General features: G+C 73.0%; 54 protein-coding genes (1 of these 54 cut by a window edge). 33 read left to right on the top strand and 21 right to left on the bottom strand.

Features of this window, described 5'->3' with window-relative positions; translation table 11 throughout:
• On the top strand, positions 1–651 hold the 3' portion of the coding sequence (locus ACFYUZ_RS04960; protein WP_389306377.1) for an alpha/beta hydrolase. It extends 462 nt beyond the left edge of the window; 651 of the gene's 1113 nt are visible here — the last part of the coding sequence; its start codon lies off the left edge, out of view; its stop codon occupies positions 649–651.
• Positions 652–780: 129 nt separating this feature from the next.
• Here the strand turns inward: ACFYUZ_RS04960 and ACFYUZ_RS04955 are convergent, their stop codons facing one another.
• Positions 781–1749 carry an ABC transporter ATP-binding protein gene (locus ACFYUZ_RS04955; RefSeq protein ID WP_389306375.1) on the bottom strand — a complete coding sequence of 323 codons (969 nt, stop codon included), beginning with the start codon at positions 1747–1749 and terminating at the stop codon, positions 781–783.
• A 143-nt stretch (positions 1750–1892) separates the two neighbouring features.
• Here ACFYUZ_RS04955 and ACFYUZ_RS04950 point away from each other — a divergent pair, with 143 nt between their 5' ends.
• The 4 genes from ACFYUZ_RS04950 (at position 1893) to ACFYUZ_RS04935 (ending at position 5406) form a co-directional block, all read left to right on the top strand.
• Positions 1893–2579 (top strand): ABC transporter permease, encoded by a 687-nt coding sequence (locus ACFYUZ_RS04950; protein ID WP_389306373.1) that lies wholly within the window; start codon positions 1893–1895, stop codon positions 2577–2579.
• Between the two features lies 1 nt (position 2580).
• A complete protein-coding gene (locus ACFYUZ_RS04945; protein WP_389306371.1) occupies positions 2581–3255 on the top strand; it encodes an ABC transporter permease in 675 nt (224 codons plus the stop codon).
• Positions 3256–3260: 5 nt separating this feature from the next.
• Positions 3261–4259 (top strand): ABC transporter substrate-binding protein, encoded by a 999-nt coding sequence (locus ACFYUZ_RS04940; RefSeq protein ID WP_389306370.1) that lies wholly within the window; start codon positions 3261–3263, stop codon positions 4257–4259.
• A gap of 130 nt (positions 4260–4389) precedes the next feature.
• A complete protein-coding gene (locus ACFYUZ_RS04935) occupies positions 4390–5406 on the top strand; it encodes a hypothetical protein (protein WP_389306368.1) in 1017 nt (338 codons plus the stop codon).
• A 90-nt stretch (positions 5407–5496) separates the two neighbouring features.
• On the opposite strand, the gene ACFYUZ_RS04930 is transcribed toward ACFYUZ_RS04935, so the two are convergent.
• Complete coding sequence (locus ACFYUZ_RS04930) at positions 5497–6639, bottom strand: NADH-quinone oxidoreductase subunit D (protein WP_093875454.1); 1143 nt, start codon at positions 6637–6639, stop codon at positions 5497–5499.
• A gap of 4 nt (positions 6640–6643) precedes the next feature.
• Positions 6644–7663 carry an SAM-dependent methyltransferase gene (locus ACFYUZ_RS04925; protein WP_389306367.1) on the bottom strand — a complete coding sequence of 340 codons (1020 nt, stop codon included), beginning with the start codon at positions 7661–7663 and terminating at the stop codon, positions 6644–6646.
• Between the two features lie 96 nt (positions 7664–7759).
• Here ACFYUZ_RS04925 and ACFYUZ_RS04920 point away from each other — a divergent pair, with 96 nt between their 5' ends.
• Positions 7760–8962, top strand: a complete 1203-nt coding sequence (locus ACFYUZ_RS04920) for a sensor histidine kinase (RefSeq protein WP_389306365.1) — start codon at positions 7760–7762, stop codon at positions 8960–8962.
• 22 nt (positions 8963–8984) lie between these two features.
• Positions 8985–9659 carry a response regulator gene (locus ACFYUZ_RS04915; RefSeq protein ID WP_389306364.1) on the top strand — a complete coding sequence of 225 codons (675 nt, stop codon included), beginning with the start codon at positions 8985–8987 and terminating at the stop codon, positions 9657–9659.
• Positions 9660–9707: 48 nt separating this feature from the next.
• On the opposite strand, the gene ACFYUZ_RS04910 is transcribed toward ACFYUZ_RS04915, so the two are convergent.
• On the bottom strand, positions 9708–10796 hold the full coding sequence (locus ACFYUZ_RS04910; protein ID WP_389306362.1) for a DUF5937 family protein: 1089 nt from the start codon (positions 10794–10796) through the stop codon (positions 9708–9710).
• Between the two features lie 132 nt (positions 10797–10928).
• On the opposite strand from ACFYUZ_RS04910, the gene ACFYUZ_RS04905 reads away from it, so the two are divergent.
• Positions 10929–11141: a hypothetical protein gene (locus ACFYUZ_RS04905; protein ID WP_389306360.1), complete on the top strand. Its 213-nt coding sequence runs from the start codon at positions 10929–10931 to the stop codon at positions 11139–11141.
• Between the two features lie 153 nt (positions 11142–11294).
• Here the strand turns inward: ACFYUZ_RS04905 and ACFYUZ_RS04900 are convergent, their stop codons facing one another.
• Entirely contained in the window at positions 11295–12467 is a 1173-nt protein-coding gene (locus ACFYUZ_RS04900; RefSeq protein ID WP_389306359.1) for a threonine aldolase family protein, read from the bottom strand.
• A 126-nt stretch (positions 12468–12593) separates the two neighbouring features.
• On the opposite strand from ACFYUZ_RS04900, the gene ACFYUZ_RS04895 reads away from it, so the two are divergent.
• From ACFYUZ_RS04895 to ACFYUZ_RS04850, 10 genes are all read left to right on the top strand, one after another.
• A complete protein-coding gene (locus ACFYUZ_RS04895) occupies positions 12594–13574 on the top strand; it encodes a Rossmann-like and DUF2520 domain-containing protein (RefSeq protein ID WP_389306357.1) in 981 nt (326 codons plus the stop codon).
• On the top strand, positions 13571–14725 hold the full coding sequence (gene panC, locus ACFYUZ_RS04890) for a pantoate--beta-alanine ligase (protein WP_389306356.1): 1155 nt from the start codon (positions 13571–13573) through the stop codon (positions 14723–14725). Before ACFYUZ_RS04895 ends, panC begins: the two co-directional genes overlap by 4 nt.
• Complete coding sequence (locus tag ACFYUZ_RS04885; protein WP_389306354.1) at positions 14722–16422, top strand: L-aspartate oxidase; 1701 nt, start codon at positions 14722–14724, stop codon at positions 16420–16422. Before panC ends, ACFYUZ_RS04885 begins: the two co-directional genes overlap by 4 nt.
• A complete protein-coding gene (gene nadC / locus ACFYUZ_RS04880) occupies positions 16419–17435 on the top strand; it encodes a carboxylating nicotinate-nucleotide diphosphorylase (protein ID WP_389306352.1) in 1017 nt (338 codons plus the stop codon). Before ACFYUZ_RS04885 ends, nadC begins: the two co-directional genes overlap by 4 nt.
• Complete coding sequence (locus ACFYUZ_RS04875) at positions 17435–18241, top strand: type III pantothenate kinase (RefSeq protein WP_030693183.1); 807 nt, start codon at positions 17435–17437, stop codon at positions 18239–18241. The genes nadC and ACFYUZ_RS04875 overlap by 1 nt, the downstream gene beginning before the upstream one ends.
• Positions 18242–18338: 97 nt before the next feature.
• Positions 18339–18911, top strand: a complete 573-nt coding sequence (locus ACFYUZ_RS04870) for a hypothetical protein (RefSeq protein WP_389307007.1) — start codon at positions 18339–18341, stop codon at positions 18909–18911.
• 14 nt (positions 18912–18925) lie between these two features.
• Positions 18926–19105, top strand: a complete 180-nt coding sequence (locus ACFYUZ_RS04865; protein WP_030693181.1) for a hypothetical protein — start codon at positions 18926–18928, stop codon at positions 19103–19105.
• A gap of 117 nt (positions 19106–19222) precedes the next feature.
• Positions 19223–19642, top strand: coding sequence for a BlaI/MecI/CopY family transcriptional regulator (locus ACFYUZ_RS04860; protein WP_389306350.1), 420 nt, complete (start codon positions 19223–19225; stop codon positions 19640–19642).
• Positions 19643–19657: 15 nt separating this feature from the next.
• Positions 19658–20176 carry an amino-acid N-acetyltransferase gene (locus tag ACFYUZ_RS04855; protein ID WP_189803306.1) on the top strand — a complete coding sequence of 173 codons (519 nt, stop codon included), beginning with the start codon at positions 19658–19660 and terminating at the stop codon, positions 20174–20176.
• Positions 20177–20329: 153 nt separating this feature from the next.
• Entirely contained in the window at positions 20330–20665 is a 336-nt protein-coding gene (locus tag ACFYUZ_RS04850) for an Lsr2 family protein (RefSeq protein ID WP_030324199.1), read from the top strand.
• Here ACFYUZ_RS04850 and ACFYUZ_RS04845 read toward each other — a convergent pair.
• Positions 20644–21231, bottom strand: a complete 588-nt coding sequence (locus tag ACFYUZ_RS04845; protein WP_389306348.1) for an SCO3374 family protein — start codon at positions 21229–21231, stop codon at positions 20644–20646. The genes ACFYUZ_RS04850 and ACFYUZ_RS04845 overlap by 22 nt on opposite strands.
• A 461-nt stretch (positions 21232–21692) precedes the next feature.
• Between ACFYUZ_RS04845 and ACFYUZ_RS04840 the strand changes: the two genes are divergently transcribed.
• Positions 21693–24215, top strand: coding sequence for an ATP-dependent Clp protease ATP-binding subunit (locus tag ACFYUZ_RS04840; RefSeq protein WP_190155752.1), 2523 nt, complete (start codon positions 21693–21695; stop codon positions 24213–24215).
• A 76-nt stretch (positions 24216–24291) separates the two neighbouring features.
• Here the strand turns inward: ACFYUZ_RS04840 and ACFYUZ_RS04835 are convergent, their stop codons facing one another.
• Genes ACFYUZ_RS04835 through ACFYUZ_RS04825 form a run of 3 tightly spaced genes read right to left on the bottom strand, consistent with a single transcriptional unit; the run spans position 24292 to position 27400 of the window.
• Complete coding sequence (locus tag ACFYUZ_RS04835) at positions 24292–26718, bottom strand: NACHT domain-containing protein (RefSeq protein WP_389306346.1); 2427 nt, start codon at positions 26716–26718, stop codon at positions 24292–24294.
• Complete coding sequence (locus ACFYUZ_RS04830; RefSeq protein WP_389306344.1) at positions 26691–27065, bottom strand: trypsin-like peptidase domain-containing protein; 375 nt, start codon at positions 27063–27065, stop codon at positions 26691–26693. The genes ACFYUZ_RS04835 and ACFYUZ_RS04830 overlap by 28 nt, the downstream gene beginning before the upstream one ends.
• Positions 27062–27400 (bottom strand): trypco2 family protein, encoded by a 339-nt coding sequence (locus ACFYUZ_RS04825; protein ID WP_389306342.1) that lies wholly within the window; start codon positions 27398–27400, stop codon positions 27062–27064. Before ACFYUZ_RS04825 ends, ACFYUZ_RS04830 begins: the two co-directional genes overlap by 4 nt.
• Before the next feature lie 497 nt (positions 27401–27897).
• On the opposite strand from ACFYUZ_RS04825, the gene ACFYUZ_RS04820 reads away from it, so the two are divergent.
• The gene (locus tag ACFYUZ_RS04820; RefSeq protein WP_389306340.1) at positions 27898–28581 is read left to right on the top strand and encodes a M23 family metallopeptidase; all 684 of its coding nucleotides are present in this window, start codon (positions 27898–27900) and stop codon (positions 28579–28581) included.
• Between the two features lie 13 nt (positions 28582–28594).
• On the opposite strand, the gene ACFYUZ_RS04815 is transcribed toward ACFYUZ_RS04820, so the two are convergent.
• Positions 28595–29149, bottom strand: coding sequence for a TetR/AcrR family transcriptional regulator (locus tag ACFYUZ_RS04815; RefSeq protein WP_389306339.1), 555 nt, complete (start codon positions 29147–29149; stop codon positions 28595–28597).
• A gap of 101 nt (positions 29150–29250) precedes the next feature.
• Between ACFYUZ_RS04815 and ACFYUZ_RS04810 the strand changes: the two genes are divergently transcribed.
• Positions 29251–30837: an MDR family MFS transporter gene (locus ACFYUZ_RS04810; protein ID WP_389306337.1), complete on the top strand. Its 1587-nt coding sequence runs from the start codon at positions 29251–29253 to the stop codon at positions 30835–30837.
• A 60-nt stretch (positions 30838–30897) separates the two neighbouring features.
• Here the strand turns inward: ACFYUZ_RS04810 and cseC are convergent, their stop codons facing one another.
• From cseC to ACFYUZ_RS04780, 6 genes are all read right to left on the bottom strand, one after another.
• Positions 30898–32214 (bottom strand): two-component system sensor histidine kinase CseC, encoded by a 1317-nt coding sequence (gene cseC, locus ACFYUZ_RS04805; RefSeq protein ID WP_389306335.1) that lies wholly within the window; start codon positions 32212–32214, stop codon positions 30898–30900.
• 47 nt (positions 32215–32261) lie between these two features.
• Entirely contained in the window at positions 32262–32957 is a 696-nt protein-coding gene (gene cseB, locus ACFYUZ_RS04800) for a two-component system response regulator CseB (RefSeq protein ID WP_389306334.1), read from the bottom strand.
• Positions 32958–33000: 43 nt separating this feature from the next.
• Positions 33001–33870, bottom strand: a complete 870-nt coding sequence (locus tag ACFYUZ_RS04795; protein ID WP_389306332.1) for a hypothetical protein — start codon at positions 33868–33870, stop codon at positions 33001–33003.
• A complete protein-coding gene (locus tag ACFYUZ_RS04790; protein ID WP_389306330.1) occupies positions 33858–34430 on the bottom strand; it encodes a SigE family RNA polymerase sigma factor in 573 nt (190 codons plus the stop codon). The genes ACFYUZ_RS04795 and ACFYUZ_RS04790 overlap by 13 nt, the downstream gene beginning before the upstream one ends.
• Positions 34431–34621: 191 nt before the next feature.
• The gene (locus ACFYUZ_RS04785) at positions 34622–35548 is read right to left on the bottom strand and encodes an A/G-specific adenine glycosylase (protein WP_389306328.1); all 927 of its coding nucleotides are present in this window, start codon (positions 35546–35548) and stop codon (positions 34622–34624) included.
• 33 nt (positions 35549–35581) lie between these two features.
• A complete protein-coding gene (locus ACFYUZ_RS04780) occupies positions 35582–36265 on the bottom strand; it encodes a phosphatase PAP2 family protein (RefSeq protein ID WP_389306326.1) in 684 nt (227 codons plus the stop codon).
• 268 nt (positions 36266–36533) lie between these two features.
• On the opposite strand from ACFYUZ_RS04780, the gene ACFYUZ_RS04775 reads away from it, so the two are divergent.
• Positions 36534–37397, top strand: coding sequence for a hypothetical protein (locus tag ACFYUZ_RS04775; RefSeq protein WP_389306324.1), 864 nt, complete (start codon positions 36534–36536; stop codon positions 37395–37397).
• Positions 37398–37487: 90 nt separating this feature from the next.
• Here the strand turns inward: ACFYUZ_RS04775 and disA are convergent, their stop codons facing one another.
• Entirely contained in the window at positions 37488–38612 is a 1125-nt protein-coding gene (gene disA / locus ACFYUZ_RS04770) for a DNA integrity scanning diadenylate cyclase DisA (protein ID WP_041129817.1), read from the bottom strand.
• Between the two features lie 172 nt (positions 38613–38784).
• The gene (radA, locus tag ACFYUZ_RS04765) at positions 38785–40191 is read right to left on the bottom strand and encodes a DNA repair protein RadA (RefSeq protein WP_389306322.1); all 1407 of its coding nucleotides are present in this window, start codon (positions 40189–40191) and stop codon (positions 38785–38787) included.
• A gap of 173 nt (positions 40192–40364) precedes the next feature.
• On the opposite strand from radA, the gene ACFYUZ_RS04760 reads away from it, so the two are divergent.
• Positions 40365–42137, top strand: coding sequence for a hypothetical protein (locus ACFYUZ_RS04760; protein ID WP_389306320.1), 1773 nt, complete (start codon positions 40365–40367; stop codon positions 42135–42137).
• Here ACFYUZ_RS04760 and ACFYUZ_RS04755 read toward each other — a convergent pair.
• Positions 42134–43015 carry a hypothetical protein gene (locus tag ACFYUZ_RS04755; RefSeq protein ID WP_389306318.1) on the bottom strand — a complete coding sequence of 294 codons (882 nt, stop codon included), beginning with the start codon at positions 43013–43015 and terminating at the stop codon, positions 42134–42136. The two genes, ACFYUZ_RS04760 and ACFYUZ_RS04755, sit on opposite strands and share 4 nt — an antisense overlap.
• Before the next feature lie 41 nt (positions 43016–43056).
• On the opposite strand from ACFYUZ_RS04755, the gene ACFYUZ_RS04750 reads away from it, so the two are divergent.
• From ACFYUZ_RS04750 to ilvD, 4 genes are all read left to right on the top strand, one after another.
• A complete protein-coding gene (locus ACFYUZ_RS04750) occupies positions 43057–43989 on the top strand; it encodes a Ppx/GppA family phosphatase (RefSeq protein ID WP_389306317.1) in 933 nt (310 codons plus the stop codon).
• 236 nt (positions 43990–44225) lie between these two features.
• On the top strand, positions 44226–45065 hold the full coding sequence (locus ACFYUZ_RS04745) for a sugar phosphate isomerase/epimerase family protein (protein ID WP_389306315.1): 840 nt from the start codon (positions 44226–44228) through the stop codon (positions 45063–45065).
• Positions 45062–45673, top strand: a complete 612-nt coding sequence (locus ACFYUZ_RS04740) for a TetR family transcriptional regulator (RefSeq protein WP_389306314.1) — start codon at positions 45062–45064, stop codon at positions 45671–45673. The genes ACFYUZ_RS04745 and ACFYUZ_RS04740 overlap by 4 nt, the downstream gene beginning before the upstream one ends.
• A gap of 158 nt (positions 45674–45831) precedes the next feature.
• Complete coding sequence (ilvD, locus tag ACFYUZ_RS04735) at positions 45832–47685, top strand: dihydroxy-acid dehydratase (protein ID WP_389306312.1); 1854 nt, start codon at positions 45832–45834, stop codon at positions 47683–47685.
• 77 nt (positions 47686–47762) lie between these two features.
• Here ilvD and ACFYUZ_RS04730 read toward each other — a convergent pair whose 3' ends face one another.
• Positions 47763–49928, bottom strand: a complete 2166-nt coding sequence (locus ACFYUZ_RS04730) for a PQQ-binding-like beta-propeller repeat protein (RefSeq protein ID WP_389306310.1) — start codon at positions 49926–49928, stop codon at positions 47763–47765.
• A 77-nt stretch (positions 49929–50005) separates the two neighbouring features.
• Between ACFYUZ_RS04730 and ACFYUZ_RS04725 the strand changes: the two genes are divergently transcribed.
• The 5 genes from ACFYUZ_RS04725 to proC all read left to right on the top strand — a co-directional run bounded on the left by ACFYUZ_RS04725 (position 50006) and on the right by proC (position 53501).
• Entirely contained in the window at positions 50006–50338 is a 333-nt protein-coding gene (locus ACFYUZ_RS04725) for an SH3 domain-containing protein (protein WP_389306308.1), read from the top strand.
• Positions 50339–50372: 34 nt separating this feature from the next.
• Entirely contained in the window at positions 50373–50873 is a 501-nt protein-coding gene (locus ACFYUZ_RS04720; protein ID WP_389306306.1) for a hypothetical protein, read from the top strand.
• A 106-nt stretch (positions 50874–50979) separates the two neighbouring features.
• Positions 50980–51873, top strand: a complete 894-nt coding sequence (locus tag ACFYUZ_RS04715; protein ID WP_389306305.1) for an ABC transporter ATP-binding protein — start codon at positions 50980–50982, stop codon at positions 51871–51873.
• Complete coding sequence (locus ACFYUZ_RS04710) at positions 51870–52607, top strand: ABC transporter permease (RefSeq protein WP_389306303.1); 738 nt, start codon at positions 51870–51872, stop codon at positions 52605–52607. Before ACFYUZ_RS04715 ends, ACFYUZ_RS04710 begins: the two co-directional genes overlap by 4 nt.
• Positions 52608–52691: 84 nt before the next feature.
• Positions 52692–53501, top strand: a complete 810-nt coding sequence (gene proC, locus ACFYUZ_RS04705) for a pyrroline-5-carboxylate reductase (protein ID WP_389306301.1) — start codon at positions 52692–52694, stop codon at positions 53499–53501.
• A 4-nt stretch (positions 53502–53505) separates the two neighbouring features.
• Here proC and ACFYUZ_RS04700 read toward each other — a convergent pair whose 3' ends face one another.
• On the bottom strand, positions 53506–54093 hold the full coding sequence (locus ACFYUZ_RS04700) for a cysteine hydrolase family protein (protein ID WP_389306299.1): 588 nt from the start codon (positions 54091–54093) through the stop codon (positions 53506–53508).
• 45 nt (positions 54094–54138) lie between these two features.
• Between ACFYUZ_RS04700 and ACFYUZ_RS04695 the strand changes: the two genes are divergently transcribed.
• On the top strand, positions 54139–55185 hold the full coding sequence (locus ACFYUZ_RS04695; RefSeq protein WP_389306297.1) for a GlxA family transcriptional regulator: 1047 nt from the start codon (positions 54139–54141) through the stop codon (positions 55183–55185).
• The last annotated feature ends 379 nt before the right edge of the window (positions 55186–55564 follow it).

Raw genomic sequence — 55564 nt, 5'->3', positions numbered from 1 at the left:
CTCACGGGGTATCCGGGGGCGGCGGAGAACCTGATCAAGGGGCTCAACTATCCGAAGGCGGCGTACCTCCAGGCGAAGGAGGGACGGATGCAGCCGATGATCCTGGTGCTGCTGCGCCCGACGGTGGCGCCGCCGAGGGACACCGAGTGCGTGGACATCCCGGGGGGTCCGCAGACGGAGACGTTCTTCGCGGAGGACCTGCCGAGGGCGGTCTCGAAGACGTACCGGGTGGGGACGAAGGCGCGGAACTGGGGGTTCATGGGGAACTCCACGGGTGGCTACTGCGCCCTGAAGATCGCCCTGCACCACCCGGACCGGTTCGCGGCGGGGGCGGGCTTCTCCGCGTACTACAAGGCGGCGGAGGACATCACCACCGGGGACCTGTTCCACGGGGACGACGCCCTGCGCAAGCGGGGCGACCTGCTGTGGAGCCTGGACCACGGGCGGTTGGGGAACACGTCGTTCCTGGTGACGTCGTCGAAGCACGGCGAGAACAACCTGAAGGGGACGCAGCAGTTCATCCGGAAGGTGAAGAGCCCGGCGCAGGTCTCGTCGATCGTGCTGGAGAGCGGCGGCCACAACTTCAACACCTGGAACCGCGAGCTCTCGCCCGGTCTCGTCTGGATGGGCGGGAAGCTCAGCGCGGACTGAGGCTCACCGGGCGGCTCGGCGGCTCGGCGGCTCGGCGGCTCGGCGGCTCGGTGTCTCGGTGCCTCGTCGGTCCGGAGGCCCGGCGGCAGTGGTCCGGCGGTCCGGCGGCGGTGGTCCGGTGCCCGTGGTTCAGCCTTCCGCGGGTGCCGTGGCCCGGCGCAGGGCGCGGTGGACGCCGGCCGGGGTGAGGACGCCGAGGGGCCGGCCGTCGTCGCCGGTGACGGTGAGGCGGCCGGTGTCGTGCTGGAGGAGCACGGCGAGGGCGTCCTTGAGGGAGGTCCCGAGGGGGACGGGGGCGCCGTCGTCCTCGCCGGGGCCGGTCGCGGGGTCGAGGTCGGCTTCGGTGACGGGGGTGACCGCGAGCCGCTTGAGGCCGCGGTCGCTGCCGACGAAGTCCGCGACGTACGGGGTGGCGGGGGAGCCGAGGACGGTGGCGGGCGTGTCGAACTGCTCGATGCGCCCCTGTCCGTAGACGGCCATGCGGTCGCCCATGCGGACGGCCTCCTCGATGTCGTGGGTGACGAGGAGGACCGTCTTGCGGACGGTGTCCTGGAGGGCGAGGAACTCGTTCTGGAGGCGCTCGCGGACGACCGGGTCGACGGCGCCGAAGGGCTCGTCCATGAGGAGGACGGGCGGGTCGGCGGCGAGCGCGCGGGCGACGCCGACGCGCTGGCGCTGGCCGCCGGAGAGCTGGGCGGGGTAGCGGGGGCCGTACACGGCTGGGTCGAGGCCGACGAGTTCGAGGAGTTCGGCGGCACGCGCGCGTGCGGCGGCCTTCTTCCAGCCGAGGAGGGCGGGGACGGTCGCGGTGTTGTCGAGGACGGTCCGGTGGGGGAAGAGCCCGACCTGCTGGATGACGTAACCGATCTTGCGGCGCAGGGCGACCGGGTCGACGCCGGCGATGTCCTGGCCGTCGACGAGGACGCGGCCCGAGGTCGGCTCCACGAGCCGGTTCACCATCATCATCGTGGTCGTCTTGCCGCAGCCGGACGGGCCGACCAGGGTGACGAGTTCGCCCTCGGCGACCTCGAAGGAGAGGTCGTCGACGGCCGTGGTGCCGTCGTCGTACCGCTTGGTCACGTGTTCGAACCGGATCATGGTTCCCCATTCTGTCCCCCGGGCGGCGGGGGTGTGTGAAGGCCGTGTTGCCGCATTGTGGCGAGTCTCGGGGATTGTCGGTGGCGGGGGTTAGGGTCGTCACACAAGAGTTCGGGAGGGCGGACGACCCGGGGGGAGGGACGATGAGCGCGCCGAACTGTCTGGTCGCGAACGACTGGATCTGCGGTGAGTATCTGCGCACGCGCGGCGGGGAGTTGACGGACGCGCTGCTCCAACATGTGGGAATCACGGTCGTGTCGGTGCTGATCGCGCTCGCCGTCGCGGTGCCCCTCGCGCTGCTCGTCCGCGCCCGGCCCCGGTTCGCCGGCCCGGTCCTCGGCCTGACCACCCTGCTCTACACGGTGCCGTCGCTCGCCATGTTCTCGCTGCTGCTGCCGTTCTTCGGACTGTCGGCGGCGCTCGTGGTGACCGGCCTCGTGCTGTACGCGCTGACGATCCTCGTGCGGAACGCCCTGGCGGGGCTCGCCGCCGTGCCGGCCGAGACGCGGGAGGCAGCCCGGGGCATGGGGTACGGCTCGCTGCGGATGCTCTGGCAGGTCGAGCTCCCGCTGGCGCTGCCGGTGCTGATGGCCGGGGTGCGGATGGCGACGGTCTCCACGATCGCGCTGACGACGATCGGCTCGGTCGTCGGCCGGGGAGGCCTCGGCAACCTCATCGAGGACGCGCTGCCGACCTTCTTCAAGGCGCAGATGCTCGCCGCCTCGGTGCTGTGCGTGCTGCTCGCCGTCGTCGCCGACCTGCTGCTCCTGGGCCTCCAGCGGCTGCTCACGCCCTGGACCCGCATACGGACCGCGCCGGGAGGTGGGTGAGGTGGGCATCGTGACGGACGCCTGGGGCTGGCTCACCACCGGCGCGCACTGGACGGGCGAGGACGGCATCGGGCAGCGGCTCGCCGAGCACGTGTACGTGAGCGGGGCGGCGTTGCTGATCGCCGCGGCCCTCGCGCTGCCGCTGGGCCTGTGGCTGGGCCACCTCGGCCGGGGCGGGGCCCTCGCGGTGAACGTGTCGAACGTGGGGCGGGCGATCCCCGTCTTCGCGGTGCTCGCGCTGTTCATGGTGTCCCCCCTGCGGAACGCCGGCTACGTGCCGACCGTGGTGGCCCTGGTGCTGTTCGCCGTGCCTCCGCTCCTCACCAACGCGTACGTGGGGGTGCGGGAGGTGGACCGGGCGGCGGTGCGGGCCGCCCGGGGCATGGGGATGACGGGCGGTCAGCTCTTCCTCCGGGTCGAACTCCCGCTGTCCCGGCCGGTGGTGATGACCGGGATCCGCTCGGCGGCGGTGCAGGTGGTCGCCACGGCGACGATCGCCGCAATGGTCGGACAGGGCGGCCTGGGCCGGATCATCACGACCGGCTTCGCCACGTACGACACCGCGCAGGTGGTCGCGGGAGCCGTGCTGGTGGCGCTGCTCGCCCTCCTGGTGGAGGGCGTCCTGGTGGGCGCGGACCGCCTCCTCGACCGACACGGAAGACTTGTTGAACGCTGACTGGGATGGGTGATCTCGTGAACAGGGTCTCGCGTATCGCGGGCGCGCTGCTGGGTACGGCGGCGCTGACCGTCGCCCTCGCCGCGTGCGGCGGCGACAGCCTGGAGGAAGGCAGGAAGAAGGACTCCGGAGGCTCCGGCGGCTCCGGCGGCGGGGAGAAGGGCTCGCTGGTGGTCGGCGCGGCCGCCTTCACGGAGGCCAAGGTCCTCGCCGAGCTGTACGCGCAGTCGCTGCGGGCCGCCGGATACTCGGTGTCCATCACCACGGTGAAGAATCGCGAGCTGTACGAACCCTCGCTGGAGAAGGGCGAGATCGACGTCGTCCCGGAATACGCGGCGACGATCGCGGAATTCCTCAACGCGAAGGCGAACGGCCCGAAGGCGCCCGAAGACAAGCCGGTCGCCTCGGGCGACGTGACGGCCACGGTCGACGCGCTGCGGAAGCTCGCCGAACCGCGCGGACTGAAGGTCCTCGCGGCCGGGGAGGCGGTCGATCAGAACGCCTTCGCGGTGACGAAGGAATTCGCCGCGAAGAACAAGCTGAAGACGCTTTCCGATCTCGGCCGCGCGAAGCTGAAGGTGAAGATCGCGGCCGGTGACGAATGCGCGGTACGGCCCTTCTGCGCGCCCGGACTGAAGAAGGCGTACGGGATCGACGTGGCCGGGATCGACCCCAAGGGAGTCGGTACGCCGCAGGCCAAGCAGGCGGTCAAGGACGGGGTGGACCAGCTGGTCCTGACGACCACCACGGACGCCACGATCGACACGTACGGCCTCGTCTTCCTCACCGATGACAAGCACCTGCAGAACGCGGACAACGTGCTGCCGGTGGTCAACGCCGGGGACGCCGGTTCTCCGGAGATCGCCGCCGCCCTCGACAAGATCACCAAGGTGCTGACCACAGCGGATCTCGCCGAACTCAACCGCAAGGTGGACGCCGAGCGGGCGAAGCCGGAGGACGTCGCCAAGGAGTATCTGGAGACGAAGGGGCTGCTCAAGAAGTAGGAGACGGGGGAGGGGAGTCGGCCCGAAACGGAACCGGAACCGTCGATATCCACTTCTGGTGGCGAGAAGTGGCCAAGAGATTGCCGGGCCGACACCCCACATGCCGCCTACGCACGGTAAATTTCAGGCCATGCCACGTGGACGCCACCGCCATTCCCCGCCTCTGCACAAGCTGCTGCCGCCCTCCGCGGTCGCCGGCGCCGCGGTCGTGTGCGCCGCGGCCGCCTGGCTGCCCGGTGACCCGGTGATCGCGCGGCTGCTCGCGGCCGCGGCGGCCGCCGCCGCCGTCACCGGCGCCGTCCTCATGCGCAGTTGGGACCGGAGCGCCGGCCTCAGGGTCGCCGAGCTCGACCGGGCGCGCGCCGCCGAGGTGTGGAAGGCGGAGGAGCGGACCGCCGAGCTGGAGGCCGACCTGGAGGAGTCCCGCGCGCTGCGCTCCCGGCTCGAAGCCAAGCTCCGCGCCAAGCGCGTGGAGCTCGCCGGGCTGCGCGGCGAGCACGCCGACCTCCTCCGCCGGTACGCCACCGCGGAGACCGAGCGGGCCAGCGCCCTGGAAGGCCGCCGCGTCCTCGCCCTGGAGACCGCCGGGACGTCCGGCACCGACGCCAAGGCGCTGCCGGCCGCCGGCTCCACGCCCACCCCCGAGGCCTTCCGCCGCGCCGCCCAGGCCCTGCGCGACCTCCCGCGCAACGCCGCCGCCCAGCAGGCCCGCCGCACGGCCGAGGCGGCCCGCGCCCGCGACCTCGCCGAGCGTGCCCGGGAGACGGAGGAGCCGCAGGGGAAGCACGCGGCGGCCGCCGGGACCGAGCACACCCGTACGGCCGCCTCCACCGCCCTGCCCGCCGTGCCGGTCGCGGCCGCGGTCGTCCCGTACGCGACCCGCAGGCCCGTGCCGCGTCCCGAGGGCGGCTTCGACTTCTTCGGCACGCAGAAGGCGGCGGCCGTCATCGAGGACGTGCAGAACAGCGACCTCGCCGACGTCGTGGGCGAGGAGGTCCTGGCCTCCGGGACTCCGCTGCTCACCCCGGTCGCCGCGCCCGCCGTCCCGGCGCCGCCGCGGGCGATCGGGCAGGTCATCGACCTGACGGCGCACGACGAGACGGAACAACTGGACATGGCCGAACTCCGGGGCGCGGTCAACTCCTGACCTCCCACCGCCGTGTGGGCACCCGTTCCGCCCCGGCGGAACGATGGCCCACAACGGCGGGGCGCGGGCCCACGACGAGGGGCGGCGGTGTCACTTGTCGATGTCGCCCACGACGAAGAAGAGCGAGCCCAGGATCGCCACCATGTCGGCGACCAGCGTCCCCGGCAGCAGTTCCACCAGCGCCTGGATGTTGTTGAACGACGCCGAGCGCAGCTTCAGCCGGTACGGGGTCTTCTCGCCCTTGGACACCAGGTAGTAGCCGTTGACGCCGAGCGGGTTCTCGGTCCAGGCGTATGTGTGCCCCTCCGGCGCCTTGAGCACCTTCGGCAGCCGCTGGTTGATCGGCCCCGGCGGCAGCTCGGCCATCCGGTCCAGGCAGGCGTCCGCCAGGTCCAGGGAGTTGTGCGTCTGGTCGAGCAGGCACTCGAACCGGGCGAGGCAGTCGCCCTCCTGCCGCAGGGCGACCCGCAGGGTGTCCTGGAGCTCCCCGTACGCGAGGTACGGCTCGTCACGGCGCAGGTCGAAGTCGACGCCCGAGGCGCGGGCGATGGGCCCGGACACCCCGTACGCGTGGACGGTCTCCGGGCTGAGGACGCCGACCCCGCGCGTACGGCCCCGGAAGATCTCGTTGCCGAGGACCAGCCGGTCGTACACGTCCATCCGCGACCGGACGTCCGCGACGGCCTGCCGCGCCCGTCCCAGCCAGCCGGCGGGCAGGTCCTCCTTGAGGCCGCCGACCCGGTTGAACATGTAGTGCATCCGGCCGCCGGAGACCTCCTCCATCACCGTCTGGAGCTCCTCGCGCTCCCGGAAGGCGTGGAAGACGGGGGTGATCCCGCCCAGTTCGAGCGGGTACGAGCCGAGGAACATCAGGTGGTTGAGGACCCGGTTCAGCTCGGCGAGGAGCGTCCGCGTCCACACGGCCCGCTCCGGGACCTCCATGCCGAGCATCCGCTCGACGGCCATGACGACGCCCAGCTCGTTGGAGAAGGCGGACAGCCAGTCGTGGCGGTTGGCCAGCATGATGATCTGCCGGTAGTCCCGCGCCTCGAAGAGCTTCTCGGCGCCCCGGTGCATGTAGCCGATCACCGGCTCGGCGTGCCGGACGACCTCGCCGTCGAGCACGAGCCGGAGCCGGAGCACGCCGTGGGTCGAGGGATGCTGCGGTCCGATGTTCAGCACCATGTCGGTGCTCTCCGCCGCGCCGCCGATTCCGACCGTCGTCTCCGTCATGCGGTCAGTATCCCCTGCCGCCCCCGGACCCGGGGCCCCCGCCCGAGGGGCGGACCCGGCAGCTCAGCCAGAGGAAGTCGCCGAGACCGCCGCGGGCGGTGAGCTCGGCCGCCTCGCCGGCGGAGGCGAGCGCGCGGACGTAACCGGCGGGGTCGGTCGAGGCGAGCGCGAGCGGCGGCCGTCCCCCGGACACCCCGAGCCGCCCCAGCGCCTCCCGCTGGGTGACCAGCTCGGCGACGGCGAGTCCGTTCCCCGCCGGCAGGTCCCCGCACGCGTCCAGGGCCACGTGGGAGGTCACGTCGCAGCTTCCGTCCGGGACCGGGGGGACCTCGCGGCCCGCGCGGAAGCCGGTCAGGGAGCCGAAGGGCGGCCTGGTCTCCCGTACGTGCGCGTAGTCCACGGCCACCGCGCGGCCCGCCTCCAGGGAGGCGACGGCCGCCGCCCAGGCCTCGTCGCGGGGCCGCCCGATCTCGGCCCGCGCGCCCGGCTCCCGCAGCGGCCACCAGCGGGCCAGCCAGTCGGCGTCCGGCCCGGAGACGGGCTCGCCGAGCCGCTCCGTGCCGTCCGCGCGGACCTCCACGTACCGGACCGTGCCCTCCGCGTCCGCCTCGGCGACGTCCACCGGCACGTTGTCGAGCCACTCGTTCGCGAAGAGCAGCCCGCGCACGCCCCGCGGCACCCGGTCCGTCCACTCCACCCGTGGGTCGAGCCCGTCCGGGCGGGCGGCGCGCTCGACCGCGTACGCCCGCACCGAGAGCGAGGACCCGACGGCCGCGAGCACCGAGGTCAGCAGCTCGCCGCGGCCCGCGCCCACGTCCACGAGGTCGACCTCGGCGGTCCCCAGCTCCTCCGCGACCTCGCCGAGCAGCCGGGCCACGGCCGCCGCGAAGAGCGGGGAGGCGTGCACCGAGGTGCGGAAGTGCCCCGCCGGGCCCTCCGGGCGCAGGTAGAAGCCCCCGGGGCCGTACAGCGCCCGTTCCGTGGCCTCCCGCCACCCCTGCCACTGACACGTCTCATCCGTCACGTGCCCCAGTGTCCACCTCGGGGAGTAGGGGCCCGTCGCCAAGGATCGACCCCACGGTTGATCCCCGCACCTGTCCCTTTCCCTACTCTGGGTGACGTGCAGCGCCTCTACGACTTCATCCGCAGACACCCGACGGGCGTCGACGTCTTCTGGGCCGTCGTCCTCCTCGGGTTCTCCCTGCTGTGGGTGGGGACGACCTACCCGACGGTGGACCACCCCGTCGCGTACGGCCTGGTCGCCGCGCTGTTCTCACTGGTCGTGGCCCTGCGGCGGCGTGCCCCGGAGAAGATGCTGGTGCTCGCGGTCGCGCTGGGCGTCGCCCAGCTCGCCCTCGGTCTGATGCCGTTCATGGCCGACTTCGCCATGCTCGTGATCATCTTCACGGTCGCGGCGCACGACGGGCCCCGCTGGGCGTCCCGGCTCGCGCTCGTCGGCGGGCTCAGCGCCTCCACGCTCTCCCAGCTCAGATGGCCCCTGGAGGCACAGAGCTCCGGCGCGGCCAAGGTCTTCTTCACGATCATCATGACCGTGCCGTTCGCCCTCGCCTGGGTCCTGGGCGACTCGCTCCGCACCCGCCGCGCCTACTTCGCGCAGCTGGAGGAGCGGGCCTCCCGCCTGGAGCAGGAGCGCGAGGCCCAGGCCAAGGTCGCGGTCGCCGCCGAGCGCGCCCGGATCGCCCGCGAGCTGCACGACGTCGTCGCGCACAACGTGTCGGTCATGGTGGTCCAGGCCGACGGCGCCGCCTACGTCATGGACTCCTCCCCGGAGACCGCCAAGCAGGCCCTGGAGACGATCTCCACCACCGGCCGGCAGGCGCTCGCCGAGATGCGCAGACTCCTCGGGATCCTGCGCACCGGCGAGCACCAGGAGGCCGGGGAGTACGTGCCCCAGCCCGACGTGCAGCAGATCGAGGACCTCGTGGAGCAGGTCCGGGGCGCCGGCCTCACCGTCGACTTCGCGATCGAGGGGAGCCCGCGCCCGCTGCCCAGCGGCGTCGAGCTCACCGCGTACCGGATCGTGCAGGAGGCCCTCACCAACACGCGCAAGCACGGCGGGCCGGACGCGGGGGCCAGCGTGCGCCTCGTCTACTTCGACGACGGTCTCGGCCTGCTCGTCGAGGACGACGGCCGGGGCGCTCCGCAGGAGATGTACGAGGACGGGGGCGCCGACGGGCGGGGCCACGGCCTGATCGGCATGCGGGAGCGGGTCGGCATGGTCGGCGGCACCCTGGACGCGGGCCCGCGTCCGGGCGGCGGTTTCCGGATCAGCGCCCTGCTCCCCCTCAAGCCCGCTCACTGACGACCCCTAAGGAACTGACCTGATGTCCATCCGCGTGATGCTCGTCGACGACCAGGTGCTGCTGCGGACCGGTTTCCGCATGGTGCTCGCCGCCCAGCCGGACATGGAGGTCGTGGCGGAGGCCGGCGACGGCGTCGAGGCCCTCGAAGTGCTGCGCTCCACGGCGGTCGACGTCGTGCTGATGGACGTGCGCATGCCGAAGCTGGACGGGGTGGAGACGACCCGGCGGATCTGCTCGCAGCCGGATGCCCCCAAGGTGCTGATCCTGACGACGTTCGACCTCGACGAGTACGCCTTCTCGGGCCTGAAGGCAGGTGCGAGCGGCTTCATGCTGAAGGACGTGCCGCCGGCGGAGCTGCTCGGCGCGATCCGCTCGGTGCACAGCGGTGACGCGGTGGTGGCGCCCTCGACCACGCGCCGGCTCCTCGACCGCTTCTCGCCGATGCTGCCGTCCTCGGGGAAGGAGCCGCGGCACCAGGGGCTGGAGCGGCTGACGGAGCGGGAGCGCGAGGTGATGATGCTGGTCGCGCAGGGCCTGTCGAACGGCGAGATCGCCGCCCGGCTCGTCCTCTCCGAGGCGACGGTGAAGACGCACGTGGGCCGCATCCTGACCAAGCTGGGCCTGCGCGACCGGGTCCAGGTCGTGGTCCTGGCGTACGAGACGGGCCTGGTCCGGGCGGGCGGCGGCGCGGTCTAGGGCGGCCGGGCCCGGCCCCGGGGCGAGGGGCGGCGCGGTTTCGTGGCCCTAGCGGAGCACCGACTCCAGGAAGTCGCTGCCGAGGCGGGCGACGACGGAGACGTCGAGCTGGTGGTGCACGTACCGGCCGCGGCGCTGGGTGATGATCAGCCCGGCCTTCTTCAGGACCGCGAGGTGGCGGGAGACCTCGGGGGCGGTGATGCCGTGCGCGTCGGCCAGCTCGCTGGTCGTGCTGGAGCCCCGGGCCAGGCTGCGGCAGAGCCGCATCCGCATGGGGTGGGCGACGGCCTCCAGGCGCAGTTTGACCGCCTCGACGGAGGCCCCGCCGCCGAGGTCGCGGGCGGGGATCGGGTACTGGACGACGGGCTGCCAGCCGGGGGTGTAGAGGGCGAAGAGGTGCGGCCAGCCGAAGGCCGTCGGCAGGAACGTCACCGCGGTGCCCTCGGCGCTCGTGCGGCCCTGGACCAGCTTGTCGACGACGATCCGGGAGCCCTGCTCGTCCTCCTCCAGGCTCATCGCGGGGGAGGCGTCGGCAACGGCCTCGGCGAGTCCCTTGCGGCGCATCAGCTCCGTCTTGTGGCGGGCGTCGGCGGCGAGCTGGAGCCGGACGCGGCTCCAGGTGTCCGCGAAGAAGGCCTCGTCGCAGTCCTCCAGGAGCCGCCGGATCCACGCGCGCGTGCCGGGCGGGTCTGCGAGCATCCGTTCCACGAACGCGGCCTGGCGCGGGCCGCGCGCGGCGGCCAGGTCGAGGGCGCGACGGCGCATCCGCTCGTCGACGAGCGGTGAGGGAGCGCCCTCCGTGTAATGGCTGTTGCAGGAGATCTCCAGGGCGGAGCCCACGAACTTCTCGTCGTCCATCCGGTCGAGGTCGTCCAGCTCCTCCGCGAGGGTCTCCCGGGGCCGCGACGGCAGCAGGATGTCCGAGCGGGTGTTGTTCCACATGAAGTCGGCCTCGATGAGCCGGTCCGCGAGCTCCGGCTTCAGCGCCGCCGTCGTCGTGGTGGTCCAGGCGTGCAGGCGGGGGTGGTGCGCGGGCACGGCCAGGGTGTGCAGGGCGGAGCCCAGCTCGGCCAGCGGCGAGGGGCAGAAGGTGATCCGCTCGTGCGGCAGTCCGGTGATGTCGATGGTCACGCTCACCCGTCCATGGTGAGGGGCGCCCCCGGGGAGCTGTCGTCCCGTTTGACGGGGGTCGTCAATCGACGGGCCCCGGATTGACGGGGGCCGTCAATCCGGGGGCCGGGGCGTGGCGGCGCGGCGCACGGTGAGGGCATGAACGCGCTGCACCAGTACCTCTTCGACGCCCACCGCGCCGCCCGGCTCGGCGAACCGATGCCGCCGGCGCCCGGTACCCACGACGTGGCCGTCCTGCGGGCCGTCCTCGACCGCCGCCGGTTCGAGCGGGTGTTGGCGGGCCGCAGGGCCGGCGGCGGGCTGCGCCTGCGCCTCCGGGCGGCCCTGCGCCGCCGCCGACCCTCCTCCTGACGGGTCCGGGGGCTCGACCGTCCTTCTGAGGACGGCCCCCGGCCCCCGAAACCCGGGCCCCCGGCCCCGACCTCCGAAACCCGGGCCCCCGGCCCCGACCTCCGAAACCCGGGCCCCCGGCCCCGACCTCCGAAACCCCGGCCCCCGGGCCCGTCACCCCTCGACGCGCGCCAGGAAGTCCCGTACCGCCTCCTTCACGTCCTTCGCCGTCCACTCCAGGCCGGGGCCCGTCACCGTCAGCTCCGTGACCGCGACGCCCGGCGGGCCGCCCGCGCCCGGGGCGAACCAGCGGCGGAAGAAGGCGGTGCCGGTGTCCTCGGTCTGGGCGAGGGCCGCCGCCGTCAGGACGTCGGGGTCGTACGGCAGCCAGACCTGGAACTGGTGGGTGTGCGGGGTCTCCGGGTGGACCCGGGACCAGCCGGTGCCCGCCTCCGCGAACGCCTCCCGGACCGCTTCGGCCACCACGCGCGCGTGCGCCACGTACGAGGGCAGCCGGGGCAGCTCGACGTCCAGGCCCCGGAGCGCGGACAGCGCCGCCGGGTAGTTCTGGGCGACCAGGCCGCCGTACCGGTGGCGCCAGACCCGGGCCTCCTCCATGACGTCCTCGGGGCCGGCGAGCGCGGCCCCGGACATGCCGCCGAGGGACTTGTAGAACGACACGTACACGCTGTCGGCGAGCCCCGCGATCTCCGGGAGCCCGCGGCCGAAACGCGTCGTGGTCTCCCACAGCCGGGCCCCGTCGAAGTGGACCACCGCGTCCCGCTCCCGGGCCGCCTCCACCACCTCGGTCAGCTCCTCCCAGGTCGGCAGCACGAAGCCGGCGTCCCGCAGCGGCAGCTCCAGCATCAGCGTCCCGAAGGGCTCCGGGTGGTCCCGCACCTCCTCGGCGGTGGGCAGCCGGGGCGCGTCGGTCGGGTGGACCGTGCGGAGCCCCGAGACGGCCCCGAACGCCCCGTTCTCGTGGACCTCGGGGTGGGCGAGCGGGTGGAGGGCGACGACGGGGCTGCCGGTGCGCCCGGCCCAGCAGCGCAGCGCCACCTGCTGGGCCATGGTGCCGGTGGGGAAGAAGACGGCGTCGGGGAGGCCGAGCTCCTCGGCGACGCGCCGCTCCAGCTCCTCCACGAGCCCGTTCCCGTACATGTCGACCGGGGCGTCCTCGTGGCCCGCCGCCCGGGCCCAGGCGGCCAGTTCGCGCAGCCGTCCGCCGACCGTGCCGTCCACCGAGGTGTCCCACAGCCGGCGCTCCGCACCGCCCCACACCTTCGCCCGGTGGAGCCGTGCCGCTTCCTCGTCCACAGGAGTCTCCGCAGGAGTCACAGGATTCATGGGCCGATCATCACACCGCCGCCCACACCCTGTGGACAGTCCACGGGGCGCCGCGAAACGCTGGCGTAGCATGACCAGAAATCGTCCGGTACCCGCCGAGGACTGGAACGGAAGGCCGTCCCCACCGTGAACGCACCAGCAGCGCCAGAGCCCAGGGCATCGGAGCCCCGGGCCGAGGACCGCCCCGCCCGGCTCACCGTCGGAGTCGTCGGCGCCGGCCGTGTGGGCCCCGCCCTCGCCGCCTCGCTCCGGCTCGCCGGGCACCGCCCCGTCGCCGTCTCGGCGGTCTCCGACGCCTCCAGGCGGCGCGCCGCCGAACTCCTGCCCGACGTCCCGGTCGTCGAGCCCGCCCGCGTCCTCGCCCTCGCCGACCTGGTCCTGCTGACCGTGCCGGACGACGCGCTGCCCGGACTGGTCGAGGGCCTCACCGACACCGGTGCCGTACGGCCGGGACAGCTGCTCGTGCACACCTCCGGGCGGTACGGGGCGCGGGTCCTGGACCCCGCCCGCCGGGCCGGCGCCCTGCCGCTGGCCCTGCACCCCGCCATGACCTTCACAGGCACCGCCGTCGACGTCCAGCGGCTCGCCGGCTGCTCCTTCGGGGTGACCGCGCCCGAGGAGCTGCGGCTCGCCGCCGAGGCGCTGGTGATCGAGATGGGCGGTGAGCCCGAGTGGATCGCGGAGGAGGCCCGGCCGCTCTACCACGCGGCGCTGGCCCTCGGCGCGAACCACCTGGTCACGCTGGTGGCCCAGTCGATGGAGCTGCTCCACAAGGCCGGGGTCGCCGCCCCCGACCGCATGCTGGGCCCGCTCCTGGGCGCCGCCCTGGACAACGCCCTGCGGTCCGGGGACGCGGCCCTCACCGGGCCCGTCGCGCGCGGTGACGCCGGTACGGTCGCCGCCCACGTGTCCGAGCTGCGCAAGCACGCCCCCGGCACCGTCTCCGGCTATCTGGCGATGGCCCGCACGACCGCCGACCGGGCGCTCGCGCACGGCCTGCTCAAGCCCGAGCTGGCCGAGGACCTGCTGGGCGTGCTGGCCGAGCCGTCGGGCGGAGCCGCCCACCCCGCAGACCCCGCCGACGGGCCGCAAGGAGACGACCGATGACCCCGTCCGCCCGCGAGAGCGCGCAGAGCGCCGAGCGCGCCACGACCGCCGGGCCCGAGCGCGCCACGACCGCCGGGCCCGAGCGCGCCACGACCGCCGGGCCCACCGAGGCCGGACGGCCCGTCCGCCACGAGCCCGCCGAGCTGCTGCCCACGGTGGGGGACCTCCGCGACGCCGTCGCCCGCTGGGGCGCGCCCGGCCGCACCGCCGTGGTCATGACCATGGGCGCCCTCCACGAGGGCCACGCCACCCTGATCCGGGCCGCACGCGAGCGCGTGGGCGCCCAGGGCTTCGTCGTCGTCACCGTCTTCGTCAACCCGCTGCAGTTCGGCGCCGGCGAGGACCTCGACCGCTACCCCCGCACCCTCGACGCCGACCTCGCGCTGGCCTTCGGGGCGGGCGCGAGCGCCGTCTTCGCGCCCTCCGTGGACGAGGTCTACCCGGGCGGCGAGCCCCAGGTCCGGATCACCGCCGGACCCATGGGCGAGCGGCTGGAGGGCGCCTCCCGGCCGGGCCACTTCGACGGCATGCTGACAGTCGTCGCCAAGCTGCTCCACCTCACCTCGCCCGACCTGGCCTTCTTCGGCCAGAAGGACGCCCAGCAGCTGGCCCTGATCCGCCGCATGGTCCGCGATCTGAACTTCCCCGTCGAGGTCGTCGGCGTCGAGACCGTCCGCGAAACCGACGGCCTGGCCCTCTCCAGCCGCAACCGCTACCTCTCGACCGGGGAGCGCCGGACGGCGCTGTCGCTGTCGCGCGCGCTGTTCGCCGCCCGTGAGCGGCTCGCCGCCCAGGAGGCGCTGCGCGCGCGTGCCGCCTCGCTGCCCGGCGCCCAGGGCCGGGCCGAGAACCGGGCCGAGGCGCTGTCGCGGCTGGGCGAGGCCCGGGCCGCCGCCGACGCCCACGCGGTCGCGCAGGCCGCCGAGGGAGGCTGCGCCGAGGCCGTGCGGGCCGCGGCCCGCGCCGTCCTGGAGGAGGCCGCCAAGGCCGAGCCGCCGCTCACCCTCGACTACCTGGCCCTCGTGGACCCGGCCGACTTCACCGAGGTCGCCGACGGTCACGACGGGGAGGCGATCCTCGCCGTCGCCGCGCGCGTGGGGAGCACGCGGCTCATCGACAACGTCCCCCTGACCTTCGGAGCCACCAAGTGACCGGAATACGGCTGCACGCGCCCGCGCCGGGCTGGGCCATCGACGCCGACGTCGTCGTGGTCGGCTCGGGGGTCGCCGGCCTCACCGCCGCCCTGCGCTGCACCGCCGCCGGGCTCCGTACGGTCGTCGTCACCAAGGCCCGGCTCGACGACGGCTCGACCCGCTGGGCGCAGGGCGGCATCGCGGCCGCGCTCGGCGAGGGCGACACCCCCGAGCAGCACCTCGACGACACCCTCGTCGCGGGTGCCGGGCTCTGCGACGAGCGGGCCGTGCGGGCCCTGGTCACGGAGGGCCCCGACGCCGTCCGCCGGCTGATCGCGACCGGCGCCGACTTCGACAAGACCTCCGACGGCGAGATCGCGCTGACCCGGGAGGGCGGCCACCACCGCCGTCGGATCGCCCACGCGGGCGGGGACGCGACCGGCGCCGAGATCTCCCGCGCCCTGGTCGAGGCGATACGGGACCGGGGCGTGCGCACCATCGAGCACGCGCTCGTCCTGGACCTCCTGACGGACGCCGAGGGCCGCACGGCGGGCGTGACCCTGCACGTCATGGGCGAGGGGCAGCACGACGGCGTCGGCGCCGTCCACGCGCCCGCAGTGGTCCTCGCCACCGGCGGCATGGGGCAGGTCTTCTCCGCCACCACCAACCCGGGCGTCTCCACCGGCGACGGCGTCGCGCTCGCGCTGCGGGCCGGGGCCGAGGTCTCCGACCTGGAGTTCGTCCAGTTCCACCCGACGGTGCTCTTCCTCGGGGCCGGCTCCGAGGGCCAGCAGCCGCTGGTCTCCGAGGCGGTGCGGGGCGAGGGCGCCCACCTGGTCGACGCCGACGGGGTCCGCTTCATGCTCGGGCAGCACGAGCTGGCCGAGCTGGCGCCCCGGGACATCGTCGCCAAGGCGATCACGCGCCGGATGGAGGAGCAGGGCGCCGAGCACATGTACCTCGACGCCCGTCACTTCGGCGCCGAGATGTGGGCGGAGCGCTTCCCGACGATCCTGGCGGCCTGCCGCTCCCACGGCATCGACCCGGTGACGGAGCCGATCCCGGTCGCCCCGGCCGCCCACTACGCCTCCGGCGGCGTCCGCACGGACCTGTCGGGCCGGACGACCGTGCCCGGGCTCTACGCGTGCGGGGAGGTCGCCTGCACGGGCGTCCACGGCGCCAACCGGCTGGCCTCGAACTCGCTCCTGGAGGGCCTGGTCTTCGCCGAGCGGATCGCCGAGGACGTCGTGGCGCGCGCGCCCGGCCGCGGTCCGGCCGTCCCGGTGGAGCACCCGGCGCCGGTGGTCCTGCCGCTGCTCGACCCCGGCGCCCGGCGCCGCGTCCAGCGCACCATGACCCTGGGCGCGGGGGTGCTCCGGTCCGCCGCGAGCCTGCGCACGGCCTCCGAGGAGCTGGACGCCCTCCACATCCCGCCGGTGTCCGGCGAGGCCGACGACCGGAAGTCCGCCGAGCCGGGCGTCGAGTCCTGGGAGACCACCAACCTGCTCGCCGTCGCCCGCCTCCTGGTCGCGGCGGCGTCCCGCCGCGAGGAGACCCGCGGCTGCCACTGGCGCGAGGACCGCCCCGACCGGGACGACGCCCGGTGGCGCAGGCACCTCGTCGTCCGCCTCACCCCGGAGCGGACCATCGACGTCCGCACCACCGAGACCTCCGACTTTCCCCCCACCGCCGACGCCCCAGGGAGCCGTAAGTGAGCACGCCCGAGGAAGCCCGTCCCGAGCCCGTGGACGTCCCTCTCATCCAGATCAACACGGTCTCCGACGAGACCGACGGCTGCGGCGAGGGCTGCGCCTGCGGCGACGGCGAGGAGTTCGAGTGCGGGCTCGACCCCGCCCTCGCGCAGCTGCTCGCCGACGCCGGTCTCGACCCCGTCCAGGTCGAGGACATCGCCCACCTCGCGATCGCCGAGGACCTCGACGGCGGGGTCGACGTCACGACCGTGGCCACCGTCCCCGAGGAGGCCGTCGCCACGGCCGACTTCACCGCCCGCGAGGCCGGTGTCGTGGCCGGTCTGCGGGTCGCCGAGGCCGTCCTGTCGATCGTCTGCACCGACGAGTTCGAGGTCGAGCGGCACGTCGAGGACGGCGAGCGCGTGGAGGCCGGGCAGAAGCTGCTCAGCGTCACCGCCCGCACCCGCGACCTGCTCACGGGCGAGCGCAGCGCGCTCAACATCCTGTGCCGCCTCTCCGGCATCGCCACCGCCACGCGCGCGTGGGCGGACGCCCTGGAGGGCACGAAGGCGAAGGTCCGCGACACCCGCAAGACCACGCCGGGCCTGCGCGCCCTGGAGAAGTACGCGGTCCGCTGCGGCGGCGGCGTCAACCACCGCATGTCGCTCTCCGACGCCGCCCTGGTGAAGGACAACCACGTGGTGGCGGCCGGCGGCGTCGCCGAGGCCTTCAAGGCCGTCCGCGAGCTGTTCCCGGAGGTGCCGATCGAGGTCGAGGTCGACACGATGCACCAGGTCCGCGAGGTCCTGGACGCGGGCGCCGACCTGATCCTGCTCGACAACTTCACCCCGCTGGAGACCGAGGAGGCCGTCGCCCTGGTCGCGGGCCGCGCCGTCCTGGAGTCCTCGGGCCGGCTGACCCTGGAGAACGCGGCGGCGTACGCGGCGACCGGCGTGGACTACCTGGCGGTCGGCGGCCTCACCCACTCCTCCCCGATCCTCGACATCGGCCTGGACCTGCGCGAGGTGCGGGCCTGATGCTGCTCACCATCGACGTCGGCAACACGCACACGGTGCTCGGTCTCTTCGACGGCGAGGAGATCGTCGAGCACTGGCGGATCTCCACGGACCCGCGCAGGACCGCCGACGAGATGGCGGTCCTGCTCCAGGGCCTCATGGGCATGCACCCGCTGCTGGGCGTCGAGCTGAGCGACGGCATCGAGGGGATCGCCATCTGCGCGACGGTCCCCTCGGTGCTGCACGAGCTGCGCGAGGTGACCCGCCGGTACTACGGGGACGTCCCGGCGGTCCTGGTGGAGCCGGGCGTGAAGACGGGGGTGCCGATCCTCACGGACAACCCCAAGGAGGTCGGCGCCGACCGCATCATCAACGCGGTCGCGGCCGTCGAGCTGTACGGCGGCCCGGCGATCGTCGTGGACTTCGGCACGGCGACGACGTACGACGCGGTCAGCACGCGCGGGGAGTACGCGGGCGGCGCGATCGCGCCGGGCATCGAGATCTCGGTGGAGGCCCTGGGCGTCAAGGGCGCCATGCTCCGCAAGATCGAGCTGGCCCGGCCGCGCAGCGTGATCGGCAAGAACACGGTCGAGGCCATGCAGTCGGGCATCGTCTTCGGGTACGTGGGCCAGGTCGACGGCGTCGTGGCCCGGATGAAGCGGGAACTGGTCGGGCCGAAGGGCGACCCCTCCGACGTCACGGTGATCGCGACCGGCGGCCTGGCGCCGATGGTCCTCGCCGACTCGAAGGAGATCGACGCGCACGAGCCCTGGCTGACCCTGATCGGCCTGCGTCTGGTCTACGAGCGGAACGTGTCCCGCATGTAGGGGTGGGTTCGGCGCGTCGCGATGATCGCTAAGCGAAAATTGTCCGATTAGCGCGTAGTGTCGGCCCATGCCCACGCCATACGGATCCCGCGGCGGCATGGCGTTCAGCGCGGACGAACTGCGTGTGCTTCGCCGTGCCCTTGCCACCGCCCTCCACCCCGCCCCCCTCCGGGAGGAGGACGTCCGGGACTGCCTGCGCCTGACCGAATCCGTGGACGAGGCGGTGCGCGAGGCCGGCCGGCTGCGCGCCTTCCTCCTCGACGACCTGGCCCGCTACCGCGAGGCGCTGCCCGGGTCCCTCGGCGGCTACCTGGAGCTCCTCCGGGAGGCGCTGGCCGCCGGCTACGACCCCGACGCCGACGACCTCGCCGCGCTGCGCGCGCTGCGCCGCAACCCGGCCGCCGCCGAGCTGCTGGCCCGCTGCCAGGTCCTCGCCGAGCGCTCCGTACGCGCGCGCCTGGCCCGGGTCTCCCAGGCCACCGCCCCGGCCGCGCCCTCCGCCTCCCGGGCCCGGCTGCTCGCCCTGCCCGGTGGGCGCGCGGCGGGCGACGAGCCCAAGCCGACCCCGCCCACCCCCGCCGAGCGCCCGGTGCCCAAGCCCTCCGAGGCGTTCCCGCCGCGCCGCCGCCCCGTACCCCCGCCCCCGCCCGAGGAACGGGTCGCCGGATAGCTACTCTGGACGGCATGGACTACGTATCGGCGCTCGTGCCCCCCGTCGTGATGGCCGCGTTCTTCATCGCCCTCGTCGTCACGATCGTCAAGAGCCAGGGTGGCCCGAACAAGGCCAAGGAGGACGCGGCCGTGGACGCCGCCCTCGCCCGCGCCGAGGCGGCCCGCCAGGCGGACGGTCCCGCCGCCTCCTGAGGCCCCGCCGGCCCCGCACCACCGAGGACGTGCGACCTTTCGAGGTCGTGCGTCCTTTTTGTTGGTTTCTTGTGGCCAATAGCCCCGTATTGGCGTTTTGCGCACTATGGTGACGCTGTGCCCCGTCCATTGGGAGAGCTCGAAGACGCCGTCATGACGCGCGTCTGGCAATGGAACCGCCCGGTGACCGTCCGGGAAGTTCTGGAGGACCTCCAGCAGGAACGGTCCATCGCCTACACCACCGTCATGACCGTCATGGACAATCTCCACCAGAAGGGCTGGGTCCGCAGGGAAGTCGAAGGCCGCGCCTATCGATATACGGCGGTCTCCACCCGCGCCGCCTACTCGGCGGCCCTGATGAACGAGGCCTGGGCACAGAGCGACAACCCCGCGGCCGCGCTCGTCGCCTTCTTCGGGATGATGTCGCCGGAACAGCGGGAGTCGCTGAACGACGCGATCCGGATCGTCCAGCGCGACAGCCCCCTCCCCGCCGCCCCGCGGGAGCCCGAGGGCGGCGAGGGAACACCCCGCCCGTAGCGATAGCGTCCCCCCATGTCGACCTCCGTCAAAGCCGTCACCGTCCGCAGGGCCCGCACCAGCGACGTCGCCGCGGTCCGCCGTCTCGTCGATCCTTTCGTGCAGCGCGGCATCCTGCTCGACAAGGCGACCGTGACCCTTTACGAGTCCATCCAGGAGTTCTGGGTCGCGGAACGCGACGAGGACGCCACCGTCGTCGGCTGCGGCGCACTCCACGTCATGTGGGAAGACCTCGCCGAAGTCCGCACTCTCGCCGTCGATCCCGAGTTCAAGGGCGCCGGCGTCGGACATCAGGTGCTGGACAAGTTGTTGCACACCGCCCGATGGCTCGGGGTGCGGCGGGTATTCTGCCTGACCTTCGAAGTCGACTTCTTCGCGAAGCACGGCTTCGTCGAGATCGGCGAGACCCCGGTCGACGGAGATGTCTACAGCGAGCTCCTGCGTTCCTATGACGAGGGAGTCGCCGAGTTCCTCGGTCTCGAACGAGTGAAGCCGAACACCTTGGGCAACAGCCGGATGCTTCTGCACCTGTGACGCGGAAGCCCGGGATCCTCTCGCGGAGCCCTATGTCCGAATCGCGCACGTTTCCCGTGCTGCCGGGGTTCTGAACCTCTCCCAGGGGTTTGTGTTTTTCCGGGAAAAGCGGTTTCCTTTCCGCGTACTGCATTTTCGATGAAAGGAAATCCGGTGGCACAGAAGGTTCAGGTCCTTCTTGTCGACGACCTCGACGGCGTCGAGGCGGACGAGACCGTGACGTTCGCGCTGGACGGCAAGACCTACGAGATCGACCTCACCACCGCCAACGCGGAAAAGCTCCGTGGCCTGCTCGAGCCGTACACCACGAGTGGCCGTCGCACCGGTGGCCGCACCACCGGCGGACGCGGCAAGGGCCGCGCCGTGGCCACGGGCAGCCAGGACACCGCGAAGATCCGCGCGTGGGCCAAGGAGAACGGCATGAACGTCAACGACCGCGGTCGCGTTCCCGCCGACATCAAGGCTGCCTACGAGGACGCGAACCGCTGAGGCGAAAGCTGCTGAGCCGCCCCACGGGTACGGGCACTCAGCAGCCGCACCCGATGGCACTCCGCCGCGGCGGCTGCCACGAGACGCACCAGACCGGGGGCGCCCGCAACGCCCCACGGCGCGGACCGCAGTGCCGGAAGCGAGGACTCGACCTCGCGGCCCGGCGCGGGCGCCCGCAGCCACACCGCGGCGCCCGGCGCGCCGGATCCGCTCCGCCCCGGGGGAAGGGGTGCGGTCATCCGGCCGTCGGCACCGAGGATCGCGAGATCCAGCGAGATCCCGCCCCACTCCAGCCAGTCGAGCAGCCCCGGCAGCTCCTCCGCGCTCCCCGCGGCCACGAGCAGCCCCATCCGGCGCCCCATCAGGGCCACGGGACCCGTCGCCGCGCCCATCCGGCGCAGCACGCCCCGACCGGCCTCGGCAGGCACCTCCAGGACGTCGAAGCGCAGCCCGGTGACCAGCCGCACCGGCGGCCCCGTCTCCGTCGCCCAGCCGAGCTCCTCCTCGTACCACCGCGCGACGCCGCCGTCGATCGGCGAGCGGGGCGGCGGGACGGTGAAGGCCATGCCCGGGGAACTCCCGGGAGGGCGTCTTGGTTACGCCCGGAGTGACGCGGCGTCCCCGTCAGGTCGCACAGGGTGTCCGGGATGGGGCGTAAGGGTGCATTCGAGCGCGCAAGGGTGTTCGCTGGTAGCGGAGGGAACCGGGGTGCGCCGCATGGAGTGTCAGTCCTCACGGGTAAGACATTCCTAGTGGAGAGGGGCGACTCGCGGGCTTCGGCGTCTCACGTTCGCCATCGGCGTACTGATGGCGCGGGTAACTACTTGGCCTGCGGGAACATCGTCTCGCACCATCGGGTTGGAGCATTTGTCGGCTGTTCGGCAGCAGGTCTCCCCGCTGAAGAGGGGGTGATCCGGACGGATGTCGGCAGTTGGAATGAGCGGTCCCCGCTTGCGGGACTAAGCTGCGGAAGGACAGGGAGGGGATCGACCCCTAACTGACTGACCGCTCTGAGGAGCGATTAACGATGTTCGAGAGGTTCACCGACCGCGCGCGGCGGGTTGTCGTCCTGGCTCAGGAAGAAGCCCGGATGCTCAACCACAACTACATCGGCACCGAGCACATCCTTCTGGGCCTTATCCACGAGGGTGAGGGTGTCGCCGCTAAGGCCCTGGAGAGCCTCGGGATTTCGCTCGAGGCGGTCCGCCAGCAGGTGGAGGAGATCATCGGCCAGGGCCAGCAGGCCCCGTCCGGGCACATCCCCTTCACCCCTCGTGCCAAGAAGGTCCTGGAGCTGTCGCTCCGGGAGGCCCTCCAGCTCGGCCACAACTACATCGGCACCGAGCACATCCTGCTCGGCCTGATCCGCGAGGGCGAGGGCGTCGCCGCCCAGGTCCTCGTGAAGCTGGGCGCCGACCTCAACCGGGTGCGGCAGCAGGTCATCCAGCTGCTCTCCGGCTACCAGGGCAAGGAAGCCGCCACGGCCGGCGGTCCTGCCGAGGGCACCCCCTCGACGTCCCTGGTCCTCGACCAGTTCGGCCGGAACCTCACCCAGGCGGCCCGCGAATCCAAGCTCGACCCGGTCATCGGGCGCGAGAAGGAGATCGAGCGGGTCATGCAGGTGCTGTCCCGCCGCACCAAGAACAACCCGGTCCTCATCGGCGAGCCCGGCGTCGGCAAGACCGCCGTCGTCGAGGGCCTGGCGCAGGCCATCGTCAAGGGCGAGGTGCCCGAGACCCTCAAGGACAAGCACCTCTACACCCTGGACCTCGGCGCGCTGGTCGCCGGCTCCCGCTACCGCGGTGACTTCGAGGAGCGCCTGAAGAAGGTCCTCAAGGAGATCCGCACCCGCGGCGACATCATCCTGTTCATCGACGAGCTCCACACCCTCGTGGGTGCGGGCGCCGCCGAGGGCGCGATCGACGCCGCCAGCATCCTCAAGCCGATGCTGGCCCGCGGTGAGCTCCAGACCATCGGCGCCACCACGCTCGACGAGTACCGGAAGTACCTGGAGAAGGACGCGGCCCTCGAGCGCCGCTTCCAGCCCATCCAGGTCGCCGAGCCGTCGCTGCCGCACACCATCGAGATCCTCAAGGGCCTGCGCGACCGGTACGAGGCCCACCACCGGGTCTCCATCACCGACGAGGCCCTCGTCCAGGCCGCGACCCTGGCCGACCGGTACATCTCGGACCGCTTCCTCCCGGACAAGGCGATCGACCTGATCGACGAGGCCGGCTCCCGGATGCGCATCCGCCGGATGACCGCGCCGCCGGACCTCCGCGAGTTCGACGAGAAGATCGCCGGCGTCCGCCGCGACAAGGAGTCCGCGATCGACTCGCAGGACTTCGAGAAGGCCGCGTCCCTGCGCGACAAGGAGAAGCAGCTCCTCGCCGCGAAGGCCAAGCGGGAGAAGGAGTGGAAGGCCGGCGACATGGACGTCGTCGCCGAGGTCGACGGCGAGCTGATCGCCGAGGTCCTCGCGACCGCCACCGGCATCCCGGTCTTCAAGCTGACCGAGGAGGAGTCCTCGCGTCTGCTCCGCATGGAGGACGAGCTCCACAAGCGCGTCATCGGCCAGAAGGACGCCGTCATCGGCCTCTCGCGGGCCATCCGCCGTACCCGTGCGGGTCTGAAGGACCCGAAGCGCCCCGGTGGCTCGTTCATCTTCGCCGGCCCGTCCGGCGTCGGTAAGACCGAGCTCTCCAAGGCGCTCGCCGAATTCCTCTTCGGCGACGAGGACGCGATGATCTCCCTCGACATGTCGGAGTTCAGCGAGAAGCACACGGTTTCCCGCCTCTTCGGTTCGCCGCCCGGATACGTCGGCTACGAAGAGGGCGGCCAGCTCACCGAGAAGGTGCGCCGCAAGCCGTTCTCCGTCGTCCTCTTCGACGAGGTCGAGAAGGCCCACCCCGATATCTTCAATTCCCTTCTCCAGATCCTGGAGGACGGTCGCCTGACCGACTCCCAGGGCCGGGTCGTGGACTTCAAGAACACGGTCATCATCATGACGACCAACCTCGGGACCAGGGACATCTCGAAGGGCTTCAACCTGGGCTTCGCCGCCCAGGGCGACACGAAGTCCAACTACGAGCGGATGAAGGCGAAGGTCAGCGACGAGCTGAAGCAGCACTTCCGCCCGGAGTTCCTCAACCGTGTGGACGACATCATCGTCTTCCCGCAGCTGACGCAGGAGGACATCCTCCAGATCGTCGACCTGATGATCAGCCGCGTCGACGAGCGCCTCAAGGACCGGGACATGGGCATCGAGCTCTCCCAGTCGGCGAAGGAGCTGCTCGCCAAGAAGGGTTACGACCCGGTGATGGGCGCCCGGCCGCTGCGCCGGACGATCCAGCGCGAGATCGAGGACACGCTGTCGGAGAAGATCCTCTTCGGCGAGCTGCGTCCCGGTCACATCGTGGTCGTGGACACGGAGGGCGAGGGCGAGGAGCGCAAGTTCACCTTCCGCGGCGAGGAGAAGACGGCCCTGCCGGACGCCCCGCCGATCGAGGCGGCGGGCGGCTCGGGCCCGAACCTCTCGAAGGACGCGTGACGCACGCGCTGAGCGTGTAGTGACGAAGGGGCGGCCCCGGAACCCGAACGGTTCCGGGGCCGCCCCTTCGCCGTCCCTACTCGAGGGTGAGCCGGTCACCGAGGGCGGCGGCCCCCAGGATCTTCTTGCGGGGGACGCCGTAGACGCGGACCTCGAGATCGGGGCACTGCTGGAGTGGGGTGAGGTCCAGCGTTCCCTCCTCGGAATGCACCTCGCGAAGGTGAAGAAGACGCAGCGATCCGAGCTCCGCCACCGACTCGATGCTTGCCACACGGGGGCAGGAAGTGACGACGAGGACGCGGAGCCGTGAGCAGTCCAGTGAGCGCAGAAGAGACAGATCGGTCAGCTGCTCGTTCAGTCCGATGCCCAGAAACCGCGGAGCCTGCCCGTTCAGCCCATGGACGATCTCGTCCGGATCGAAGTCCTCGACGATGCTGATGCTGTCCAGGCCGTCGAGGTTCCGCAGCAGACGAAGGTGCTCGGAGGTGTGAGCCATGAGCGAATCGCCCGGCCGGAAGAGGGAGACGACGTCCTGTGCGAACGCCTCGGCGGGAAACGCTTCCCAGCTCGCGCCGAAGAGGTGGGCCCTTCCCGCCACGGCGAAGGTTCGAGCGTAGGGGAGGGCCTCCCGGCCGCCGACGGCGACGATGAGGTTGGCGATCTGGCGCTCGGCGTCCTTCGTCACGGTCTCCGGTCCGGGCAGCATCGGCAGTACGTAGCCGCCCAGGCGGGCCAGCCGGCTCACCTGCTCCGGGTTCCGCGGTGGGATCACCGACTTCACCGCCTTCCTCACCCGGTTGTGCAGGCTTCCGTCCAGCCAGGCCGCGTGCTGGGCCGTCAGCGCCGCCAGGACGTACAGCGTGGTCTTCAGGTCCCGTTTGCGAGTGGCTGAACCGGCCGCCAGGAGGCCCTCCACCAGGACGGGGAGGTCGCGCCGGGTGCAATGGCCGGCTGCCAGCAGGAGGACGTCGTGCCATTGCTGGTCGTGGGTGTGCCCGAGGAGTTCCTTGAGTTGGTCGTCCTCGACCAGCTCCTTCGCGGCCAGGAAGTCCTGGAAGGTGCGGTGGGCGAAATGGAAGACGCCGTCGGTGCGCTCCTGGAGGAGGCCGCTGCGGTTCAGGAGGTGGGTGAGGATCTCCTCCGGGCTGCCCTGGTCGGCGACCCTCGGCATGCCCGGCAGGGCGCGGGTCAGCTGGTGCAGCGCCTGCTCGCGGCCGAACTCGGTCTGTCCGCCCCGGACCAGCCAGGCCGCCAGCCGTTGGAGGAGCTGGGTGTGCTCCTCCACCGACATGCGGATGCCGTCCGGGGCGTCGATGCGACGCCGTTCGTCGCGGACGCCGAGCAGCATCTGCAGGGCCGAGGAGTAGAGCGCCCACCGGCTCTCCGGCAGAAAGCCCTCCCGTAGCCGGTGCAGGGCGCAGATGACCGCGCAGAGAAGCGGGGTCCGGGCCAGGTCGGCCAGGGTCGGGTTGTGCCGGAATTGCTGGGCCAGGTCCCGTTCGAGGTCGGCGAGGTTTCCCTCGGCGTCGCCGTCGAGGCGAGCGGCTGCGTGCCAGGCGGTGACGAAGGCCTGGATGTCGGCGTCCCGGAGGGGGAGGAGGGTGAGTTCCTCGAACTGCTCGGCTCCGAGCCAGTCGGGTGCGACGGCGAAAGGGCGTACGGTCGCGACGCAGCGGGTGCGGGGGTAGCGGGTGAGGAGTCGGGAGAGCCAGGCGTGGGCGGCCTCGCGCTCGTCCGAGGGGACCTCGTCCAGGCCGTCGACCAGAAGGAGGCCTCGCCCGGAGGCCAGGATCCGGCCCGCCCAGCCCTCGGGAGCGGGATCGACCATGAGGCCGGCGACCCCGGGCAGGTCGGCAGGGGAGGGGTAGCCGGTTCCCTGGGCGCGGAGGGTGCGCAAGGGGACGACGAAGGGGACCAGGCCGTTCAGCTCGGCGAGGTTCGGCCCGAGGGTCCCGGCGGCGGCGTGCGCCGCGAGCCACCACACGAGGGTGGTCTTCCCGGCACCCGCGTCGCCGCGGAGCAGGACCCGGGGGCGGGAGGCGAGCAGGTCGTCGATCCGCTGCGGGACGGCAGCGGTCTCGCCGTTCCGTGAGGTGGCCTCCAGCGAGACGTACGCGGTGTCGAGATCCCATTCCGAGGCCCGTTTGCCCAGCTCGTCCAGCCCGAAGATCCGGGTGCGGCGGTAGACCGCGCCGATCGCCTCGGCGTAGTCCTCCTCGTGGGGTTGGTCGTGGGGGTGGGTACGCGTGACCGGCATGGGGGGGACATAGGGGGCGAACCACTCGCGCGCCTCCTCGTCGGCGAGGATCGCCGAGAGGGGAACGCACTCCAGGCGGCGGTGTCCCCGCCCGCGAGGCACGGCCCGAACGATGCCGACGAGGCAGCCGTCGGCGAGGACGGGGGCGCCGGAGAGGCCCGCGAGTGGGGAGGAGCCGCTCTCGTCGGCCGTCACGGGCGGGTGGTCCAGTTCGACGGTCAGTACGCGGCGCAGGAGCCCTGCCATGGGCAGCACGGTTCCGGTGAACTGGTCCAGGTCGGGCTTCTGGCCGTCATGGCGCTGGACCCGGGGAAGCCGAGGATCTCGCAGCCGGGGACCGGCCGGTCGGTGGCGATGGTGCTGAGTCGTGGTGCCGGGCCGAGACGTGCGGGACTGCGTAAGAGAGCGGCGTCGAGGCGCTCGTCCGACCAGACCACCTGTGACTGGTGGGCGGGCCGCAGTGCGGGCACCACCTTGGCGCTGTACGCGCCGTCGAGAACGTGGGCGCTGGTCAGGACGAGGTCGGGGGCGACGAGGACCCCGCTGCCTTGTCGCCTTCCCAGGACCAGGACCGTGCTGGGGACCGCTGTCACTGTTCCGCCGCCTCGGGCAGCCCACCGAAGCCCGACAGGTCGGGCTCCTCGTCGTTCCCCACCAGCCAGGGGCCGCCCGTCGCCGCGTTCCTCGGCTTCAGGGTGACGGCGACCCGGTGGGTCTCGCCCTTCGCGCGGGTGGCGTCGGCGCCCGCCTCCACCACCCAGGCCTTCACCTTGCCGCTGCCCTTCACCTCCTGGCGGAGTTCGATCGTGAACTCCATTTCGATGTCGCCCACCTCGAAGGCGACGGCCTGACCGGTGGCCCGGCCGGCGGCGGTGATCAGTTGGTCCCGTACGGACTGGATGGCGTCGGCGAGTTCGATCTTGCTCATGACCTGGAAGTTACCGACGCGGGGGTGAGGGCGGAGGGGTTTCGGGCGGCTCGGCCGCGTGACCCAGGTCGCTTTCGGGCGGCTCGGCCGCGTGACCCAGATCCCACTCGGGGCGGCTCGCTGGTGACAAGGCGCACAGGCGTTTTCGGGGGTACTAACCGGAATAGTGGCGACGTTTGCTGTCGATTCGGGACGTTCAGGTGTGAACCGCCGGGACTTTGGTCCCGAGGGGCGTCGAACCGGGCGTGGGGCGGCCTTTCGGGCGGTTCCGGGCGCCCGCGACGTGCGCTTAAACCGATTCGCTTGTGGCGGTATGTCCGTTTTCGCGACCCCTCTCGGGGGTCGTCAAGGGGTGAACTTTCCAGGAGATCGCTACGACGTGATGTCGTAGATGGGGTGTTTTGGCCGGGCCGGGGGTCCGGGTTACCAAGGATGAGCAAGCCCGACGCAGCGACCGTCCGCGTCGGGTCCCGTACTTCCCGGAGGTTTTCCCCCGTATGTCGAAGCGCGTCATGAACCCCGCCGCCCGTATCACCGCCGTTGCTCTCGCCACCGCGGGTCTGGGAGCGACGCTGGTGGCCGGAGCAGGGTCCGCCTTCGCCGCCGAGGGCAAGGCCGCCGCCCCGGCCGCGCTGACCGCGTCCGCCGCCGTCGCCGCCCAGGCCGACGCCCAGGCCCACGTCGCCGCCCAGGTGAAGACCGCCGTCGCCAAGGCCGCCGCCGTGAAGGCCACGCCCGTGAAGGCCGTCAAGAAGGCCACCCCGGCCTGGGTCAAGCCGGTCACCTCGTACGCCCTCAGCGCCAGCTTCAACCAGGGCGGCGCCATGTGGGCCCACAAGCACTCCGGCCAGGACTTCGCCGTCCCGGTCGGCACCCCGGTCAAGGCCGCCGGCCTGGGCACCGTCGTGAAGGCCGGCCCGAACGGCGGCGGCGACGGCCCCGCGTACGGCAACGCGATCGTCATCAAGCACGGCAACGGCACGTACTCGCAGTACGCCCACCTGTCGAAGATCCAGGTCCACATCGGCCAGAAGGTCGGCGCCGGCCAGCAGATCGCCCTCTCGGGCAACACCGGCAACTCCTCCGGCCCGCACCTCCACTTCGAGATCCGCACGACCCCGAACTACGGCTCCGCCGTCAACCCGATGGCCTTCCTCCGGGCCCACGGCGTCGGCGTCTGACGCACCCGGTCGCTCAGGCCCGCTGGGCCTGCTCGATCAGATCGAGGGCGACCTCGAGGACGGCTTCCTGCTTCTCCTCGGGGTCGCCCTCGACGTTCTCCATGAAGAAGGTCCCGGCGTGCAGCGCGAAGATCGCGCTCACGGCGCGGACCTTGTCCTTCATCGGGGACTCGGGCTCCTGGATGAACTGGTTGAGCGCGATGAAGCGCTCCTTGAAGGTGAGCCCGATGCTCAGGTCGCGCACGGTCGCCTGGTTCTCGTGCATGAAGCGGAAGAGCGGGGCCGCGGCGAGCAGCGCCTTCTGGTAGCGGCGCAGGATCTCCTGCTTGGTCTCCAGGGTGCGCGGCTGCTCGCCGGCCCAGGCGACCAGCTCGTCGATGGGGCGCGCCAGGTCCTGGAAGATCCCGATGATGATGTCTTCCTTGGTCTTGAAGTGGTAGTAGAGCGCGGCCTTGGTGACGTCGAGCCGCTCCGCGATCTCGCGCAGCGAGGTCTTCTCGTAGCCCTGCTCGGCGAAGAGTTCGAGAGCCACGTCCTGGATGCGCTGGCGGGTGTTGCCTCGGGCCATGACGGGTCTCCGTTTTCCAGAAAACTTACTTGACGCCCGGCTAGTTACCGGCCTAACGTCCTCAGTGTAGTAACTAGCCGGGCGGCAAGTAAGGGATCGACATGGCGACGAAACAGAACGTTCAGGCAGCACAGGGGGAGGTTGCGGACCCGCAGCCGCGCAGCGTACGCGTCGTCCTCCTCGCCCTCATGATCGCGATGCTGCTCGCGATGCTGGACAACATGATCATCGGCACCGCGATGCCGACGATCGTCGGTGAGCTCGGCGGTCTGGAGCACCTCTCCTGGGTCGTCACGGCCTACACCCTGGCCACCGCCGCCTCCACCCCGCTCTGGGGCAAGCTCGGCGACATGTTCGGCCGCAAGGGCGTCTTCCTCACCTCGATCGTGATCTTCCTGATCGGCTCGGCGCTCAGCGGCATGGCCCAGGACATGGGCCAGCTCATCGGCTTCCGCACCGTCCAGGGCCTCGGCGCCGGCGGCCTCATGGTCGGCGTCATGGCCATCATCGGCGACCTGATCCCGCCCCGCGAGCGGGGCAAGTACCAGGGCATGATGGCCGGCATCATGGCCCTCGCCATGATCGGCGGCCCCCTCGTCGGCGGCACCATCACCGACCACTGGGGCTGGCGCTGGTCCTTCTACATCAACCTGCCGCTCGGCGCCGTCGCCCTCGCCATGCTCACCACGGTCCTGCACCTGCCGAAGAAGCAGCGCGCCACGGGCACCCGGATCGACTTCCTCGGCGCCGCGCTGCTGACCGCCGGCATCACCGCGATCGTCCTCGTCACCACCTGGGGCGGCACGGAGTACGCCTGGGGCTCGGCCACCATCGTCGGCCTCACGATCGGCGGCGTCGTCGCCCTCGCCGCCTTCCTCTTCGTCGAGACCCGGGCGAGCGACCCGATCATGCCGCTGCACATCTTCCGCAGCCGCAACTTCACCCTGATGTCCCTGATCGGCTTCATCACCGGCTTCGTGATGTTCGGCGCCGTCCTCTACCTGCCGATCTTCCAGCAGGCCGTCCAGGGCGCCTCGGCCACCAACTCCGGCCTGCTGCTCCTGCCGATGCTGCTGTCGATGATGGTCGTCTCGCTGCTCGTCGGCCGCTTCACCACCAGCACCGGCAAGTACAAGGTCTTCCCGATCGTGGGCGGCGCGCTCATGGTGGCCGGCCTCTTCCTGCTCTCCACCATGGACACCGGCACCTCGCGCCTCGTCTCCGGCGTCTGGATGGCCGTCCTCGGCGCCGGCATGGGCTTCCTCATGCAGATCACCATGCTGGTCGCCCAGAACAGCGTGGAGATGAAGGACATGGGCGTCGCCTCCTCCTCCACCACCCTCTTCCGGACCCTCGGCTCCTCCTTCGGCGTCGCGATCATGGGCGCGCTCTTCACCAGCCGCGTCCAGGACGAGATGGCCTCCCGCGGCGGCGCCGGGCTCACCGAGCGGACCGCCCAGCTCGACGCGGCGAGCCTCGCCAAGCTGCCGGCCGCGCTCCGCGAGGCCTACCAGCACGCGGTCGCGTCCGGCACGCACGGCGCCTTCCTCATCGGCTCGGCCGTCGCCGTCCTCGGCTTCGTCCTCGCCTTCTTCGTCAAGGAGGTGGCGCTCCGCGGAGCCGGACCGGCCGCGGCGCCCCAGGCGGAGGCCGGCGACGACGCGCCCAAGGTCGCCGAGAAGGTCTGACCGCTCGTACGGAGAACAGGTGGGGCCGGTCCCGGAAGGGCCGGCCCCACCGTCATGCGCTCACTCCGCCAGCCGCAGCACCGGGAAGCTGCCCGTGTTCGTCGGCGCGTGGTCCGGCAGCCACAGCACCGCGATGGCACCGCCCACCCCCTCCGCGGCCCCCTCCGAGGCCACGTTCCGGAAGGTCAGCCGGGCGCCGAGGACCCGGGCCTGGCCCGCCGCGATCGTCAGGCCCAGGCCGTGGCCCTGGCCCGCGCGGTCGCTGGTCCCCGTGCGGAAACGGCTCGGACCCTCCTTGAGGAGCGCCTCGGGGAAGCCCGGACCGTGGTCGCGGACCCGGACCACCCGGCCCTCGACGGTGACCTCCACCGGCGTCCTGCCGTGCTTGGCCGCGTTGGCCAGGAGATTGCCCAGGACCCGCTCCAGGCGGCGCGGGTCGGTGTTCACCCAGGACTCGTGCACGACCCGGACGACGACCTCCGGGTCCAGGGCCCGCACCCGCCGCTCCACGAACTCGCCGAGCGCGATCTCCTGGAGCTCGGCCCGCTCCGACGCGCTGTCGAGCCGGGCCACCTCCAGGACGTCCTCCACCAGCGTCCGCATGGCCTGCGCCCGGTCCCGTACGAGCTCGGTCGGGCGCCCCGGCGGCAGCAGCTCGGCCGCCGTGAGCAGCCCCGTGACGGGGGTGCGCAGCTCGTGCGCGATGTCGGCGGTGACCCGGCGCTCGGCCTCGATCCGCTCGTTCAGGGCGTCGGTCAGGGCGTCGACGGCCCAGGCCAGGTCGTCGGTCTCGTCCCGCACGACCCCGCCGACCGCGTCCCGCACCCGTACGTCCGTGTTGCCCTGGGCCACCCGGCCGGCCGCGACGGCGGCCTTCCGCAGCCGCCGCGAGAGCCCGCCGCCGATGAGCACGCCGAGCGCGCAGCCGCCGAAGACCACCGACACCGAGCCGATCACGAGGGCCCGGTCCAGATCGTTCATGATCGTCGCGCTGCGGTCGGCGAAGGGGATGTGCAGCGACAGCACGTCGCCGTTGGCGAGCGGCACGGCCGCCCACACGTCCGGCGGCCCGCCGTGCCGGTGCTCCTGCACGTACGTCCCGCGTCGCTTGTCCCGCATCAGCTGGTCCAGCTGGTCCGGCAGCGCCGGGTCGTTGATCTTCGTGCCGAAGCGGGGCTCCTTCGGCTTCGACGTCTCGTACATCCGCTGGGCGAAGAGCAGCCGCTCCATCTGCACCTCGCGCGCGTTGTCGAGCATCGAGATGCGGGCGGCGTTGTGCACGACGATGCTCAGGGTGACCGCGATGAGGGCGCCCACCGCCGCGATGGCGACGGCGATCTTCCAGCGGACCCCGGTACGCAGGGGCAGCAGCTTCACCGGACCGCGCCCGTCTCGGGGGATGGCTCGTGGGGGATCATGCCGGGCTAGCTCTTGAGCTTGTAGCCGAAGCCGCGGACGGTGTCGATCCGGTCCTGGCCGATCTTGGCGCGCAGCCGCTGCACATGGACGTCCACGACCCGGGTGTCACCGCCCCAGCCGTAGTCCCAGACGCGCTCCAGGAGCTTGTCCCGGGACAGCACGGTGCCCGGCGCCGACGAGAACTCCAGGAGCAGCCGCATCTCGGTCGGGGTCAGCGCCACCGGCGCCCCGCCCTTGCGGACCTCCATGCCCTCGGTGTCGACCTCCAGATCGCCGAAGACGAGGAGCCCGCCGCCGTCCGGAGCGTCCCCCCGCTCGCCCGCGCCGCCCGCGTGCCCGAAGCGGCGCAGCACGGCCCGGATGCGGGCCATGAGCACCGAGCCGTCGAAGGGCTTGGTCACGTAGTCGTCGGCGCCCGCCTCCAGGCCGAGCACGACGTCGATCGAATCGGCGCGCGCCGAGAGCATGATCACGGGCACGGTCGACTCGTCGCGGATGCGACGGCAGAGGCTGACCCCGTCCATCCCCGGCAGCATCACGTCGAGGAGCGCGATGTCGGGCCGCTGCGCCCGGAAGGAGTCCAGGCCGGAGAGCCCGTCGGGCATGGCTGTCACCCGGAAGCCGTCCCGCTCCAGGGCGAGCTGGGTGGCCTCACGGATGACGTCGTCGTCCTCGACGAACAGGACATGGGTTTCGGCCATCGTGCGTGCCCTTCGGGTTCTGTGCGTTCTCTCGGTCCACGGCTCAGCCGGCGGGGGGCTCGGACGGCGCGGGCTCGGGGCCGTCGCCGACGGCCCTGCTGTAGTCGTTGTGCACCCAGTCGTGCTGGGTGAATCTGCTGCCCGACCAGCGGTAGGTGATCACGTCCTCGCCCGAGGGGTACGCGACCGGGTCGCCCTTCGCGTACACCTGCTTGGTGACGACGAGGTCGCCCCGGTCGATCGTGGCGTAGACCGCCGCGTCCTCGGCCATGAAGACGTTCTCGTACCGGTCGCTCTGCTTGCGGTAGACGTACGTGCCGATGCCGACGGCGTCGCCGCAGGTCATCACGTTGACGACGACGTCGGGGGCGGAGGCGTTCGTGAGGTCGCCGTAGGAGGCGTCCACGGGGTACGCGTCCGCGACGCACGGCTTCAGGTCGCTCTTCAGCCGCTGGCCGATCTTCGGGTCGGCCTTCAGGAGCGCGATCGGATCCACCCGCTCGGCCGACTGCGGGCCGGCGGCGTCGGAGGCGGAGGGGGTGGGCGCCGCGGCGGCGATCTCGTCGGTGCGGGCCGCGCCCTCGTCGCGGGAGCCGGTGCCGCCGGTGGAGCAGGCGGCCAGGGACAGCCCGACGGCGACGAGCCCGGCCGTCGCCGTGACGCTCGCCGCCTTGACGGTACGGCGCGGGCGGCGACGCCCGGTCGCGTACCGGTCGCCGCCGCCGAAGCCCGGGCCGCTGTCACCGAAGCCCGGGCCGCTGTCGCCGAAGCCGCCGGGGCCGCTGCGACGGTCCTCGGAGCCGCCGGGGCCCTGCGGGCCGCCGGAGCCCCCGAGGCCGTGCTCGTGGTCCCCGTGGTCCTCGTCCCCGTGGCTTCTGCCGTCGCCGTCGGGTTCGCCGTCTAGGCCGCGCACCGCTCCCGCCCCCCTTCGTCGCCTCGTACGGTCGCCCGCTCCCCCGTCCGCCCCAGGGCGCGGGCGTCGAGGTCACGGCTCTCCAGCTCCTGGCGGAGCCGGGCGAGCGCGCGGTGGAGCGTCGACTTCACCGTACCGGTCGACATGCCGAGCGCCGCCGCCGTCTCCTCCGTGCTCATCTGCTCCCAGTGGCGCAGGACGACGACGCTGCGCTGCTTCGGCGCGAGCACCTTCAGGACGTCCATGAGGAGGGCGCGGTCGGCGTGCTGCTCGGTCGGGTCCTCGATGCTCGCGTCCGGCAGCTGCTCGGTCGGCACCTCCTCGAGCTTGCGGGAGCGCCACCACTCGGTCCGGGTGTTGATCATGACCCGGCGCAGGTAGGCGTCGGCGAGGGACTTGTCGGCGATGCCGTCCCAGCGGCCGTACGTGCGGGCCAGCGCCGTCTGGAGCAGGTCCTGGGCGTCGACGGGGTCGGCGACGAGCCGGCGGGCACTGCGCAGCAGCGCGTCCTGCCGCGTGCGTACGTACTCCTCGAAGTCGAGCACCTCGCCCTGCCGCATCCCAACCGCCTCCGATCCCCGTGACCTTGTCCTCGTGTCGTCGACGACGCTACGGAGCGGTTGTCACGGGGCTGTGCGGGGCAGCCGTCGGTCGACGCACGGCTACCCATCGGTTGTGTAACAGCGGGGGCGGAAGAGGTTTGAGGCCCCGCTCGGGAGAGAGCGGGGCCTCGAAGGGGCCGGGCGCGGCCTCAGGACAGCGGGAGCCGGTACCGGTCGCCCTCCAGCGGTTCGACGAGACCGTCGGAGACCAGCCCGTCCAGGGCCCTGCCCCGCTGCACCGGCTCGTCCCAGACCGCGTCCAGGGCGGCCTGCGTCACCGGCTCCGTCGACTCCCGCAGCACCGCGAGGAGCCGGCCGCGCACCTGCCGGTCGGTCCCGGCGTACGTCTGGCCGCGCCGCGGAGGACCGTCGTGCGCCGGCTTCCCCGAGAGCCGCCAGGCGCACCGCTCGGCGATCGGGCAGCGCCCGCAGTCCTCGTTCTTCGCCGTGCACACCAGGGCGCCCAGCTCCATGGAGGCGGCCGCCCAGCGGGCGGCCGTCGGCTCGTCGTCGGGCAGCAGCGCCCGGGCGAGCCGCCGCTCGGCGGCCGTGGTCGCGTTCGGCGGGTACTGGACGCCGGTCGCCGCCCGCGCGAAGACCCGGCGCACGTTGGTGTCCAGGACCGCGTGCCGCTGCCCGTACGCGAAGGAGGCCACCGCCGCCGCCGTGTACTCGCCGATCCCGGGCAGCGCGAGCAGCTGCCCGTGGTCGCGGGGCACGTCGCCGTGGTGCCGTTCCGTTATGGCGACGGCCGCCGCGTGCAGCCGCAGCGCCCGGCGCGGGTAGCCGAGCCGGCCCCAGGCGCGGACCGCCTCGCCGGGGGCCTCCGCGGCCAGGTCGGCCGGGCGCGGCCAGCGCGCCAGCCACTGCTCGTACACCGGCAGGACCCGGACGACGGGGGTCTGCTGGAGCATGAACTCGCTGACCATGACGCCCCAGGCACCGGCCTCGGGGCGGCGCCAGGGCAGGTCGCGGGCGTGCCGGTCGAACCAGGCGAGGACGGGCCCGTGCAGCTCGGCGGGGAGCGCCGGGGCGGCGGGGGCCGTGGACGTGAGGGGAGTGTCGATGGAAGTCATGGCACCTCCGATCCTGGCACGTCCCCGGCGGGATCAGTACGCGCCGTGGCGCGCGCGAGAGCGACGCGCGGAGTGCGCGGGCGCGTGCGCGGAGGCGTGGGCATGCGCCCCGCGCCCCGCGCACCACACCACGGCCGAGCTCCGGCTCGACCGGGCCGTCTCCACCAGCGACCGCACGGGCCGCTCCGCCGCCCGCATCACGACGAGGGCGACCAGGGCGCCGGCGATCAGGCCGACGGTCACGTCGTGCGGGTAGTGGACCCCGACGAAGACCCGGGAGAAGGCCATGAGCAGTGCCATCGGCACGGTCAGCCAGACGATCCCGCGCCAGGACAGGGCGAGGGCGATCGCGGCGGCGCCCGCGATGGCCGAGTGGTTGCTGGGGAAGGACCAGTCGCCGTGCGGCGGGCAGGCGACGAGCGAGACGGGGGCGCCGGCGACCGCGCGGCACGGGCGCTCCTCGTCGATCAGCGACTTCAGGGCCTCGCTCACCACGTAACCGAAGCCGGTGGCGACCGGGGCGAGCAGCGCGAGCGCCATCGCCCGGCTCGACCCCTCCCGGGAGCGCCACCAGCCGACGAGGAACAGCACGGCGAAGAGCAGCAGCCCGAGCTCCGTCCACACCTCGGCGAGCCACTGGAACCAGTGGGGCGTGGAGTGGGCGAAGTCGGCGACGTCGAGATACAGACGGTCGGAGAGGTCGAGAAGGGTGTTCATGGTGCACGACGCTAACCGGAATCCGGAGTCCGCCGCCCCAGGCCAACGGCCAGAACGACCCCTGACGAAAGTGGGGGGCCTCGATTCGCGCTGGTTCCCGACGGTTTCCGCCGGCGTTCCGGCAGGGCCCCTCCGGGGTTCCGGCAGGGCCCCTCCGGGGTTCCGGGAGGAGTTCCCCGGGCCGACGGATGTGATCATCGGCAAAACTTGGGCTCTGGGGCGGCGGGTGGGGCGGGAGTTGGGCCGGATCTCTCGTAAGGTTCGGGTCGTGGGATCTTTGCGCAATCCGGTCGGGCCGCTTCCCTCCACCATCTACTGGCGACGGAGGGCGGTGGCGGCGTGCCTGGTGGCGCTGCTCGCGCTCCTCGCGGTGTGGGCCATCACCTCCGGTGACGGCGGCGGGAAGAAGCCCAACGACGCCGCCAACGGCTCGTCGCCGACCCCGCCGTCGATCACCCCCGGGCCCTCCGGCACCGGACCGGCGATCAGCCAACAGCCCGGCGGACGCGACGAGTCGGGGGACTCCGGCGACACCGCGGGCGACAACGGCGCTTCGGGGGAATCCGGTTCGGCCGCCGGCGCGGACGCGGGCACCGACGCCGGCGCGGACTCCGGCGTCGTGGACGCGGGGGGCACCACGGGCACCGGCAAGAACGGCGACACCGACGGAGCCGGCGGCGACGGAGGCGCGGGCACCGGCGCGGCCCAGCAGGTCCCGGCCGACTCCCCGCTCCCCAACTGCCCCGCCTCGGCAATGGACTTGACCTTCCGCTCCACCAAGGTCACCTACGAGGCAGGGGAGAAGCCCCGCTTCCAGCTCGTCGTGAAGAACACCTCGAACACCACCTGCAAGGCCGACTTCGGGCCCCGCAACGCCGTCCTGACGATCAGCGACGACCGGGACGACGAGGTCTGGTCCACCGCGGACTGCCCGCGCCCCGGCGCCCCGCTGCTGCTGCGCGTCCCCGCGCACGCCACCATCACCCACACCGTGGAATGGGACCGCCGTCGCAGCGCCCCGCAGTGCGCCGCCACCCCGGCGGGCCAGGCCGGCCCCGGCACGTACCTGGTGGAGGCGGAGATGCCGGGCACGAAGGTGCTCGCGGCGTCGTTCCGGCTCGCGAAGGACTGAACCGGGCGGTACGGACCGGGCGGGGCGGACGGATCCGAGGGACGCGTACGCACCGGCACGGGCGGTACGGGCCGGACCGGGCGGTACGTCCTAGACGTACCGCTCCAGGATCGAGGACTCCGCGAGCCGCGACAGGCCCTCGCGGACGCTGCGGGCACGCGCCTCGCCGACGCCGTCGACGGTCTGGAGGTCGTCCACGCTCGCCGCGAGCAGCTTCTGCAGCCCGCCGAAGTGCTCCACCAGACGCTCGATGATCGCGCCGGGCAGCCGCGGCACCTTCGCCAGGAGCCGGTAGCCGCGCGGCGAGACCGCCGAGTCGAGGGTCTCGGGCGAGCCGCTGTAGCCGAGGGCACGCGCCACGACCGGAAGCTCCAGGAGCTCGGTGTGGGTGAGCGCGTCCAGCTCGGTGAGCGCCTCGGCGACCGTCCGCGAGCGCTTCGCCGTCGGCTCCGGCACGTAGTCCCTGATCACCAGCTCGCGCTCCGGCTCCACGCCCGCGATCAGCTCGTCGAGCTGGAGCGAGAGGAGCCGACCGTCGGTACCGAGCTCCACCACGTACTCGGCGATCTCGGTGGCGATCCGGCGGACCATCTCCAGGCGCTGCGCGACCGCGGTGACGTCCCGGACCGTGACCAGGTCCTCGATCTCCAGGGCCGAGAGCGTCCCGGCCACCTCGTCGAGCCGCAGCTTGTACCGCTCCAGGGTCGCGAGCGCCTGGTTGGCGCGGGACAGGATCGCGGCCGACTCCTCCAGGACCCGGCGCTCACCGTCCACGTACAGCGCGATCAGCCGCATCGACTGCGAGACGGAGACGACCGGGAACTTGCACTGCTTGGAGACCCGGTCCGCGGTGCGGTGGCGGGTGCCGGTCTCCTCGGTGGGGATGGAGGCGTCCGGGACCAGCTGCACGCCCGCGCGGTGGATCTTGGTGATGTCCTTGTCGAGGACGAGCGCGCCGTCGAGCTTGCACAGCTCGCGCAGGCGCGTCGCGGTGAACTCGACGTCCAGCTCGAAACCGCCGGTGCACATCGAGTCGACCGTCTTGTCCAGGCCCAGGACGATGAGACCGCCCGTGTTCCCCCGGAGGATCCGCTCCAGGCCGTCGCGCAGCGCGGTGCCCGGCGCGACCGCGCTCAGGGCGGCGCGCATCAGCGCTTCGTTGCCGGAGCCCGCGCCGGACTTTCCAGGAGCTGCTGCCCCGTCCTTGGCTGCCACTGCACTCCTCCGGCTCGTACGGATGGGCGAGACCAGGGCAAAGTCTAGCGACACCACCCCGGCGGAGGGTTCGCCGCAGCGGTGCGGGCCCGCGTTCCGCGGGGCGGGACGGGTGGGCGCACCCCCGCGGAGACGGCTTCCGTGCCCGCCCGGCGCCCCCGAGGACCCCCGGTCAGCGGCCGGCCTCCTCCTCCGCGCCCTTCGCCCTGCGGCTGCGCGGCAGCACCCGCAGCGCGTCCCCCACGTCCGCCACCTCCGTCACCTTCATGCCGGCCGGCACCTTCCCCGGGTCCCCCGGCACCAGCGCGTGCGTGAAGCCCAGGCGGTGCGCCTCGGCGAGCCGCCGCTGCACGCCCGTCACCCGCCGCACCTCGCCCGCGAGCCCGACCTCGCCGATCGCCACCAGGTTCTTCGGGAGCGGGGTGTCGCTCGCCGCGGAGGCCAGCGCGAGCGCGATCGCCAGGTCGGCCGCGGGCTCGGTGAGCTTCACGCCGCCGACGGTCGCGCTGTAGATGTCCCGCTTGCCCAGCGCGCTGATCCGGCCGCGCTGCTCCAGGACCGCCAGCATCATCGAGACCCGGGAGGTCTCCAGGCCCGAGGTCGTCCGCCGCGGCGACGGGATCTGCGAGTCGACCGTCAGCGCCTGCACCTCGGCGACCAGCGGCCGCTTGCCCTCCAGGGTGACCGTCAGACAGGTCCCGGGCACGGCCACGTCACGCCGGGTAAGGAAGAGCCCGGAGGGGTCGGCGAGCCCTGTGATGCCCTCGTCGTGCAGCTCGAAGCAGCCGACCTCGTCGGTCGCCCCGTACCGGTTCTTCACGCCCCGGACCAGCCGCAGGCGCGCGTGCCGGTCGCCCTCGAAGCTGAGGACGACGTCGACCAGGTGCTCCAGGAGCCGGGGTCCCGCGATGGCCCCTTCCTTGGTGACGTGGCCGACGAGGAGCGTCGACATCCCGCGCTCCTTGGAGGCCCGGATGAGGGCACCCGCCACCTCGCGGACCTGGGCCATGCCGCCGGGCGCGCCGTCGATCTCGGGGGAGGCGACGGTCTGCACCGAGTCCAGGATCAGCAGGGAGGGCTTCACCGCGTCGAGGTGCCCGAGGACGGCCGACAGATCGGTCTCGGCCGCCAGGTACAGATGGTCGCTGAGCGCGTTGATCCGGTCGGCGCGCAGCCGGACCTGGCTCGCGGACTCCTCGCCCGTGACGTACAGCGTGCGGTGCTCGTCGCTCGCCGCCTTGGCCGCCACGTCGAGCAGCAGCGTGGACTTGCCGACGCCCGGCTCGCCCGCGAGCAGCACGACGGCGCCGGGCACCAGACCCCCGCCGAGGACCCGGTCCAGCTCGTCGACGCCGGTCGAGCGGGCGGTCGCCTGCCGGCCGTCGACCTGTCCGATGGGGAGGGCGGCGGTGGAGACGCGGCCGGCGGCGGTGGTCCGGACGGCGGGCGCGCCGTACTCCTCGACCGTCCCCCAGGCCTGGCACTCGGGGCAGCGGCCGAGCCACTTGGCCGTCTGCCAGCCGCACTCGGTGCAGCGGTAGGACGGCCGTTCCTTGGCGGTTTTCGTACGGGCAGCCATGAGCCACACCGTATCCGCCGCCACTGACAACGGGCCCCGGCCGTCCACAGGGGCGGCCCCACGGCCCCGGAACACCGGCTTCCTGTCCCCTTTCGAGCGATAGCTTCACCCGTAAGAATGAGAATGGAGCAACCGGTACGAAGAGTGCCCGCCGCCCTGCCTACGGTCGCCCAGTGACGAGCAGCAGGCTGGATCCCCCCGCACGCACCACCGGCGCACACCGGGCGCACCGCGCCACGGCCCAGGGACCGCGCACGCTCGGCCGTCGTCCCCCCGCCCGTTACGAAGCGGCCCTCGACGGCCTCTTCACGTACTGCCTCTCCGTGCTCTGCGACCACGACACGGCCACCGCCGTCCTCGGCGACGTCCTCGCCGTCGCCGAGCGCCACCACGGCCGCTGCCCCTCCGACGAGGACGGCCGCACGGCCTGGCTGTACGCCCTCGCCCGCTGGGCCTGCCTGCGCAGCCTCGGCGAGCAGCGCGGCAAGCGCCAGGGCGCCCACACCGGCCGCCCGGCCGTCGCCGCCCCCGAGCCGCCCCGGGTCTCCGAGGAGACCGCCGAGCGGCGCCGCGCCGAACTCGCCCTGCTCGCCTGGCCGGAGGCCGCGGGCACCACGCCCGAGCAGCGCGAGGCCCTGGAGCTCGCCGTGCGGCACGGCCTCAGCCACCGCCAGGTCGCCGCCGTGCTCTCCCTCGACCCGCTCGCCGCCCGCGAACTCCTCGCCACCGCCGGCTGCGAGGTCGAACGCACCCGCGCCGCCCTCGCCGTCGTCGAGACCGGCAGCTGTCCCACCGTCGCGCGGCTCACCGGCGACCACCGGGTGCTCCTCTCGGCCGCCCTGCGCGCCGAGCTCGTCCGGCACGTCGACGACTGCCCCCGCTGCCGCCGCGCCGCCGAGCGCGTGGGCGCCGCCGGCCCCTGGCCCGGCGCCACGGCCCTCCCGGCGGACCGGCTGCCGCTCGTCGAGGCGCCCCGGGCCGCCGCGTACATGGCGATGCTGCACGTCCCACGCGCGCGTGCGGGCGCCCCGCGCTTCGCGCCCACCGGCTTCCCCATGGACCCGAAGGACCACGTCGCCCGCCGCGACCGGATGCGGGCCCGCGCGGTGACCACCACGGTCGTCGCCGCCGTGGTCGCCGCCCCCGTCCTCGCCCTGTGGACCTCCTACCGCGGCACCCCGGACACGGACGCCGCCGGCCACGACGGGGCCAGGATCAGCGCGCGCGAGGCCGACGGGCCGGTGGGCCCGGACGGGGGCCGCTACGAGAACGCGGGGAACGCCCGCGCCACCCCGGAGCCCCGCTTCACCCAGGGCAGCCGCGCCCCCGACGTCTCCGTCGAGGTCGTCAGCCCCGGCACCCCCACCGAACCGGGCCGGCCCGGCGAACCCGCCGCCGGCTGGATCACGGTCACCGCCACCGGCCACGGCGACGTCACCCTGCTCACCCTCACCGCCGCAGGCGGCTCACCCGTCGACTGGTCGCTGTGGACGGACGCCCCCTGGCTGTACGTGAGCCGGGCCTCCGGCACGCTCCGTCCCGGCGAGAAGATCACGATCGTCGTCCGCGTCGACCACGGCCGCGCACCCGCCGGCGCCTGGAGCGCGCGCGTGGGGGCGAACCCCTCGGGAGCGGTGATCAGGATCGACGGCCACGGGCCGGCCAGACCGCCGACGGGCCGGGTCGTCACGCCCCCGCCGGTCACGACGACGGAGCCGACCACGCCGCCCACGTCCCCGCCGACGTCCCCGCCCACGACGGAGCCGACCACCCCGCCCACGACGGAGCCGACGACGCCGCCCACGACCGAGCCCACGACACCGCCGCCGACCACGGAACCCACGACGGAGCCGACCACCCCGCCCCCGACGGGCGGAGAAACCCCGCCCTCGGACCCGGGCACGCCCCCGTCGTCGCCGGAGGAACCGCCCCCGTCCTCCTCCTAGGAGGGGTCCGCCGGGTGCGGGGCCACCAGCGGCAGCTGCGAGGCGAGCCGGGCCTCGCACAGCCCGGCCAGGACCTCGTACGCCTCCTCGCCCATCATCTCGACCAGCTCGGGCCGGTACGAGACGTAGACCGGCTCGGCGCCGACGTGCGCCGACGACGCCGTCGTGCAGTACCAGTGCAGGTCATGGCCGCCCGGCCCCCAGCCGCGCCGGTCGTACTCGCCGATCGACACCTGGAGCACCCGGCTGTCGTCGGGGCGGTCGATCCAGTCGTACGTCCGCCGCACCGGCAGCTGCCAGCACACGTCCGGCTTCGTCTCCAGCGGCTCCCGGCCCTCCTTCATCGCCAGGATGTGCAGCGAGCAGCCCGCGCCGCCCGCGAAACCGGGCCGGTTCTGGAAGATGCAGGACCCCTCCCAGCGGCGGGTCTGCCGGTCGCCGTCCTCGTCGAGCTGCACCCAGCCCGACTCCGTGCCGACGTCGTGGAACTGCCACAGCTCCGGCGTCAGCCGGGCCACGTGCTCCGCGACCCGCTTCTCGTCGTCCTCGTCGGAGAAGTGCGCGCCCAGGGTGCAGCAGCCGTCGTCGGCGCGCCCCTCCTGGATGCCCTGGCAGCCGTTGCCGAAGATGCACGTCCAGCGCGACGTCAGCCAGGTCAGGTCACAGCGGAAGACCTGCTCCTCGTCGGTCGGATCGGGGAACTCGACCCACGCGCGCGCGAAGTCGAGGCCCTTCTCGTCGGGCTCCTCCGCCTTGCCCGGCTTCTGCTTCCCGACCTTGACCGCCTTCACGGCCTTCGCCGCGTGCGCGCTCCTGGCGTCCTTCACGCGCGAGCCGTCGCTCTCTTTGTCCGGCTTCGCCTTCTTCGTCTTTGGCACAACACCAAGCGTATGACGACGAGCGCAGTAGCGTTCCGCCCATGAGACTCGGAGTCCTCGACGTCGGTTCGAACACAGTGCATCTGCTGGTGGTGGACGCCCACCCCGGCGCCCGGCCGCTGCCCGCCCACTCGCACAAGGCGGAGCTGCGGCTCGCCGAGCTGCTCGACGAGCGGGGCGCGATCGCGCCCGACGGCGTCGAGCGGCTCATCGCGACCGTGCGGGACGCGCTGCTGGCCGCCGAGGACAAGGGCTGCGAGGAGGTGCTGCCCTTCGCGACCTCCGCGGTCCGCGAGGCCAGCAACGCCGACGCGGTCCTCGCGCGCGTGAAGGACGAGACCGGCGTCGACCTCCAGGTCCTCACCGGCGAGGAGGAGGCCCGGCTCACCTTCCTCGCCGCCCGCCGCTGGTTCGGCTGGTCCGCGGGCAAGCTGCTCCTCCTCGACATCGGCGGCGGCTCCCTCGAAGTCGCGTACGGCATCGACGAGGACCCGGACACGGCGGTCTCCCTGCCCCTCGGCGCCGGCCGCCTCACGGCGGGCTGGCTGCCCGGCGACCCGGCCGACACCGCCGACGTGAAGGCGCTGCGCCGTCACGTGCGCGCGCAGATCGCCCGTACGGTCGGAGAGTTCAGCCGCTTCGGCCGCCCCGATCACGTCGTCGCCACCTCCAAGACCTTCAAGCAGCTCGCCAGGATCGCGGGCGCGCCCGGCTCGGGGGAGGGCCTCTACGTCCAGCGGATCCTGACCCGCAAGTCCCTGGAGGAGTGGGTCCCGCGCCTGGCCGCCATGACCGTTCCCGAGCGCGCGGCCCTCCCCGGCGTCTCGGAGGGCCGCGCCGGACAGCTCCTCGCGGGCGCGCTCGTCGCGGAGGGCGCGATGGACCTCCTCGGCGTCGAGGAGCTGGAGATCTGCCCCTGGGCCCTGCGCGAGGGCGTCATCCTGCGCCGCCTGGACCACCTGCCGGGGCACTGACGGGCCGCACGGGGCGCGGGCCGGACCCCGGCGACCGGCCTTCCCGCGCCCCCGGGCCCCTGGGCTCCGCGACCGGCCGCCCGCGCCCGCGCCCCGCCTCCCCGCGCCCCGCCTCCCCGCGCCCCCGGAGCACGCCCCGGCGCGTGTCCGGCGCGTGGCCGAAACCGTTCCCGCCCCGCCCCGGGCGTGACCGGAACCACGCTCCGGCCCCCCGGCCCGCCCCGTACCCTGTCCCCGTGGCAGAACCAGTGGTGCGCGTCCCGGATGCGAAGGTCGCCCTGTCGACGGCCTCGGTCTATCCGGAGTCGACGGCGACGGCCTTCGAGATCGCCGCGCGCCTCGGGTACGACGGCGTCGAGGTCATGGTGTGGACCGACCCCGTCAGCCAGGACGTCGAGGCACTGCGCCGGCTCTCCGACTACCACCAGGTCCCGATCCTGGCCGTGCACGCCCCCTGCCTCCTCATCACCCAGCGCGTCTGGTCCACCGACCCGTGGGTCAAGCTCCAGCGCGCCCAGGCGGCGGCCGAGCGGCTCGGCGCCTCGACGGTCGTCGTGCACCCGCCGTTCCGCTGGCAGCGCCAGTACGCCAAGGACTTCGTGACCGGCATCTGGCGGATGGCGGACGAGACGGACGTGCGCTTCGCCGTCGAGAACATGTACCCGTGGCGGTACAAGGACCGCGAGATGCTCGCGTACGCCCCCGAGTGGGACGTCACCAAGGACGACTACCGGCACTTCACCGTCGACCTCTCGCACACCGCGACCGCCCGCACCGACGCCCTCGCGATGATCGACCGCATGGGCGACCGGCTCGGTCACGTCCACCTCGCCGACGGCAAGGGGTCCGCCAAGGACGAGCACCTCGTCCCGGGGCGCGGCACCCAGCCCTGCGCCGAACTCCTGGAGCGGCTCGCGCTCTCCGGCTTCGACGGGCACGTCGTCATCGAGGTCAACACCCGCCGCGCGATGTCGGCCGCCGAACGCGAGGCCGACCTCGCGGAGGCCCTGGCCTTCACCCGCCTCCACCTGGCCTCCGCCGCCGCCCGCCCGGCCGAGCGGGCCCCCCGCCCATGACCGACCCGGCCCCGCGCCGGCGCGGCCGCCCGTCCCGTACCGAGGAGGAGAGCGGCCCGGGCGCGCGCGAGCGCATCCTCGAAGCGGCCCGCGCCCAGTTCGCCGAGCGCGGCTACGACAAGGCCTCGGTGCGCGGGATCGCCAAGGCCGCGGGCGTGGACCCGGCGCTGGTGCACCACTACTTCGGCACGAAGGACGAGGTCTTCGCCGCCGCCGTCGAGGTCTCCTTCGAGCCCGCGGCCGTCGTCCCGGCGATCCTCGGCGGCCCGCGCGAGGCCATCGGCGAGCGGCTCGCGCGCTTCTTCATCGGCGTCTGGGAGAACCCGGCCTCCCGTGCCCCGCTCCTCGCGATCGTCCGCTCCGCGCTCACCCACGAGGCGGCGGCCAAGGTGCTGCGGACCTTCGTGCTGCGCCGGCTCCTGGAGCGGATCGCGGCCGAGCTGGACGTGCCGGACCCGGCCTTCCGCGCGGAGCTGGCCGCCTCCCACATGATCGGGATCGTGATCATGCGGTACGTGATCCAGGTCGAGCCGCTGGCCTCGGCGGACCCGGAGCGGATCGTCGAGCAGGTGGCCCCGACCCTCCAGCGCTACCTGACGGAAGCCTGAGCCGGGGCCCGGCGGAAGCCGGTGCGAGGCCTGAGGGGACCGGCCCGGAGGCGTCCGAGGTCTGAACATCCGTTCCGCATTCTGGATACCCTGTCCAGATCTTGGAGCGTCGGCGTACGCTCGAAAGCAAGCACACCCATCACGAGGAGCGAGCGACGATGCCCGAGCTGAGGTCCCGCACTGTCACCCACGGCCGCAACATGGCGGGCGCACGCGCCCTTATGCGCGCCTCCGGTGTACCCGGCGCGGACATCGGCCGGAAGCCGATCATCGCCGTGGCCAACTCCTTCACGGAGTTCGTCCCCGGCCACACCCACCTCCAGCCGGTCGGCCGGATCGTCTCCGAGGCCATCACCGCCGCCGGCGGCATCGCCCGCGAGTTCAACACGATCGCCGTCGACGACGGCATCGCCATGGGCCACGGCGGCATGCTCTACAGCCTGCCCTCCCGCGACCTGATCGCGGACAGCGTGGAGTACATGGTCGAGGCGCACTGCGCCGACGCCCTCATCTGCATCTCCAACTGCGACAAGATCACCCCCGGCATGCTGATGGCCGCCCTGCGCCTCAACATCCCGACGGTCTTCGTCTCCGGCGGTCCGATGGAGTCCGGCCGCGCCACCCTGGTCGACGGCTCGGTCCGCACGCTCGACCTGGTCGACGCGATCTCCGACGCGGTGAATCCGAACATCTCGGACGAGGACATCTCCCGCATCGAGGAGAACGCCTGTCCGACCTGCGGTTCCTGTTCCGGCATGTTCACCGCCAACTCGATGAACTGCCTGACCGAGGCCATCGGCCTCTCCCTGCCGGGCAACGGCTCCGTCCTCGCCACCCACACCGCCCGCCGGGCGCTGTACGAGAACGCGGCCCGCACGGTCGTCGACATCACCCGTCGCTACTACGACGAGGACGACGCCTCCGTCCTGCCCCGCTCGATCGCGACCCGCGCCGCCTTCGAGAACGCCATGGCCCTCGACATCGCCATGGGCGGCTCGACCAACACGATCCTGCACCTGCTCGCCGCCGCCCAGGAGGCCGAGCTGGACTACGGCCTGCCGGACATGGACGAGGTCTCCCGCCGCGTCCCCTGCCTCGCCAAGGTCGCCCCGAACGTCGCCAAGGACCGCACGTACTACATGGAGGACGTGCACCGGGCCGGCGGCATCCCGGCCATCCTCGGCGAGCTGTACCGCGCGGGCCTGCTCAACGAGGACGTCCGCTCCGTCCACTCCCGCTCCATCAAGGAGTGGCTGGACGCCTGGGACGTGCGCGGCGGCGCGGCCTCGGACGAGGCCGTCGAGCTGTTCCACGCGGCCCCCGGCTGCGTCCGCTCCGCGACCGCCTTCTCCCAGTCCGAGCGCTGGGAGAGCCTCGACACCGACGCGGCCGGCGGCTGCATCCGCGACGCCGCCCACGCGTACTCGAAGGACGGCGGCCTCGCCGTCCTGCACGGCAACCTCGCCGTCGACGGCTGCGTCGTGAAGACCGCCGGCGTCGACGAGTCCATCTGGACCTTCGAGGGCCCGGCCGTCGTCTGCGAGTCGCAGGAGGAGGCCGTCGAGAAGATCCTGAACAAGCAGGTCAAGGACGGCGACGTGGTCGTCATCCGCTACGAGGGCCCCAAGGGCGGCCCCGGCATGCAGGAGATGCTCTACCCGACCTCCTTCCTCAAGGGCCGGGGCCTGGGCAAGACCTGCGCCCTCGTCACCGACGGCCGCTTCTCGGGCGGCACCTCGGGCCTCTCCATCGGCCACGCCTCCCCGGAGGCGGCCTCGGGCGGCACGATCGCGCTCGTCGAGGACGGCGACCGCATCCGCATCGACATCCCGAACCGCTCGATCGAGCTGCTCGTCGACGACACCGCCCTCGCGGCCCGCCGCGAGGCCCTCGGCGGCGTGTACGCGCCGAAGAACCGGCAGCGCAAGGTGTCGGCGGCGCTGCGGGCGTACGCGGCGATGGCGACGAGCGCCGACAAGGGCGCGGTCCGGGACGTGACGAAGCTGGGCTGATCCCGGCGGTACGTACGGCGGAGGGGAGCGGACCCGCGCGGGTCCGCTCCCCTCCGCCGTACGTGCGTCTCAGCCGCTCACCAGGCTGCCGGGTCGCGGGCGTCCACCGCGAACACGGAGCCGTCCGGCGCCGTCCCGAACACCCGGTCCCCGGCGACCAGCGGCGCGGGCACCAGGGGCGCGTAGTCGAGGCGCCCGTTCCGCATCCGCGGCCGGGTCTGGCCGATCACCGCACCGCGCGTGGTGTCCACGGCGAACAGCCGGCCGTCCTGGACGGAGAAGTAGAGCCGGTCGCCGGGGCCGAGGACCGGTGTGGAGACGTTCCCGGCGGCCGTCTCCAGGTCCCAGAGCACCCGTCCCTTCGGGGCGGCGGTGTCGAAGGCGGTGAGGTGCCCGTCGGCGTCGAGCAGATGGACGACGGCGCCGCGCACGGCGATGCCCCGGAGGTCGATCCGGTAGGGCAGGGACAGCGTGCGGACGGCACCGGCCTTCCCGTCACCGCCCGGTCCCAGCAGGACGAGGGAGTCGACCAGCGAGGTGTCGTAGAAGGACGCGAGGACGAGCGTGCCGTCGCCGGTGCGGCCCAGCGGGTCGAGGTTGCCGTCCAGGTTCCGCTGCCAGACCACCTCGCCGGTGGCGGGGCGGATCGCGCCGACCCTGGTGTGCTTCCCGTCCGGCGCGACCTCGGACACGCTGAGGAGCCCGGAGGGAGCGTCGTACGGTCCCGGGCGCGGCACTTCGAAGCCGGTCAGGCCGTGCCGCCACAGCTCCTTGCCGCCGCGGGCGTCCACCGCCCGGATGCCGCCGACGCCGTCGGCCAGGACCACGGCGGTGCCGGACGGGCGGTAGACCTCGGGGAGCTTCCCGCGGGCGGTCCAGCCGTGGGTGCCGTCCCCGGCCGCGTACGCCTCCAGGGGAGCGGGTGCGGCGACCCCGATCAGGCCGTCCGCGAGGAGCACGGGGGCGTCCGGCGCCTCCTCCCCGATGGGCGCGGGCCGCGACCAGAGGACCCGCCCGGTCACCGGGTCGAGCCGGGCGAGGCCGACGCCACGGGCCGCGCAGTACAGCGCGCCCCCGTCGTGCGCGCAGGCGGGCGCGGCCGTCGGGCCGTGCTCCTGGAGCGGGGTGTGCCAGCCGGTGAACGAGGTCGCCACCTCGGCGGGACTCGTCGGGGTCTCGGGCCCGCGGTCCGCCGGCCGGCTGAGCGCCGCGTACAGACCCGCGGCGGTCAGCGCGAGCGCGGCGGCGACGGCGATCGTCGGGCGCGGCCGGATCCGGACCCGCGGGCCGCGCGGGGGCGGGGCCGGGGCGGGGGCCCGTACGGGCGTGTCCGCGTCCCACGCGGGCGCCGGCCCGGTCTCGCCCTCGGGCAGGGCGGGCCGCCGCCGCTGTGCCGGTATGAAGGCCTCGGCCGCGTACGAGGGGGGAAGCAGCGCCTGCATGATCTGGTCCGGGGTCGGCCGCTCGACGGGCTCCTTGGCGAGGCAGCGGGCGACGAGCGGCGCCAGGTCCGCCGGCACCCCCGTCAGGTCCGGCTCGTCGTGGACGACCTGGTACGCCACGATGTACGGGCTGTCGGAGTCGAACGGGCCGTGCCCCGTCGCCGCGTGCACGAGCACGGAGCCCAGCGCGAACACGTCCGCCGCCGGTCCCACCTCGCGCGGCCGCTGGAACTGCTCGGGCGCCATGAAGGGCGGCGACCCGATCAGCTTCCCCGTCTCCGTGTGCAGATCGCTGTCGACCGGCCGGGAGATCCCGAAGTCGATGACCTTCGGGCCGGTGTCGGTCAGCAGGACGTTGCTGGGCTTGAGGTCGCGGTGGACGACCCCGGCCCGGTGGATGTCGCGCAGCGCCTCCGCGAGCCCGGCGGTGAGCCGGCGCAGCTCGGCCGGGGACAGCGGGCCGTTCCGCTTCACCTGGTCGGCGAGGGTGGGGCCGGGCACGTAGAGGGTCGCCATCCAGGGGCGTTCGGCATCGGGATCGGCGTCGACGACCGGCGCGGTGAAGGCCCCGCTGACCCGGCGCGCGGCCGCGACCTCCTGGCGGAAACGCGCTCTGAACTCGGGGTCCTCCGCGTACCGTGCGTGTACGACCTTGACCGCGAGCCGCAGCCCGGAGGCGGAGCTCGCGAGGTGCACGACGCCCATGCCGCCGGCCCCCAGACAGGCCTGGAGCCGGTAGTCGCCCGCGTACTCGGGCTCCTCCGCATAGCGATCGGCACCGGTGCCGCGCAACGGTGGCATCGCCCACCCCCGTGTGAGTCCCCGTCACATCGCGCGCACGTGCGCGACCCGACGGAGCCTAGTCCATGGTGCCCGCGATGTCGGTGGAGCTTGCTAGCCTGCGCGTCGCGGAGAGTGAAGCTCGGCGGGGCGCTTTTGCGCCACAGGGGGAGGACATCATGACCACGCGCTACGAGGTCGCACCGGGCTACCGGGTCAACGTGCGCTCGGGCCCGAGCACCAAGTACCCGGTCGTCCGGACGCTGCCGCTCGGCGCCACGGTGGCGATCCACTGCCAGAAGTACGGCGAGTGGGTCAGCGGCCCGTACGGCACCACGAACATCTGGGACAACATCGCGCCGGGCGAGTACGTCTCCGACGCGTACGTCCACACGGGCAGCGACGACATGGTCGCACCGCGCTGCCCCTGACCCCTTCTCCGTCGCCCCGGGGATAATCGACCCCGTGAGCGACGAAGAGCAGACCCCCGCCAGGACCGGCCCGCAGCCGGAGGAGATCCGCTTCTTCGGCACGACCTGGGTCGACCACGGCGGCCGTTACGCGCTGCGCCGCGCCGGCCTGGCCGCCGGCGCGCTGGCCGCCGCCGTCGCGGCCTGCTTCGTGCTGCGCTTCGCCTACGAGGGCCTGCAGATCGCGGACGTCGGCGGCGTCGTCAACGTGCTGGTCGTCATCATGTTCGCGGTCTGCAGCGCCATCGCCTTCGGCAAGACCTGGGAGGGCTTCCTCCGCCGCCCGGCCGACCCGGCCCGCGAGGAGTCCCTCCGCAGCCTGAAGGCCATCGGCTTCATCGGCTCCCTCCTCGCCTACGCCGCCCGCTGCTTCGTCGAGGCCCCCGGCGAGGGGCTGCGCCGCGCGGAGTACGAGACGGCCGTCGCCCGGTACGAGAAGCGCCGGGCCACCCGCGCGGGCGACCCGTCCGCCCGCAGGAAGCCGAAGCGCAGGTAGGAGCGCAAGCAAGTGCGGCGTGCGGGCACCGGCCCGCACCCGAACGCCCACCCCGGCCTCGTCCGGGTCCTTGACGCTCGGCACCCCCAGGCGCACTATTCATCACATGATGAATTTCCCGGCGGGCGAGGTCACGGGAACGCCGGCCATCACCGCCAGAGGCCTCACCGCCACAAGAGCCGACCGCCAGGTCCTCCGCGGCCTCGACTTCACCGTCCCCGCCGGCCGCATCACCGGCCTCCTCGGCCCCTCCGGCTGCGGCAAGACCACCCTCATGCGCGCGATCGTCGGCACCCAGGCCAAGGTCGGCGGCACCCTCCAGGTCCTCGGCCGCCCCGCCGGCGACCCCGCCCTCCGCTCCCGCATCGGCTACGTCACCCAGGCCCCGTCCGTCTACGACGACCTCACCGTCCGCCAGAACCTCGACTACTTCGCCGCCGTCCTGCTCCCCGGCCGCGCCCACCGGCACGACCGCCGCACCGCCGTCGACCGGACCCTCCAGGACGTCGACCTCACCGGCCACGCCGACGCCCTCGCCGGCCAGCTCTCCGGCGGCCAGCGCAGCCGGGTCTCCCTCGCCGTCGCCCTCCTCGGCACCCCGGAGCTCCTCGTCCTCGACGAGCCCACGGTCGGCCTGGACCCCGTCCTCCGCCGCGACCTGTGGGACCTCTTCCACCGGATCGCCGCCGACCGGGGCACCACCCTCCTCGTCTCCTCCCACGTCATGGACGAGGCCGAGCGCTGCCACCGGCTCCTCCTCATGCGCGAGGGCGAGATCCTCGCCGAGGACACCCCGGAGGCCCTCCGCCGCCGCAACGACACGACCACCGTCGAGGAGGCCTTCCTGCACCTCGTGGACGCGGCGGACACCCGCGCGGCCCGAGCAGCCGTCACCGCCCGGGGAACAGGCCCCGCCCAGGCAGCCGTCACCCCCCAGGGAGCCGGCCCCGCCCGGGCCGGCCGCACCGCAGACGCCGCCCACGAGGAGCACCGCCCGTGAACGCGAACCGCACCCTCGCCACCGCAGCCCGCGTCCTGCGCCAACTGCGCCACGACCCGCGCTCGATCGCCCTGATGCTCCTCGTCCCCTGCCTGATGCTCTTCCTGCTCCGCTACGTCTTCGACGGCAGCCCCGGCACCTTCGACGGCATCGGCGCCTCGCTCCTCGGCATCTTCCCGCTCATCACGATGTTCCTGGTGACCTCCATCGCCACCCTCAGGGAACGCACCTCCGGCACCCTGGAACGCCTGCTCGCCATGCCGCTGGGCAAGGCCGACCTGATCGTCGGCTACGCCCTCGCCTTCGGACTCGTCGCCGTCGTCCAGTCCGTCCTGGCCACCGGCCTCGCCGTCCGCCTCCTCGGCCTCGACGTCACCGGCTCCCCCTGGCTCCTCCTCCTGGTGGCGCTCCTCGACGCCCTCCTCGGCACCGCGCTCGGCCTCTTCGTCTCCGCCTTCGCCGCGTCCGAGTTCCAGGCCGTCCAGTTCATGCCGGCCGTGATCTTCCCCCAGCTCCTGCTCTGCGGCCTGTTCACCCCGCGCGACCACATGGCCCCCGCCCTGGAGGCGATCTCGAACGTGCTCCCCATGTCGTACGCCGTCGACGGCATGAACGAGGTCCTCCGCCACACCGACATGACCGCCGCCTTCGTCCGCGACTCCCTCGTCGTCGCCGGCTGCGCCGTCCTGGTCCTCGGCCTCGGCGCGGCCACCCTCCGCCGCCGCACCGCCTGACCGCCCCTCGGACACCCCACGCATCCCGGCCCCCACCGGTGAAAGGATGTCGAAAAGGCCCCCTCCGGCGAGGTGAACAGACCCATGACCCAGACCGTCGCAGTCCTCGGCACCGGCAAGATCGGTGAAGCGCTCCTCAGCGGCATGATCCGTGCCGGCTGGCGCCCCGCGAACCTCCTGGTCACCGCCCGCCGCGCCGAACGCGCCGAGGAGCTCCGCACCCGCTACGGCGTCGAGACCGTCACCAACGCCGAGGCCGCCAAGCGCGCCGACACCCTCATCCTGGCCGTCAAGCCGCAGGACATGGGCCGCCTCCTCGACGAGCTCGCCCCGCACGTCACCGCCGACCGCCTGATCATCAGCGCGGCGGCGGGCATCCCCACGTCCTTCATCGAGGACCGCCTCACCGCCGGCACCCCCGTCGTCCGCGTCATGCCGAACACCCCCGTCCTCGTCGACGAGGGCATGTCCGTCATCTCGGCCGGCAGCCACGCCACCCCCGAGCACCTCGCCCACACGGAGGAGATCTTCGGCGGCGTCGGCAAGACCCTGCGCGTCCCCGAGTCCCAGCAGGACGCCGCCACCGCCCTCTCCGGCTCGGGCCCCGCGTACTTCTACTTCCTCGTCGAGGCCATGACCGACGCCGGCATCCTCCTCGGCCTGCCCCGCGCCCAGGCCCACGACCTCATCGTCCAGGCCGCCATCGGCGCCGCCGTGATGCTCCGCGACAGCGGCGAGCACCCGGTCAAGCTCCGCGAGGCCGTCACCTCACCGGCCGGCACCACCATCAGCGCCATCCGCGAGCTGGAGAACCACGGCGTACGGGCCGCCCTGATCGCCGCGCTGGAAGCGGCCCGCGACCGCAGCCGCGAGCTCGCCTCCGGCAACAGCTGACCCCTCACCCGGCGGACGCGCCCTTCAGCACGTCCGCCGTGGTCACGACCCGGGCGAACCGCCCGCCGTGCAGCGACACCGCCGTCGCCCGGGTCAGCTCCTCCGCCGTCTGCGTCCAGCCGAACGGCCCGACCAGGTCGAAGGTGTGCATCGCGTCCAGCGCGAACAGCACGTCGTACCCGAGGTTCCCGCCCATCCGCGCGGTCGTCTCGTTGCACATGTTGGTCTGGATCCCCACCACCACGAACTGCTCGACCCCGGCACCCTTCAGCCAGGCGTCCAGATCCGGCTCCCCGTAGAACGCCGAGTTCACGGACTTCGTCACGAGCAGCTCCGGACCCGAGCCCTTCCCCCGCCGCTCCTCGACGAAGTCCTTGAACCCGTTCCCCTCGGTCCCCGGCTCCAGCGGCGAACCCGCCTGCCGCGAGTCGTGCCGCACGAAGACGACCGGCCGCCCCGTCTCCTGCCAGGCGTCGATCAGGGCCGCGATGTTCCCCTCGGCCTCCGGATTGTCCCGCCGTCCCCAGAACTCCTGCTCGAAGCCCTTCTGCACGTCGACGACCACCAGCGCTGCGTTCTCGTTGATCTCCATGACCACGATCCTCCCGCCGACGGCCCCGCCCTCCCAGAGGGGTGAATGCCAGCGATCGATGCTTTACTGCCAAACGTGTCAGAGACCCCCGAGCCCCGCCCCCAGCGCATCGCCCTCGTCGCCTTCCCCGGCATCCGCGCCTTCGACGTCTCCGTCATCACCGAGGTCTGGGACAGCGACCGCACCCTCCGCGGCGTCCCGCCCTTCGAACTCCGCAGAACCGCCACCGACCCCCACACCCCCGTCCCCCTCCGCGGCGGCCTCACCCTCACCCCCGACCGCCCGCTCACCTGGCTCGACGACCTCACCTCCACCGACCTGGTCGTCGTCCCCGGCATCGAGGACCCCTACGCCGACCTCCCCGCCCCCGTCCTCGACGCCCTCCGCCGCGCCCACACCGCCGGCATCCCGGTCGCCTCGCTCTGCGCCGGCGCCTTCGTCCTCGCCCGCGCCGGCCTCCTCGACGGCCGCCGAGCCGTCACCCACTGGCACCTGGCCGGGACCCTGGCCGCCCTCCACCCCGCCGTCCAGGTCGAACCCGACGCCCTCTTCGTCGAGGACACCGGCATCTGGACCTCGGCCGGCACTGCCGCGGGCATCGACCTCTGCCTCCACCTCGTGCGCACCGCCCACGGAGCCGAAGCCGCCGCCACGGTCGCCCGCTCCATGGTCACCGCCCCCTTCCGTACGGGGACGCAGGCACAGTTCATCGAGCACCCCACCCCCCGCGCCGACCGCGACGCCGACGCCCTCGCCGCCGTACGCGCCCATGCCCTGGCCCACCTCGCCGACCCCCACACCGTCGCGAGCCTGGCCGCCCTCGCCGGCATGTCCCCCCGCTCCTTCGCCCGCCACTTCCAGGCCACGACGGGAACCACCCCCCTCCACTGGCTCATCACCCAGCGGGTCGCGGCGGCCCAGAAGCTCCTGGAGCGGACCGACCACCCCCTCCCCGAGGTGGCCCGCCGCGCGGGCTTCGGCAGCGAGGTCACGATGCGCCAGCACTTCGCCTCCCACCTGGGCACCAGCCCCCGGGACTACCGCACCGCCTTCCGCCACCCGGGCAGAGACACGTCCCAGGACCAGGGTTGACACGGAACCCGGCGGTCCGTAGTGTTCTCCGAGTTGTCCGACGTGAGCACCGACTCCGGTCGGCCCCGGACGACCATTCCGCAAGATCCACTGAAGCTGACGACGCTTTGTCGCGCCGTCGTGCTTTCCGTGCGTTTTTGCGAAATGAGGAATCCGCGTTCGAAGGTTTGAGCGCAGCGGCCCGATTAGCGTCGGGGGCAGGGAATCCGCTAAAGTCTCACTCGTCGGAACGGCCCAACAGCCGGAAAGACAAATCCCGCTGACTGGGAATCAGACGCCGAAAGGATCTGATAGAGTCGGAAACGAAGGAAGCGCCCGGAGGGCCCGGAAACGGGACCGAAGGAAGCGTCCGCACCTTGAGAACTCAACAGCGTGCCAA

This window comes from Streptomyces sp. NPDC004266, assembly GCF_042874095.1.
Taxonomy (GTDB): Bacteria; Actinomycetota; Actinomycetes; order Streptomycetales; family Streptomycetaceae; genus Streptomyces.
Note: the sequence above shows the minus strand (reverse complement) of the source record. Positions and strands in the feature narration are given on the sequence as shown.

Coding starts and splice junctions, on each gene's coding strand:
- ACFYUZ_RS04955 (WP_389306375.1), bottom strand. CDS start 1,749: ATGATCCGGTTCGAACACGTGACCAAGCGGTACGACGACGGCACCACG.
- ACFYUZ_RS04950 (WP_389306373.1), top strand. CDS start 1,893: ATGAGCGCGCCGAACTGTCTGGTCGCGAACGACTGGATCTGCGGTGAG.
- ACFYUZ_RS04940 (WP_389306370.1), top strand. CDS start 3,261: ATGGGTGATCTCGTGAACAGGGTCTCGCGTATCGCGGGCGCGCTGCTG.
- ACFYUZ_RS04935 (WP_389306368.1), top strand. CDS start 4,390: ATGCCACGTGGACGCCACCGCCATTCCCCGCCTCTGCACAAGCTGCTG.
- ACFYUZ_RS04930 (WP_093875454.1), bottom strand. CDS start 6,639: ATGACGGAGACGACGGTCGGAATCGGCGGCGCGGCGGAGAGCACCGAC.
- ACFYUZ_RS04915 (WP_389306364.1), top strand. CDS start 8,985: ATGTCCATCCGCGTGATGCTCGTCGACGACCAGGTGCTGCTGCGGACC.
- ACFYUZ_RS04905 (WP_389306360.1), top strand. CDS start 10,929: ATGAACGCGCTGCACCAGTACCTCTTCGACGCCCACCGCGCCGCCCGG.
- ACFYUZ_RS04900 (WP_389306359.1), bottom strand. CDS start 12,467: ATGAATCCTGTGACTCCTGCGGAGACTCCTGTGGACGAGGAAGCGGCA.
- panC (WP_389306356.1), top strand. CDS start 13,571: ATGACCCCGTCCGCCCGCGAGAGCGCGCAGAGCGCCGAGCGCGCCACG.
- ACFYUZ_RS04875 (WP_030693183.1), top strand. CDS start 17,435: ATGCTGCTCACCATCGACGTCGGCAACACGCACACGGTGCTCGGTCTC.
- ACFYUZ_RS04870 (WP_389307007.1), top strand. CDS start 18,339: ATGGCGTTCAGCGCGGACGAACTGCGTGTGCTTCGCCGTGCCCTTGCC.
- ACFYUZ_RS04865 (WP_030693181.1), top strand. CDS start 18,926: ATGGACTACGTATCGGCGCTCGTGCCCCCCGTCGTGATGGCCGCGTTC.
- ACFYUZ_RS04855 (WP_189803306.1), top strand. CDS start 19,658: ATGTCGACCTCCGTCAAAGCCGTCACCGTCCGCAGGGCCCGCACCAGC.
- ACFYUZ_RS04845 (WP_389306348.1), bottom strand. CDS start 21,231: ATGGCCTTCACCGTCCCGCCGCCCCGCTCGCCGATCGACGGCGGCGTC.
- ACFYUZ_RS04840 (WP_190155752.1), top strand. CDS start 21,693: ATGTTCGAGAGGTTCACCGACCGCGCGCGGCGGGTTGTCGTCCTGGCT.
- ACFYUZ_RS04835 (WP_389306346.1), bottom strand. CDS start 26,718: ATGGCAGGGCTCCTGCGCCGCGTACTGACCGTCGAACTGGACCACCCG.
- ACFYUZ_RS04825 (WP_389306342.1), bottom strand. CDS start 27,400: ATGAGCAAGATCGAACTCGCCGACGCCATCCAGTCCGTACGGGACCAA.
- ACFYUZ_RS04820 (WP_389306340.1), top strand. CDS start 27,898: ATGTCGAAGCGCGTCATGAACCCCGCCGCCCGTATCACCGCCGTTGCT.
- ACFYUZ_RS04815 (WP_389306339.1), bottom strand. CDS start 29,149: ATGGCCCGAGGCAACACCCGCCAGCGCATCCAGGACGTGGCTCTCGAA.
- ACFYUZ_RS04810 (WP_389306337.1), top strand. CDS start 29,251: ATGGCGACGAAACAGAACGTTCAGGCAGCACAGGGGGAGGTTGCGGAC.
- cseB (WP_389306334.1), bottom strand. CDS start 32,957: ATGGCCGAAACCCATGTCCTGTTCGTCGAGGACGACGACGTCATCCGT.
- ACFYUZ_RS04790 (WP_389306330.1), bottom strand. CDS start 34,430: ATGCGGCAGGGCGAGGTGCTCGACTTCGAGGAGTACGTACGCACGCGG.
- ACFYUZ_RS04785 (WP_389306328.1), bottom strand. CDS start 35,548: ATGACTTCCATCGACACTCCCCTCACGTCCACGGCCCCCGCCGCCCCG.
- ACFYUZ_RS04780 (WP_389306326.1), bottom strand. CDS start 36,265: ATGAACACCCTTCTCGACCTCTCCGACCGTCTGTATCTCGACGTCGCC.
- radA (WP_389306322.1), bottom strand. CDS start 40,191: ATGGCTGCCCGTACGAAAACCGCCAAGGAACGGCCGTCCTACCGCTGC.
- ACFYUZ_RS04750 (WP_389306317.1), top strand. CDS start 43,057: ATGAGACTCGGAGTCCTCGACGTCGGTTCGAACACAGTGCATCTGCTG.
- ACFYUZ_RS04740 (WP_389306314.1), top strand. CDS start 45,062: ATGACCGACCCGGCCCCGCGCCGGCGCGGCCGCCCGTCCCGTACCGAG.
- ilvD (WP_389306312.1), top strand. CDS start 45,832: ATGCCCGAGCTGAGGTCCCGCACTGTCACCCACGGCCGCAACATGGCG.
- ACFYUZ_RS04730 (WP_389306310.1), bottom strand. CDS start 49,928: ATGCCACCGTTGCGCGGCACCGGTGCCGATCGCTATGCGGAGGAGCCC.
- ACFYUZ_RS04725 (WP_389306308.1), top strand. CDS start 50,006: ATGTCGGTGGAGCTTGCTAGCCTGCGCGTCGCGGAGAGTGAAGCTCGG.
- ACFYUZ_RS04715 (WP_389306305.1), top strand. CDS start 50,980: ATGATGAATTTCCCGGCGGGCGAGGTCACGGGAACGCCGGCCATCACC.
- proC (WP_389306301.1), top strand. CDS start 52,692: ATGACCCAGACCGTCGCAGTCCTCGGCACCGGCAAGATCGGTGAAGCG.
- ACFYUZ_RS04700 (WP_389306299.1), bottom strand. CDS start 54,093: ATGGAGATCAACGAGAACGCAGCGCTGGTGGTCGTCGACGTGCAGAAG.
- ACFYUZ_RS04695 (WP_389306297.1), top strand. CDS start 54,139: ATGCCAGCGATCGATGCTTTACTGCCAAACGTGTCAGAGACCCCCGAG.